This is a genomic window from Oscillibacter valericigenes, assembly GCF_021531435.1.
GTDB lineage: Bacteria > Bacillota > Clostridia > Oscillospirales > Oscillospiraceae > Oscillibacter > Oscillibacter valericigenes_B.
Genome location: NZ_JAFBIS010000005.1, coordinates 1 through 57671, shown reverse-complemented (window position 1 = coordinate 57671; position 57671 = coordinate 1). Strand labels below are relative to the sequence as shown.

General features: G+C 55.4%; 50 protein-coding genes, 2 tRNA genes and 1 pseudogene (1 of these 53 running past the window's edge). 23 read left to right on the top strand and 30 right to left on the bottom strand.

What is annotated here, in order from left to right; genetic code table 11:
* From JQM68_RS04230 to JQM68_RS04180, 11 genes are all read left to right on the top strand, one after another.
* A protein-coding gene (locus tag JQM68_RS04230; protein ID WP_235221677.1) for an HD-GYP domain-containing protein crosses the window boundary here: on the top strand, nucleotides 1-946 show its 3' portion. Its footprint begins 254 nt before the window's first position; only the last 946 of its 1200 coding nucleotides appear in the window; its start codon lies beyond the left edge, outside the window; the stop codon is at nucleotides 944-946.
* A 12-nt stretch (nucleotides 947-958) separates the two neighbouring features.
* Entirely contained in the window at nucleotides 959-3313 is a 2355-nt protein-coding gene (locus tag JQM68_RS04225) for an NAD-dependent epimerase/dehydratase family protein (protein WP_235221676.1), read from the top strand.
* Nucleotides 3314-3381: 68 nt separating this feature from the next.
* Complete coding sequence (locus tag JQM68_RS04220) at nucleotides 3382-4332, top strand: hypothetical protein (RefSeq protein WP_235221675.1); 951 nt, start codon at nucleotides 3382-3384, stop codon at nucleotides 4330-4332.
* 128 nt (nucleotides 4333-4460) lie between these two features.
* Nucleotides 4461-6218 carry a DUF2194 domain-containing protein gene (locus JQM68_RS04215; protein ID WP_235221674.1) on the top strand — a complete coding sequence of 586 codons (1758 nt, stop codon included), beginning with the start codon at nucleotides 4461-4463 and terminating at the stop codon, nucleotides 6216-6218.
* Between the two features lie 21 nt (nucleotides 6219-6239).
* Nucleotides 6240-7667, top strand: a complete 1428-nt coding sequence (gene pelF, locus JQM68_RS04210) for a GT4 family glycosyltransferase PelF (protein WP_235221672.1) — start codon at nucleotides 6240-6242, stop codon at nucleotides 7665-7667.
* Entirely contained in the window at nucleotides 7643-9166 is a 1524-nt protein-coding gene (gene pelG / locus JQM68_RS04205; protein WP_235221671.1) for an exopolysaccharide Pel transporter PelG, read from the top strand. The genes pelF and pelG overlap by 25 nt, the downstream gene beginning before the upstream one ends.
* Nucleotides 9163-10920, top strand: coding sequence for a CotH kinase family protein (locus JQM68_RS04200; RefSeq protein ID WP_235221670.1), 1758 nt, complete (start codon nucleotides 9163-9165; stop codon nucleotides 10918-10920). Before pelG ends, JQM68_RS04200 begins: the two co-directional genes overlap by 4 nt.
* On the top strand, nucleotides 10920-12722 hold the full coding sequence (locus JQM68_RS04195; RefSeq protein WP_235221669.1) for a CotH kinase family protein: 1803 nt from the start codon (nucleotides 10920-10922) through the stop codon (nucleotides 12720-12722). The genes JQM68_RS04200 and JQM68_RS04195 overlap by 1 nt, the downstream gene beginning before the upstream one ends.
* On the top strand, nucleotides 12652-13497 hold the full coding sequence (locus JQM68_RS04190) for a polyphosphate polymerase domain-containing protein (RefSeq protein ID WP_412758451.1): 846 nt from the start codon (nucleotides 12652-12654) through the stop codon (nucleotides 13495-13497). The genes JQM68_RS04195 and JQM68_RS04190 overlap by 71 nt, the downstream gene beginning before the upstream one ends.
* Complete coding sequence (locus JQM68_RS04185; RefSeq protein ID WP_235221667.1) at nucleotides 13475-14158, top strand: DUF4956 domain-containing protein; 684 nt, start codon at nucleotides 13475-13477, stop codon at nucleotides 14156-14158. Before JQM68_RS04190 ends, JQM68_RS04185 begins: the two co-directional genes overlap by 23 nt.
* Complete coding sequence (locus tag JQM68_RS04180; RefSeq protein ID WP_235221666.1) at nucleotides 14151-15539, top strand: DUF4832 domain-containing protein; 1389 nt, start codon at nucleotides 14151-14153, stop codon at nucleotides 15537-15539. The genes JQM68_RS04185 and JQM68_RS04180 overlap by 8 nt, the downstream gene beginning before the upstream one ends.
* Nucleotides 15540-15712: 173 nt before the next feature.
* Here JQM68_RS04180 and JQM68_RS04175 read toward each other — a convergent pair whose 3' ends face one another.
* Entirely contained in the window at nucleotides 15713-16690 is a 978-nt protein-coding gene (locus tag JQM68_RS04175) for a coiled-coil domain-containing protein (protein WP_235221664.1), read from the bottom strand.
* Nucleotides 16691-17187: 497 nt separating this feature from the next.
* On the opposite strand from JQM68_RS04175, the gene JQM68_RS04170 reads away from it, so the two are divergent.
* Entirely contained in the window at nucleotides 17188-18471 is a 1284-nt protein-coding gene (locus tag JQM68_RS04170; protein ID WP_235221663.1) for an O-acetylhomoserine aminocarboxypropyltransferase/cysteine synthase family protein, read from the top strand.
* 12 nt (nucleotides 18472-18483) lie between these two features.
* Entirely contained in the window at nucleotides 18484-19260 is a 777-nt protein-coding gene (locus JQM68_RS04165; protein WP_235221661.1) for a carbon-nitrogen hydrolase family protein, read from the top strand.
* A gap of 65 nt (nucleotides 19261-19325) precedes the next feature.
* Here the strand turns inward: JQM68_RS04165 and ilvD are convergent.
* Nucleotides 19326-20939, bottom strand: a pseudogene (gene ilvD, locus JQM68_RS04160) (dihydroxy-acid dehydratase); the annotation flags it as partial.
* A gap of 134 nt (nucleotides 20940-21073) precedes the next feature.
* Here ilvD and JQM68_RS04155 point away from each other — a divergent pair.
* Nucleotides 21074-22570: an IS5 family transposase gene (locus JQM68_RS04155; RefSeq protein WP_235221660.1), complete on the top strand. Its 1497-nt coding sequence runs from the start codon at nucleotides 21074-21076 to the stop codon at nucleotides 22568-22570.
* A 315-nt stretch (nucleotides 22571-22885) separates the two neighbouring features.
* On the opposite strand, the gene JQM68_RS04150 is transcribed toward JQM68_RS04155, so the two are convergent.
* The 4 genes from JQM68_RS04150 to JQM68_RS04135 all read right to left on the bottom strand — a co-directional run bounded on the left by JQM68_RS04150 (nucleotide 22886) and on the right by JQM68_RS04135 (nucleotide 27534).
* Nucleotides 22886-24055, bottom strand: coding sequence for a YkvI family membrane protein (locus tag JQM68_RS04150; RefSeq protein WP_235221659.1), 1170 nt, complete (start codon nucleotides 24053-24055; stop codon nucleotides 22886-22888).
* A gap of 68 nt (nucleotides 24056-24123) precedes the next feature.
* Entirely contained in the window at nucleotides 24124-25539 is a 1416-nt protein-coding gene (locus JQM68_RS04145; RefSeq protein ID WP_235221658.1) for an FAD-binding oxidoreductase, read from the bottom strand.
* 1 nt (nucleotide 25540) lies between these two features.
* Nucleotides 25541-26734 carry an electron transfer flavoprotein subunit alpha gene (locus tag JQM68_RS04140; RefSeq protein ID WP_235221657.1) on the bottom strand — a complete coding sequence of 398 codons (1194 nt, stop codon included), beginning with the start codon at nucleotides 26732-26734 and terminating at the stop codon, nucleotides 25541-25543.
* Nucleotides 26735-26745: 11 nt separating this feature from the next.
* Nucleotides 26746-27534: an electron transfer flavoprotein subunit beta/FixA family protein gene (locus JQM68_RS04135; protein ID WP_235221656.1), complete on the bottom strand. Its 789-nt coding sequence runs from the start codon at nucleotides 27532-27534 to the stop codon at nucleotides 26746-26748.
* Between the two features lie 250 nt (nucleotides 27535-27784).
* Here JQM68_RS04135 and JQM68_RS04130 point away from each other — a divergent pair, with 250 nt between their 5' ends.
* A complete protein-coding gene (locus JQM68_RS04130) occupies nucleotides 27785-29332 on the top strand; it encodes a nitrite/sulfite reductase (protein WP_235221655.1) in 1548 nt (515 codons plus the stop codon).
* A gap of 107 nt (nucleotides 29333-29439) precedes the next feature.
* Entirely contained in the window at nucleotides 29440-30879 is a 1440-nt protein-coding gene (locus tag JQM68_RS04125) for an aminoacyl-histidine dipeptidase (RefSeq protein ID WP_235221653.1), read from the top strand.
* Nucleotides 30880-30915: 36 nt separating this feature from the next.
* Here JQM68_RS04125 and JQM68_RS04120 read toward each other — a convergent pair whose 3' ends face one another.
* Nucleotides 30916-31524, bottom strand: coding sequence for a DUF308 domain-containing protein (locus JQM68_RS04120; RefSeq protein ID WP_235221652.1), 609 nt, complete (start codon nucleotides 31522-31524; stop codon nucleotides 30916-30918).
* A gap of 150 nt (nucleotides 31525-31674) precedes the next feature.
* On the opposite strand from JQM68_RS04120, the gene JQM68_RS04115 reads away from it, so the two are divergent.
* A complete protein-coding gene (locus JQM68_RS04115) occupies nucleotides 31675-32652 on the top strand; it encodes a metal ABC transporter substrate-binding protein (protein ID WP_235221650.1) in 978 nt (325 codons plus the stop codon).
* Between the two features lie 371 nt (nucleotides 32653-33023).
* Here JQM68_RS04115 and JQM68_RS04110 read toward each other — a convergent pair whose 3' ends face one another.
* The 5 genes from JQM68_RS04110 to JQM68_RS04090 form a co-directional block, all read right to left on the bottom strand.
* On the bottom strand, nucleotides 33024-33161 hold the full coding sequence (locus JQM68_RS04110; protein ID WP_235221649.1) for a hypothetical protein: 138 nt from the start codon (nucleotides 33159-33161) through the stop codon (nucleotides 33024-33026).
* 266 nt (nucleotides 33162-33427) lie between these two features.
* Nucleotides 33428-33649, bottom strand: coding sequence for a hypothetical protein (locus JQM68_RS04105; RefSeq protein WP_235221648.1), 222 nt, complete (start codon nucleotides 33647-33649; stop codon nucleotides 33428-33430).
* A gap of 14 nt (nucleotides 33650-33663) precedes the next feature.
* A complete protein-coding gene (locus JQM68_RS04100; RefSeq protein ID WP_235221647.1) occupies nucleotides 33664-33912 on the bottom strand; it encodes a hypothetical protein in 249 nt (82 codons plus the stop codon).
* 110 nt (nucleotides 33913-34022) lie between these two features.
* Nucleotides 34023-34496, bottom strand: coding sequence for a hypothetical protein (locus tag JQM68_RS04095; protein ID WP_235221646.1), 474 nt, complete (start codon nucleotides 34494-34496; stop codon nucleotides 34023-34025).
* A gap of 121 nt (nucleotides 34497-34617) precedes the next feature.
* Nucleotides 34618-34887: a hypothetical protein gene (locus JQM68_RS04090; protein WP_235221645.1), complete on the bottom strand. Its 270-nt coding sequence runs from the start codon at nucleotides 34885-34887 to the stop codon at nucleotides 34618-34620.
* Nucleotides 34888-35187: 300 nt separating this feature from the next.
* Between JQM68_RS04090 and JQM68_RS04085 the strand changes: the two genes are divergently transcribed.
* Entirely contained in the window at nucleotides 35188-35391 is a 204-nt protein-coding gene (locus JQM68_RS04085; RefSeq protein ID WP_235221644.1) for a hypothetical protein, read from the top strand.
* Nucleotides 35392-36339: 948 nt separating this feature from the next.
* On the opposite strand, the gene JQM68_RS04080 is transcribed toward JQM68_RS04085, so the two are convergent.
* The 8 genes from JQM68_RS04080 to JQM68_RS04050 form a co-directional block, all read right to left on the bottom strand.
* The gene (locus tag JQM68_RS04080) at nucleotides 36340-41394 is read right to left on the bottom strand and encodes a hypothetical protein (protein ID WP_235221643.1); all 5055 of its coding nucleotides are present in this window, start codon (nucleotides 41392-41394) and stop codon (nucleotides 36340-36342) included.
* A gap of 11 nt (nucleotides 41395-41405) precedes the next feature.
* Nucleotides 41406-41582, bottom strand: a complete 177-nt coding sequence (locus tag JQM68_RS04075; protein WP_235221642.1) for a hypothetical protein — start codon at nucleotides 41580-41582, stop codon at nucleotides 41406-41408.
* A gap of 3 nt (nucleotides 41583-41585) precedes the next feature.
* Entirely contained in the window at nucleotides 41586-41777 is a 192-nt protein-coding gene (locus tag JQM68_RS04070; RefSeq protein WP_235221641.1) for a hypothetical protein, read from the bottom strand.
* A gap of 21 nt (nucleotides 41778-41798) precedes the next feature.
* Nucleotides 41799-42428 carry a hypothetical protein gene (locus JQM68_RS13855; RefSeq protein WP_328283715.1) on the bottom strand — a complete coding sequence of 210 codons (630 nt, stop codon included), beginning with the start codon at nucleotides 42426-42428 and terminating at the stop codon, nucleotides 41799-41801.
* A gap of 201 nt (nucleotides 42429-42629) precedes the next feature.
* Nucleotides 42630-44132 (bottom strand): DNA primase family protein, encoded by a 1503-nt coding sequence (locus tag JQM68_RS04060; RefSeq protein ID WP_235221640.1) that lies wholly within the window; start codon nucleotides 44130-44132, stop codon nucleotides 42630-42632.
* Nucleotides 44102-44683 (bottom strand): CHC2 zinc finger domain-containing protein, encoded by a 582-nt coding sequence (locus JQM68_RS04055; protein WP_235221639.1) that lies wholly within the window; start codon nucleotides 44681-44683, stop codon nucleotides 44102-44104. The genes JQM68_RS04060 and JQM68_RS04055 overlap by 31 nt, the downstream gene beginning before the upstream one ends.
* The gene (locus JQM68_RS13925; protein ID WP_412758450.1) at nucleotides 44676-44858 is read right to left on the bottom strand and encodes a helix-turn-helix domain-containing protein; all 183 of its coding nucleotides are present in this window, start codon (nucleotides 44856-44858) and stop codon (nucleotides 44676-44678) included. The genes JQM68_RS04055 and JQM68_RS13925 overlap by 8 nt, the downstream gene beginning before the upstream one ends.
* 2 nt (nucleotides 44859-44860) lie before the next feature.
* Nucleotides 44861-45037 carry a hypothetical protein gene (locus tag JQM68_RS04050; RefSeq protein WP_235221638.1) on the bottom strand — a complete coding sequence of 59 codons (177 nt, stop codon included), beginning with the start codon at nucleotides 45035-45037 and terminating at the stop codon, nucleotides 44861-44863.
* Nucleotides 45038-45199: 162 nt separating this feature from the next.
* Here JQM68_RS04050 and JQM68_RS04045 point away from each other — a divergent pair, with 162 nt between their 5' ends.
* Both JQM68_RS04045 and JQM68_RS04040 read left to right on the top strand, forming a co-directional pair.
* A complete protein-coding gene (locus JQM68_RS04045) occupies nucleotides 45200-45844 on the top strand; it encodes a helix-turn-helix domain-containing protein (RefSeq protein ID WP_235221637.1) in 645 nt (214 codons plus the stop codon).
* Nucleotides 45845-45974: 130 nt separating this feature from the next.
* Complete coding sequence (locus JQM68_RS04040) at nucleotides 45975-47156, top strand: tyrosine-type recombinase/integrase (RefSeq protein WP_235221636.1); 1182 nt, start codon at nucleotides 45975-45977, stop codon at nucleotides 47154-47156.
* Between the two features lie 166 nt (nucleotides 47157-47322).
* Here JQM68_RS04040 and JQM68_RS04035 read toward each other — a convergent pair.
* The 4 genes from JQM68_RS04035 to JQM68_RS04020 all read right to left on the bottom strand — a co-directional run bounded on the left by JQM68_RS04035 (nucleotide 47323) and on the right by JQM68_RS04020 (nucleotide 50774).
* Nucleotides 47323-47415, bottom strand: a tRNA-Ser gene (locus JQM68_RS04035).
* 15 nt (nucleotides 47416-47430) lie between these two features.
* Nucleotides 47431-47518 (bottom strand) — tRNA-Ser (locus JQM68_RS04030).
* A gap of 247 nt (nucleotides 47519-47765) precedes the next feature.
* Nucleotides 47766-48980 carry an L-serine ammonia-lyase, iron-sulfur-dependent, subunit alpha gene (locus tag JQM68_RS04025; RefSeq protein ID WP_235221635.1) on the bottom strand — a complete coding sequence of 405 codons (1215 nt, stop codon included), beginning with the start codon at nucleotides 48978-48980 and terminating at the stop codon, nucleotides 47766-47768.
* 444 nt (nucleotides 48981-49424) lie between these two features.
* On the bottom strand, nucleotides 49425-50774 hold the full coding sequence (locus JQM68_RS04020; protein WP_235221634.1) for an MATE family efflux transporter: 1350 nt from the start codon (nucleotides 50772-50774) through the stop codon (nucleotides 49425-49427).
* 144 nt (nucleotides 50775-50918) lie between these two features.
* On the opposite strand from JQM68_RS04020, the gene JQM68_RS04015 reads away from it, so the two are divergent.
* Both JQM68_RS04015 and JQM68_RS04010 read left to right on the top strand, forming a co-directional pair.
* A complete protein-coding gene (locus JQM68_RS04015; RefSeq protein WP_235221633.1) occupies nucleotides 50919-51377 on the top strand; it encodes an Lrp/AsnC family transcriptional regulator in 459 nt (152 codons plus the stop codon).
* Nucleotides 51378-51734: 357 nt separating this feature from the next.
* Complete coding sequence (locus JQM68_RS04010; protein ID WP_235221632.1) at nucleotides 51735-52955, top strand: IS256 family transposase; 1221 nt, start codon at nucleotides 51735-51737, stop codon at nucleotides 52953-52955.
* A 186-nt stretch (nucleotides 52956-53141) separates the two neighbouring features.
* Here JQM68_RS04010 and JQM68_RS04005 read toward each other — a convergent pair whose 3' ends face one another.
* From JQM68_RS04005 to JQM68_RS03985, 5 genes are all read right to left on the bottom strand, one after another.
* Nucleotides 53142-53858: a DUF4230 domain-containing protein gene (locus JQM68_RS04005; protein ID WP_235221631.1), complete on the bottom strand. Its 717-nt coding sequence runs from the start codon at nucleotides 53856-53858 to the stop codon at nucleotides 53142-53144.
* 4 nt (nucleotides 53859-53862) lie between these two features.
* Entirely contained in the window at nucleotides 53863-54723 is an 861-nt protein-coding gene (locus JQM68_RS04000; protein ID WP_235221630.1) for a hypothetical protein, read from the bottom strand.
* 325 nt (nucleotides 54724-55048) lie between these two features.
* A complete protein-coding gene (locus tag JQM68_RS03995) occupies nucleotides 55049-55273 on the bottom strand; it encodes a hypothetical protein (RefSeq protein WP_235221629.1) in 225 nt (74 codons plus the stop codon).
* Complete coding sequence (locus JQM68_RS03990) at nucleotides 55266-55409, bottom strand: hypothetical protein (protein WP_235221628.1); 144 nt, start codon at nucleotides 55407-55409, stop codon at nucleotides 55266-55268. Before JQM68_RS03990 ends, JQM68_RS03995 begins: the two co-directional genes overlap by 8 nt.
* 165 nt (nucleotides 55410-55574) lie before the next feature.
* A complete protein-coding gene (locus JQM68_RS03985) occupies nucleotides 55575-56084 on the bottom strand; it encodes a helix-turn-helix domain-containing protein (RefSeq protein ID WP_235221627.1) in 510 nt (169 codons plus the stop codon).
* A 193-nt stretch (nucleotides 56085-56277) separates the two neighbouring features.
* Here JQM68_RS03985 and JQM68_RS03980 point away from each other — a divergent pair, with 193 nt between their 5' ends.
* Nucleotides 56278-56961: a hypothetical protein gene (locus tag JQM68_RS03980; protein WP_235221626.1), complete on the top strand. Its 684-nt coding sequence runs from the start codon at nucleotides 56278-56280 to the stop codon at nucleotides 56959-56961.
* Nucleotides 56962-57177: 216 nt separating this feature from the next.
* Here the strand turns inward: JQM68_RS03980 and JQM68_RS03975 are convergent, their stop codons facing one another.
* Nucleotides 57178-57591, bottom strand: a complete 414-nt coding sequence (locus JQM68_RS03975; protein WP_235221625.1) for a DUF2871 domain-containing protein — start codon at nucleotides 57589-57591, stop codon at nucleotides 57178-57180.
* Nucleotides 57592-57671: the final 80 nt, after the last annotated feature.

Here is a 57671-nt window from a genome sequence, read left to right as displayed (position 1 = left end):
CATCATATTCTGCGTTATTTTAGTTGGGATCGCCGTATGCTCCACCATTTGGGCCTCCAGCCATATCCTGTCCATGATGCTGATCCTGTTCATTCCTACCGTCACCATCAGTCTGTGCGGGATCAAATACGGCTCCATGATCAGCGGCCTTCTTGTCCTCTATTTCATCGTTCTGTTCTATTCTCCCCTGTTTGACAGGGTCCCTTCCGGTTATCCGGCGGAAATGCGGATATTTTACCCGATTCTCTATGCAATTGTATACGCCGCGTTCTTCGCATACAGCTACTTCCAGCACAAACAGCTGCTGGTTAAAAGTCAAAACGCGCAGACGCTGGAAAAGGCGGTCAACGCGGAGCATGACAAGCTGATGGCCATGACCACACAGACGATCCTCTCCATCAGCAATGCCGTGGACGCCAGAGATACTTATACCAAGCGGCACTCCTCCCGCGTCGCGGAATACTCCGTCATGCTGGCAACGGAACTGGGCTGGGACTCCCGCAGGCTGGAGCGGCTATACAACATCGCCCTGCTCCACGACATCGGGAAAATCGGCGTCAGCGATTCCATTCTGAACAAGCATTCATCCCTGACCGACGAAGAATATGAGGCCATCAAGCAGCACACCGTGATCGGCGGAGAGATCCTAAAGGATCTCACCCTGCTCCCCAATGCCTCCATCGGCGCGATCAGCCACCATGAGCGGTATGACGGGACCGGATACCCTTATGGTCTGAAAGGCTCCCAGATCCCCCTTGAGGCGCGGATCATCGGCATCACGGACGCTTTTGACGCCATGAATTCCTCCCGCGTGTACCGAAACAAAATGATGGCAAAAGATATTTTGCAGGAGCTCCAGTCCGGAAGGGGCCGTCAGTTCGACCCGGAGCTGCTGGACAAATTCCTGCCCATTGCAGAGCGTATTCTGGAGTCCAATGTAATTTAACGGAGTGATATTGTGGCAGACGAGATCTTAACAGAGAAGGACACATTCTCTGAAAACAAAAGCGATATGGCCGATTCCGCCGCGGCAGCATCGGAACCAAGGGGCGATTCCCAGGAGCGTTTCGTGATCCGTCCGGCGCCTGCTGCCGATCCTTTCCAGCTGGAAGACAGCATCTATGCCGAAGACGCGATCCCCTATGCCGAAGCCGTGGCCCGCGAGGAGGCGGCAAACAAGATCCAGGTTTCCTGCGCCATGATCTGCGGCAATATTTCCCTGCTTTCCGAGGAAGCCATCCAAAAGGCCGCGGATACCTATAACCTTGTGATCGCCGGGAAAGGCTGTGCGCCGGGCCGTTCCAGCCGAAGGGTGCATTACTACGATACCATTCCCACCGAGGAAAAATTCCATCAGCTTTTTGACGCGTTTGAGATCGACGCGGTCTGGTATATCAGCGGATACGCCGACGGTCAGGACGGCCTGCACGATGAGATGAAAATTCTGGATAACATCGTTGACGCCTGTGTCAAAAACGTAGTCTCCAAGCTCATCGTGGTCACCTCCATCGCAAGCCTCAACTTTCAGCCCAAGTATGACATCATGGGGCAGGTCGTGGGCCGGGCTTACGCCTCCGGAGAGGCCTTCGCCGTTGCGCAGCTGGAAAATTTTGTTCGCTACTGCACAAAGAGCCACGGCATCAAAACGATCATCCTGCGGACGCCTTACATCGCCTCGGAGCTGAACGATTCCAATTTTCTCGGCCAGATCTTCTCCAATATGCTCCATGGGGAAAAGATGGTATTCCCGTACCGCCCCGAGAACAAAATTGATTTTCTCTCCGCTTCCGATCTCATGGAACTGCTCCTGGACATCAGTGAGGAAAGTTCCGACAGCACCGCTACATACAGCGTTGCCAGCGGCTACCATTATACCTGGTGGGATCTGGAGAACGAGATTTTGAAGATCAACCCGGATACCGTCATTGAGTATGAGGATAAGGTGAATTTCATCTCCGTTCAGAGTTACAGCATTGAACTGAAGAAGAAATACGGCTTTATCCCCATGGACAATGTGCTGAGCACCTTTGCGGACGCGTTTTTTGCCTATAAGAAAAACGCCCAAAAGAATTCCTGGGCAAAAGCGCTTGTGCAGAAGATCCGTGACAAGATCCTGACAAATGCCGTCGGATACATTGAGTTGATCGTATTTTTCCTGGTCGCTGAGTTTCTGGTGCGCAAAACGGCGTCCTCCGTTTATTTCAAATATGTTGACATCCGCCTGTTCTATGTCCTCATTATGGGCACCACCTACGGAACGATGACAGGCATCCTGGCAGGTATCCTGGCGGGCATCGCCCTGTTTTTCGGATACAGAAGCATCGGCGTCAACGGCACCATGCTCTTTTACAACATCGAAAACTGGCTGCCGTTCGTGATCTATCTGATCACAGGCTCCATTACCGGCTACATCAGCACGGTACACCGGCAGAAAAACGAGTTTTTGAAAAAGGAAAACGACCTTCTGCGGGACAAATACTTGTTCCTGAACGACGTCTATCACGGCGCGGTGGAGAACAAAAGCGAATATAAGCGGCAGATCCTGGGATACAAGGACTCCTTCGGCGTTATTTTCCAGGCTGTCAGAAAGCTGGACAGCGTCCTCCCCCAGGAAATTTTCATGAACAGCATCCAGACCATGGAGGGGATCTTAAAGAATCACTCCATTGCCATTTACACTGTTGACAGCTGGCAGAAATACGGCCGTCTGGCCGCAAGTTCTGGAGATATTCTGACAGACCTGCCAAAATCTCTTGAGATCGCGTCCGTTCGTCCCGTATATGATACGGTCCTTGCGGGAAACACCTGGAAAAATACCGACCTGCTCCCCGACCTGCCGATGTATGCCTACGGCATCTGCGAAAAGGATACAGTCAGTTTGCTGATCTTTGTCTATCATGCCACCCCCGAACAGATGAGCCTGTATTACATGAATCTGTTCAGCATTCTCTGCAGCCTGATCAAGCTCTCCTTCATTCGCGCCCTGGAGTATCAGCAGGCCATCGAGCAGGAGAAATATTATCCCGGCACCCCGATCGTCATCCCGTCTTACTTTACAGAAATCCTGAATGCTCAGAAGAATCTGGCGGAGGCCGGCCTGTCCAGCTACGCGCTGATCCGGTTCGATTCCAAAGACAAGGAGTACATCTCCTCTTCCCTGAAAGGCCTGGTGCGGAACAACGACATCGTCGGTGCGGATGATGATGGCTCCCTGTTCCTGGTCCTGACGCAGACGAACCGGAAAGCGATCAGCATCGTCGGTGAGCGGCTTGACAAAAAAGGGCTCAAATATGAGATCATTAGCGGTAATTGAGGGATATGAACACGATCTTATTCATTTTTTTAATGATACATCTTTTGGTATGTCTGGTCTGCTTCATTTTGGCATACCTCAATATCCTGAAAAACCCATATATTGATATTTTTGTCGCGCTGTTCGTGCCTGTTTTCGGACTTGCGAGCCTGCTCCTGCGTTCTCATGTTTACCGCAAAACGGAGCGGCAGGCCAAAGAGCTGGGGCTGCCCCGCCTTCAGGTCGACGACAATGTGCGCCGCAGCATCCTCCTGGAGGACAGCGAAAACACCAATGAGGTCGTGCCTCTTTCCGAGGCATTTGTTGTGAACGATCCCGGCACGCAGCGGGTAATGATGAAAGAAACGCTCTATGACCTGAACAGCCGGGTCGAGATCGACGAAGACGATATGCAGGATAAGGTCGTTCCCATTCAGGAGGCGCTCCTCATCAACGATTCCCATACCAAGCGGGAACTGATCATGGACGTCCTCTACACCAACCCCAGCGGCTATATTCTGCAGCTTTCCGAAGCCAGATCCAATGATGACCCCGAAGTCGTCCACTACGCGGTCACGGCACTTGTGGAGATCCAGAAGGAGTTCGATCTGAAGTTCCAGGCCCTCAGCAAAGAGCTGATGGACGACCCGGATGACGAAGTCCTGATCCGAAAGTATCAGAATCTTTTGGAGCAGTATCTGTCCAGCGGCCTGCTGGAGGGCAGCCGGCGGGATGCCCAGCTCCGCAAATATGTGGATGTATTGAAAAAGCGCCTCGCGAAAAACGAGGACAGCCTTTCCCTGTGGATCAAAAAAGCAGACGCGGATATGCTCCTTCAAAATCTGGAGGATCTGCGGACCGATGCGGAAAAGATGATCGCCTTCCGGCCGGAAAACGAGCAGGGCTATCTCTATCTTCTGAAATATCACGCGATCCGAAAGAACCGGGAAGGCGTGACGGATGTCATCAAGCTGATCGACCAGAGGAGCGTCTATCTATCCTCTGATGGGCGTGGGGAAATTGAATTCTGGCGTTCTTAAAACTTGTCTGAAAAGGTACAACTGCCATGGCTATGAGGCGAAAAAAAGACAATTTCACACCCGGCGAGGCCCGGTCCGGCGGCACTTTTTTCAATATGCTGCCAACCGCTCTCGTAATGTGCCTGCTGATGCTCGTGTTGATCGCAGTGGCCAAAAACGTCACATATACGTCCCAGGACCCCAGTCTGGAACTGCTGTCTGTCGGAAAGCAGGAGACCGTGCATCCCGTGAAGGCTGCCGCCTGCCTGTTGATCTATGAAGACGATGAGATGGGCACCGTGGGCTTGGAGGAAATGTCCGCGATCCTCTCCCAGATGAAGGTCCCTTTCGATACGCTGGAGTGCGGGGATGTTGAGGAGAACTCTCTGGGCAGCTATGGTTATCTGGTCCTTTCCGTGACCCACTACCAGTATCTGGGGGACCTGCTCGGCAGCATCAAGACCTGGGTCAAGGCCGGCGGAAATCTGATGATCCTATATCCGCCGGAACTCAGCGGCAGCTTTTGCAGTTTGTTCGATATACTCGGTATCCGGGACTGCGGCAGCAGCTATACAACGGTTGAAAGCCTCCATTTTTCAAAGGACTTCATGCTTGGCGGCGCATCCCGTGATTTTGTGGTCACCGACGCTTACGACTCCTCCATGAGCGTCTATCTGGAGGATGACTGTGAGGTGTTTGCACAGTCATCGGGAGAATACCCTGTCCCCATTATCTGGCGCCGGAACGCAGAGCTCGGAACCGTCGTTGTCGACAATCTCGGTTTTCTGGAAAAAGGCTACCGCGGCATTCACTGTGCCGCGTACAGCCTGCTGGATTCCGCGTGCGTCTATCCCGTGATCAACGCCTCCGCCTTTTACATCGACGACTTCCCCTCTCCCGTCCCCAACGGCTATGCCGAATATATTGAGCGGGATTATCACCTCAGCATCAAGGATTTCTATACGTCCGTATGGTGGACGGACATCTATAACCTGGCCGAAAAATACGGCATCAAATATACCGGCATGGTCATTGAGGAGTATTCGGATCAGGTGTCCGGTACGTTTAAGAGAAACACGGATACGGAACGCTATCAGTACTTTGGCAACATGCTTCTGGACGCGGGAGGCGAGATCGGCTTCCACGGCTTCAACCACATGCCTCTCGTTTTGGAAAACTTCGACTATATGGGGCTTTTTGACAGCTACCGCCAATGGCCCAGCTACCAGGCTATGCTGAATTCGGTCAAGGAGCTGAAGGGCTTCTGCTCAAGCCTGTACCCGGACCGCACCTTCCAGGTGTATGTGCCGCCGTCCAACATCATCTCAGGAGACGGGATTGGAATGCTGGCCTCTGAATTCCCCGACATCAAGGCCATCGCCTCCGTCTATCTTCCGGGCGAGCTGGCCTATTACCAGGAGTACCAGGTGGAGGATAACGGCATCATCAGTACCCCCCGCGTGATCGCAGGCTATATTCTGGACGACTATACACGCCTCGTGGCTCTTTCGGAACTGAATTTCCATCTGGTGAGTTCCCACTTCCAGCACCCCGACGACGTCCTGGATGAGGACCGCGGCGCTGAGATGGGCTGGGCGAACATGTTCTCCAACCTGTCCGACTATGTGGACTGGCTGTATTCGTCCGTTCCGTCCATCCGCTCCATGACCGGCTCGGAGATCGCCGCCGCCGTCCAGCGATACGACTATGTCGATATGGTCCAGACCAGGACCGAAAACAGCATCCATCTGGAACTGGCAAATTTCTATGACGAGGCGTGGTTCATGCTGCGGATCAACGACGGACGCGGTATCGCATCCGTTGCCGGCGGCGAGCTCACACAGCTTGACGGCACGCTCTATCTGATCCGCGCGACTTCAGATGAGGTCGATATTCAGTTGTCTTAAAGGCAGGTAAAGGATCGTACCATGAGAATCTGCGTAATACTGGAGGGGTGCTACCCCTATGTGACCGGCGGTGTGTCCTCCTGGATCCATCAATACATCCAGGCCATGCCCCAGCACGAATTCGTTGTATGGGCCATCGGCGCGTCCTCTGACAGCCAGGGGCAGTTCAAGTATACGCTGCCCGACAATGTGGTGGAAGTAAAAGAGATCTTCCTCGGCGACGCCCTGAAGCTGGTCAACGCTCCCCAAAAATACAATTTCACTCCCGAAGAGACCCAGGTCCTCTATGATTTGATCAACTGCAAAAATCCGCATTGGGAAGTCCTGTTCGAAATGTACGCGCAAAAACGCATCGCGCCGGTCTCTTTCCTGCAAAGCGAGACTTTTCTGGACATTCTGATGCATCTTTGCGAAACGGAGTATCCTTACACAGCCTTCTCCGACCTTTTCCACACGATCCGTTCCATGTTCCTGCCGGTGCTCCATCTTTTATCCTCCGAGATCCCTAAGGCCGATGTTTACCACGCCATTGCCACCGGATACAGCGGGATCCTCGCCCGGCTGGGAAGCTACACCTATCACGTGCCGTATCTCATCACCGAGCACGGCATTTACACCCGTGAGCGGGAGGAGGAAATTATCCGCGCCAAATGGGTCAATCCGGCTTTCAAAAAGTTTTGGGTCCGGTTTTTCTATATGCTGTCAGACGGTGCCTATGAAAAAGCGTCCATGATCACCAGTCTTTTCAGCGGCGCCATGCACACGCAGATCGACATGGGCTGCGACCCCGATAAATGCACCTACATCGGAAACGGTATCCACTACGAGCGGTTTTGTAAGATTCCCCCCAAACCGGATAACGGATATGTGGATATTGGTGCGGTGCTGCGCATCGCGCCGATCAAAGATGTGAAAACCATGATTTACGCGTTTGCTGACCTGAAGGCCAGAGTTCCAAACGCCCGGCTCTATATCGCCGGCCCGGAGGACGACAAGGAATACGCCCAGGAATGCTATGATCTGATCGCGCAGCTCCAGGTCCCGGACATCACCTTTCTGGGCACGGTCAACGTGACCGAGTGGCTGGGAAAGTTCGATTTCACCATGCTTTCCTCTATTTCAGAGGGAATGCCGCTCTCTGTCCTGGAGAGCTTTGCCGCCGGCTGCCCCGTCATCACCACAGACGTAGGCTGCTGCAAGGAATTGATCAACAAGGTCGCCGAAGATGACGACCTCGGCTCCGCGGGGTACTGTGTGCCTCCCATCCACGTGCAGGCCATGTCGGACGCCATGGCGCGGATGTGCCAGCATCCCGTGGAACGGCGGAAAATGGGTATCATCGGCAGAAAGCGGGTAGAGAAGTATTTTCTCCATGAGGATATGATCCGCCGCTATTTGGAAGTATATGACGAGGTTTTTAAGAGATGGCAGGAATCGGATTCAGTCTGAGAAAACTATTTGACAAAAAAGGTATTTTCAACCTCTGCCGGGCGTACGGCTATGCGGGGATCATCTCAACAGGGCCCATGCTCCTGGGCATTGCCCTTCTGGGCAGCGTCTCCTTTGCCGCCCGGATCGGCGGCATGGACAGCCATTCCAGAGAGCTGCTGAACTGCATGCTCACATACAGCCTGCTGGCCTCCCTGACCATCACAAGCTGGTTCAACATGGGCGTGACCCGCTTCGTATCCGATATGCTCTACGAGGAGAAAAACGAAAAGGTCATTCCTTCCTTCTATGGCTCCACCGCTATCATGCTGGCGATCTGCACCGTATTTTACGGAATTTTTCTGCACTTTTCCGGGGTCTCCCTGCTTTACCAGCTCCTCTGCCTGTGGTATTCGCTGGTGCTGATCGTTGTCTGGAACGAAATGATCTACCTGACCGCTGTCAAGGACTATAAAGCCATCGTGCTGTCCTTCTGCATTTCGCTGATGGTGGGCTTTCTTCTGGTCCTGATCGCGATCCTCCTGGGCTTTGTCAGCATCGAGGTCTTCATGCTTGCGATCATCGCCGCATACGGCCTGCTGATGTGCAGGTATCTGAACGTATTGCTGGATGACTTTCCCACGCAAAAGGGCAGCAATTTCTCCTTTCTTGCGTGGATGGACAGGTACCGGCCTCTGGTCATAACCGGCGGCATGCTGAACATCGGCCTGTTCTCCCATATGATCATCATGTATTTCGGGCCGCTGAAAGTACAGGTGGAGGGTCTTTTTTACGGTGCGCCCCAGTACGATGTCCCCGCCCTCTTTGCCTTTTTCAGCCTTTTGATCACGACGATCAACTTTATCACATCGGTGGAAGTCCGGTTTTATCCCAAGTACCGGAACTATTACGGTCTTTTCAATGACCGTGGTTCCATCAAAGACATCAAACAGGCGGAGGATGAGATGCTGGCCGTTCTCCGGCAGGAGCTTGGCTACGCGGGACACAAGCAGCTCTTTACGACGATCCTTTTTATCGTCATTGCCCCGCCGGTGCTGGAGGCGCTGCCGCTGGGCTTCTCCGCGCTTTCCTCTGATATCTTCCGTTTCCTTTGCATAGGCTACGGAACTTATGCCATCGCAAATTCCATGATGCTGATCCTGCTGTACTTCGAGGATTATACCTCCGCCGTGATCGGAGCGTCCCTCTTCGGCGTGATCTCCACCGCCGCCACCATCTGGCAGATCCTATATGGAAGCTGGAATTATTACGGCGTCGGCTTTTTCGCCGGAGCCATCGTGTTCTATGTCGTATCTGTCATCGGCCTGGGGCACCGCACGAAAAAACTGCCTTACTATCTGCTGGCAAAGCAAAGCATCCTCCCGCGCAAAGAGAAAGGGCCCCTTGTTTTCATTGCCGTGAAGCTGGACCAGCGCCAGGAACGCAAGGAAGCGGAGCGGCAGAGGCGCCTTCAGGAAAGAGTGCAGCAATTTGCGGAAGATAAGGGGATCGTCCCATGAAGCGACTGAAAAAGATAACCGCCCTTTTGCTGGCTGCCCTGATACTGTCGGGCTGCGCCGCAAACTCCGCCGCGCCGGAAGCGCCGGAGGTCTCCGCGGTCCAGGCAGTTCCCAAAGAGACGCCGTCGGAGGGAAACATCCACGACAATGACGCGCTGTACGAGGGGCATGACCCCACCTCCGTCATCAGTATGTATCTCACCGTATCCACGGGAAACGCGGCTGACAGCTCCGACCACACCTGGTCGGAGGTCAACGCCCACTCCACTTATTACTATGATGACCTGGGTATCGACCGCTACAAGGTAGAGGGCATCCTCCAAATTGATGATGGAAATGGCCTCGGCGAGGGCAGCTACGGCTACGGAGAGACTGTGCCGAATGTGACCGTGCAGGTCCGGGGCCAGACATCCTCCCGGTACGATTCCAAAAACTACAAGATCCGTATCAAGGCCGGCAAGGAGGAATACAACGGCCAGCGGACGTTGGCGTTGAACAAGCATGTCAGCGATCCCTACCGCTTTCTGAATAAGATGTGCTACGACCTGCTGACGGATATTCCTCAGCTTCTCAGCGCCCGGACCCAGTTCGTCCATCTCTATGTGAAGGACACAACGGCGGGCAGCTCCGGGAACTATGTGGATTACGGTCTTTACACCATGGTGGAGCAGATCAACCGGACCTATCTGAAAAACCACGGTCTGGATGACCGTGGCAAGCTGTACAAGATCAATATGTTTGAATGGTATGATTACGACGAGATCATGGCCGTCGGAGACGACTACGACGAGGATGCCTTTGAAACCTATCTGGAGATCAAGGGCAGCGATGACCATTCTGATCTGCGGGACATGCTGACCAGGCTGCAGAATTACAGCATCCCCATTACGGAGATCATAGAGGAAAACTTTGACGCGGAAAACCTGTGCTATTGGATGGCTTTTCAAATTCTGATTGGCAACTACGACTCCGGTGCGAGAAACGCATATATTTATAGTCCGCAGAATTCCCAAAAGTGGTACTTCATCTCCTGGGATATGGACGCATCATTCCGAAGGAATTACTATGAAAAAGTCGGATATCTCGAAGGCCTTTCCTGGGAACGCGGACTGACCCAATATGTCTTACTGGTGCTCTTTCAGCGGATGATGAAGGAAGCGTGCTACCGTCAGCAGCTTGATGACGCCATCCACGACCTGATGGAGCATGCGCTGAACCCCGACAAAATCGCGGAACGTGCCGCCGCTTACAGCAAGGTCGTGAAATACGACGCTTTCAACAATGCATTCAGCAACAACATCAGCCAGCTGACCCCGACGGAATACGACAGATACGTCAGTATGCTCTCGTCGGAAATACAGATCAATTACGAATATTACCTGGACAGTTTGGCTTGTCCGTGGCCGTTCTTTGTCAATGTCCCGGAACACCATGAGGACAGCATCGTTTTCTCCTGGGGCACTTCCTACGACATCCGGGGCGAGTCTGTGACCTACGCCTATCAGCTGGCCACCGACTACTGGTTCCGAAATATCCTGTCCCAGGACTCCGGCCTGACCATCCCCTATGCCAAGGTGGGTCTTCTGGAGCCGGGGACCTATTATCTGAAGGTCACGGCAACCAATGAGTCCGGCCACACGATCGACTGCTTTGACTTTTACAGTATTCCAGACATCGGAAAAATCTATGGCTGCTATGTCTTTACGGTGGAGCCGGATGGGACCATATCCGTCTACATCGGGGAGGATGTGTAATGAGAAATATAAGATATACCGCCGGACAAAAGCGGAAAAAGACACAGCACCCGCCGGCGCGTTCCGTCTGGAAGGCGCTGCCGGTCCTGCTCTGCCTGCTGCTGGCCGGGTGTGGTTTTCAGTCAGAGGGCGCCTTCAGCGGTATCCTGTCGCCGGAGGAGACTTATGAGAAAACGGATACTTCCAAAATCTCCGTCTCCGACGCCGGTGACCTCTATGGGGAATCGGATGACGGCGTCACAGTCGTATACCTGGCTGTGGGGCTGGGCAACGAAGCCGACGGCACCGACCACACCTGGACGGAGATCAACTCCATCCCTTTGAACGAACAGGGACCAGCCCCGTATCAATGTGAGGCTGTGTTTCAGCTGGGCGACGAAACCGCGCCTTCCGAAGGCTCTTTCGGATACGGGGAGCTGACCGCCAACGCCGTTGTCCGGCTGCAGGGGGAAAACGCCTCCGCGCGCCAGCAAAAGAGCTACCGCGTCTCCATCAAGGACGGCAAGGGCTCGCTGGACGGACTGAAAACCGTGGTCCTCTCCAAGAGCTTTACCGATCCGCTGCGCATCACAAACAAGCTGTGCTACGAACTGATGCAGGGTATACCGTCCCTGCTGAGCACAAGGACGCGGCTCGTTCACCTCTATGTGAAGGACACGACTTCCGGCGTGGACACGCTTTATGAGGACTATGGCCTGTACACGATGGTGGAGCCCATCAACAAGACCTACTTTAAAAACCGCCATCTGGATGATGACGGTGCGATCTACAAAGCCGACGATTTTGATTTTGCCCGCCACGAAGATGTCATCACTCTTTCCACTTCTTCCCAGTTCCGGGAGGACGCGTTTGAATCGCTTCTGGAGATCAAGGGCGGTAACGACCATTCCCAACTGCTGGCAATGCTCAATGCCGTCAACGACCCCAATGTCCCCATTCAGGATGTCATCAATACCTATTTTGACAGGGACAACCTGTTCAACTGGCTTGCCTTCAACATCCTGGTCGGAAACAAGAACGCCTCGACGGAAAACTACTACCTGTACAGTCCCACGGGTTCCGACAAGTTTTATTTCATCTCCTGGGACAACGACGGTGCGCTCCGGGACGATTACGAGGAAATGCGGAATCCCGGCCAGTCGGCGGCCTGGGACACCGGAATTTTCAGCTTCTATGACAACGTCCTGTTTTCCAGAATGCTGGGAGATGACGCCTGCATCGCCAGTCTCAGCACGGCGGTGGATGACCTGTACAAAACATATCTGACCGAGTCCGCCGTATCCTCCGCCGTGTCCAGACTCACCTCGCTGGCAAAGCAATATGTTTACAGCCTGCCAGACAAGACCTTCGCCCGGGTGACCCCGCCGCAGTATGATACCCTCGCGGCGGGTATCTATGAGCAGATCACAAGAAACTATTATGCCTACTATGACAGCCTTGAGCTACCCGCCCCCTTCCACATCCTTGAACCGGAAAAACAGGCGGACGGCAGTCTCCGGCTTTCCTGGGAAGACGCCTCCCGCGGCATGGATGTCGCATATGACATCGCGCTGGATGATTCCTGGGACTTTGAGACGCCGCTTCTCACTGCTTCCGGCCGCAAGTCCACCGAATGGGTGATCGGCCAGCTTCCCGCCGGGCAGTATTTCCTTTCCGTCACAGCGCAAACCGCGGACGGCAGGAGCCAGATCGCTTACGAGACCTATTCCACTGAAGTCAAAACAACGCTCCATGGCGTCCTGTGCTTCTATGTGCTGCCTGACGGCTCTGTCCATGCCTCCTACTTCAACGAAGGTGAATGAGATGTCCGAAAAAAAGAAAGTTTTCCGCCATGAGTGGAAATACCTGGTTTCCTATCCGGAAGCGGAACTGCTTCAGCGGCGTCTGAGTCCGTTCCTGTCCCTTGACCGGAACGCGGCAGGCGGAGAATATATGATCCGAAGCCTTTACTTTGACGATATGAACGACTCCGCCTACCGGGAAAAGATCACGGGCGTGAACTTCCGTCAGAAATGGCGCATCAGGGTCTATAATTGCAGCGACAGCCGCATCAGCCTTGAACGGAAAACAAAAAACGGCAGCTATATCTACAAAGAATCCGCCTTGCTGACCAGAGGGGAATTTCAGAAGATCCTTGACGGAGACTGCAAATTTCTTCTGGAAAGAGAAGAAAACCTCTGCGGAGAATTCTATTATGAATACATGGCACATCTCCTCCGCCCCAAGGTGATCGCAGACTATGAGCGAACGCCGCTGACCCTGGATGCCGGCACAGTCCGCATCACCTTCGATAAAAATGTCCGGGCCGCCATAGGCTCCTTTGACATTTTTGACGCGGAGCTTCCCACGCTTCCGGCCATAGAGCCGGGCAAGCTGGTCCTGGAAGTCAAGTATACCTCGTTTCTGCCGCAGATGGTCAAAACGCTCCTGCCTCTGGATGGTCAGGAATTCTCCGCGTTTTCAAAGTACACGCAATGCTATGAGGCGGCCCATCACCTTACCGATCCCACGGCAGGGATCTCCAAAACATATATCAGCGGGAGGAAACAGAGAAATGTCTATCAAGGATTATTTTAAGAAAACGGTGTGGGAGTCCTTTGCCGCCAGCGGCGGGATCACCGTGGACTTTGTCATCACAGCGGTCATCGCCATGGCCGCGGCCGTGCTGTTGGGCATCGTGATCTATAAGGTCTACGGCCATTACTACGGCGGCGTCGTCTATTCCGCGTCCTTCGCGGTCACTCTGATTGGAATGACGGTGCTGACATGTATGCTGACCCTTGCGATCAGCAGCAACATCGTGATCTCTCTCGGTATGGTCGGCGCCCTCTCCATCGTCCGTTACCGCACGGCCATCAAAGACCCCATGGACCTGCTGTATTTGTTCTGGTCGATCTCCGTGGGCATCACATTGGCCGCGGGGCTTTACGTGCTGGCCGCCCTGACCATGATCGTGATGATCGGCATCGTCTACGTCTTTTACCACAAGCGTAAGCAGGGCGTCATCTACATTCTGGTGATCCATTATGAAGGCGATACGGCGGACGACGAGATCCTTCGCAGCCTGAGCCGCTTCCACTATCAAATCAAGAGCAAGACCATGCGCGGCTCCACCTGTGAACTGACGCTGGAGCTGATCTACGACAAGCACGGCACAGCGTTTATGGATAAGATCAATGAGATCGAAGGCGTCAAGGACGTCAACCTCATCCAGTACAACGGAGAGTATAATGGCTAAAAAGAAAAGCAACCGCGCCGACTACATCGTCCTGCTCCTGCTGGCCGCCGCTATTATCGGGCTTCTCTTCTACATGCTCAAACGCTACCATTTGAACGACGAGGTAGGCTTTACGCCGGATAAAGGCATTGTGGCAAATCCTTTGATGGGATATGCGCCTTATGCGCAAGATCTGGAAAAATGCGCGGATACCGATCTGGTTTTCATCAAGCTGCGCTGGGCGGACTGGGAACCTGAGATGGGGCAGTACAACACCGCATTTCTGGAGTCCAATTTCCATATCCCCCTGTGGAAAGCAGAGGGCAAGCACGCGGTGATCCGGTTTATCTGTGACGATCCGGGCGAGGCCGGCCATGCGGACATTCCGCAATGGCTGCTGGAGGCCACCGGAGACGGCACGTACTATACCGGGAGCAGCGGGTCCGGTTATTCGCCGAACTACGAAAATGAGTTCTTTATTTCGCGGCACGCAATGGCCGTTTCCGCTCTGGCCGATTACTTCAATCAGGATGATTTCGCGGCCTATGTCGAATTGGGCAGTCTCGGTCATTGGGGTGAATGGCATGTGCAGGACAGCAGCGGCAATTCCCTGATGCCTTCGGCGGAAACCTGCTGGGACTATATTCTCGCCTACACGGAGCATTTCCAAAATGTGCGCTTCCTTATGCGCAGGAGCTACATCCATGCCGTGGATGCCAAGCTGGGCATCTACAACGATGTGATCGGCGACCAGGAGCAGACAGACACATGGCTGGAGTGGACAAAAACAGGCGGCAGCCAGGACGCCGCCGCAGGCACGATCGACATTTTGCCGTACCCCTCCTTCTGGAAAACCGCCCCGGCCGGCGGAGAGATCACAAGCGGGATCGACCCGGAACGCCTGTTTAACGAGGAACTGCCCTCTCTCCTTCGCCAGGTCGAGGACTGCCACCTGACATTTGTCGGCCCCCACATCCCGGATCAGGAGGAATACGCGTCCGCCTACGAAGCAGTCCTGCGCCGCATCGGATACAAATACTACGTATCCAGGCTCTCAACGACATTTTCCTTTTCCGATGATTCCATCGACATTCAGCTGGACTGGGAAAATGACGGCAGCGCGCCGCTGTACTGGGATTGGCCTGTTATGATCAAGATCTTTGATTCCAGCGGCACGCTGGTCTACTGGGAAACGCTTGACCTGAAATTATCACAGCTTGTTCCCGGGGAAACGATCACAACTGTCACAAAAGTCCCGTTTCTTGATAACATCCGGGACGGTCTCTCCGTTGGAATTTCCATCAAGAGCTACGACGGCAGCGACAGTGTGCGGCTGGCGATGGATATGGACATGGAGATCATCGATGACAGCCAGATCATTTACTCCTTTATCCAGAACTGACGCCCGGATATTCAGCTTCCCGCATGGTGGAGCAGCATCATCAGTCCCATCTCCCCTGCTGCATATTGCGCCTGCAAAATGAGAAATCGCAAAATTTTCGTCAAAAAATATGGGGAACTGCTGTTTCCGGCAGTTCTCCATAACTTATTATGAAACGATTGACAGTGGAAAACTCAGGCCCGCTTAAAAGGACGGATGTCTTTACCCACCACCGTCAAAGCCGGAGACTCTTCGGAGGAGCCCTTGGAGATCATCACCTCAGACTGCATCTCATCCACGATCTGCCGCATTTCGTCGGTAAAGGCTTCCCGGTCCTGCGTCTTCATCTTCATCTGCGCCGTGATCCTGTCACAGTACTCGCTGAGACAGCGGAAACGTTCCATCAGCTTCTGCACATCCGCTTCAAAGGCGCTCTGTGCCTGGGCGCGGGCGCTTTCCAGTTCTTCGATCAGCTGTGTAAAGCCGTTTTCCGCATTCGCCATATTTCCTGCGAAACTATCGATCTCGCCGTTCATGCGGTCACCCACGCGCTTTTTGGACCGCTCTACATCTATGCACATCTGGCGCAGTACGGCCTGATATTCCGCGGAGCCGGATACCTCCCTCTCCTGACGGAGCCTGCTGATCTCGTCCTGCGCATCAGCGGCGCTGCTTCTCAGCTGATCGTTTTCCGCCTGAAGTTGCGCAAGCTGACTGTCCCGCTCCTCGTTCTTCTCTTTCAGGCTGGAAACAGCGGCCCGCAGTTCTTCCAGCTCCCCGCTCTGGGGCGCAGGCTCTTCCTCCCGATCTGCCATTTCCAGTTTCAGGCGCTCAAGCTCCGCTTTCGCCTGCCGTGCTTCTTCCTGCGCGGCGTTCAACTGCTGATTGGCCTGTTCAGCCGTCTCCTTCAGCTGGCCGTTTTCCGCAGTGCTCTCTGCCAGCTTCTTCTCCGCTTCTTCCAGTTTTTCCTGCAGGCTTCGGTAGCTGTCCGTGTTCTCGACATCTGTTGCACGCGCCGCGGCCTGCTGCGCCTCCTCCAGCTGTGCCTGCATTTCTTTCAGGCTGCTGACCAAACGGTCATTCCGCTGACCCAATGCATAGTTTCGGCTCGTCAGCTCGTCCAGAGCGGCATCAGCCTCTTTGATATCATAGCCAAACAATGCTTTTTTCATATGACTCGCTCCTCTGAATCGGTGTATCGAATGATCCCCGCCGGAATGACAGCGTGGGGCATACTGCCTTTTTTATGCACTTTATTATACTACGATCCGGCAAACTGTCAAGAATTGCAGGACTTTTCCGATTTAAGCCGATTATTGGCACATCCGGTTCTGAAAATTCCAGGATAAATTTTGTCTGATTATGCAAATTTTTACTTGACAGGCCGGAGCGGAAGTGTTATATTATCCCCATCAACCAACAAGTATGATTGGTTTAAAGAGAGGGGGCCATATCCATGCAGAAGACTCTGAACCGCCTGCTGCGCAGCAATTTCCGCTGTGGTCGAATGCTGTACTCCCGGACTGTTGATATGGCCGGGCGTTTCGACGCGCCCACTGTCCACTGAGTATTTCATGGGTGGACCTCAATTTGGCCATACGCAGTCCGGGAGCAAAGTTTGCCCCGGCTTTTTTCGTATCCAAATTAAAAAGTGAAAGAGGTACATATTATGAGTAACTATAAATTTGAAACTTTGCAGCTCCACGTCGGTCAGGAACAGCCCGACCCCGCCACCGATTCCCGTGCAGTGCCCATCTACCAGACCACTTCCTACGTGTTCCGCAACTCCGCCCACGCCGCCGCCCGGTTCGGCCTTGCCGATGCAGGCAACATCTACGGCCGCCTGACCAATTCCACCCAGGATGTGCTGGAAAAGCGCATCGCGGCCCTGGAGGGCGGCGTAGCGGCCCTGGCCCTGGCCTCCGGCGCGGCGGCCATCACCTACACCATTCAGGCCCTGGCCCAGGCAGGCGACCACATCGTGGTCCAGAAGACCATCTACGGCGGCAGCTTCAACCTGCTGGCCCACACCCTGCCCCAGTTTGGCGTCACCACCACTTTCGTCAACGCCCATGACCTGGCAGAAGTGGAAAACGCCATCCAGCCCAACACCAAGGCCATCTACCTGGAGACCCTGGGCAACCCCAACAGTGACATCCCCGACATCGACGCCATCGCCGCTATTGCCCACAAGCACGGCCTGCCCCTGGTCATCGACAACACCTTCGGCACCCCCTACCTGATCCGGCCCATCGAGCACGGCGCCGACATCGTTGTCCACTCCGCCACCAAGTTCATCGGCGGCCACGGCACCACCCTGGGCGGCATCATCGTGGACAGCGGCAAGTTCGACTGGAAGGCCAGCGGCAAGTATGCCCCCATCGCCGCTCCCAATCCCAGCTACCACGGTGTTTCCTTCGTGGACGCCGCCGGCCCCGCCGCGTTCGTCACCTACATCCGGGCTATCCTCCTGCGGGATACCGGCGCCACCATCTCTCCCTTCAACGCTTTCCTGCTGCTCCAGGGCGTGGAGACCCTCTCTCTGCGCCTGGACCGCCATGCCGAGAACACCAAGAAGGTAGTGGAGTTCCTGGCAAAGCACCCTCAAGTGGAGCACGTCAACCACCCCAGCCTGCCCGACCATCCCGACCACGCCCTGTACGAGAAGTATTTCCCCAACGGCGGTGCGTCCATCTTCACCTTCGAAATCAAGGGCGGCCAGGAGGAGGCCCACAAGTTCATCGACAATCTGGAGATCTTCTCCCTGCTGGCCAACGTGGCCGACGTGAAGTCTCTGGTCATCCACCCGGCTACCACCACCCACTCCCAGCTCTCCCCCGAGGAGCTGCTGGACCAGGGCATCAAGCCCAACACCATTCGCCTCTCCATCGGCACCGAGCACATCGACGATATCATCGCCGATCTGGAGAAGGGCTTCGCCGCTGTCAGATAACAGGAGGCGCTTATGAAGCTGGCCATGGCGCAGATGCGGATGGGTACATCCGTGGAAGAAAACCTGGAGAAAACGCTCCGCCTCATAGAGCAGGCCGAAAAGGGCGGCGCCGACCTCATCTTTTTCCCGGAGGTGCAGCTCTCCCCTTTCTTTCCTCAATATGAAAAAGCAGACGCGGAGCGGTGGGCCATGGCCGCCGACGGGCCGGAGATCACCGCTATCCGGGATGCCTGCCGGAAATTCCGCATCCACGCAAGCCCCAACGTGTACCTGAAACAGGGAAAGAACCGCTACGACGCCTCCCTGATGATCGGTTCTGACGGTGAGATTTTGGGCATCTCCAAAATGGTGCACATCGCCCAGGCCAAGTTTTTCTACGAGCAGGATTACTACACCCCCTCCGACGACGGCTTCAAGGTCTACGACACCCCCTTCGGAAAAATCGGTGTCGTGATCTGCTTTGACCGCCACCTGCCGGACGGTATCCGCTCCTGCGCAAAGCAGGGCGCGGAGCTGGTCATCATCCCCACCGCCAACATTCTGGGCGAGCCGCTGGAGCTTTTTGAATGGGAGGTTCAGGTGCAGGCTTTTCAAAACACGGTGTTCACAGCCATGTGCAACCGGGTCGGTCCGGAGGGCGAGCTGGCCTTTGCGGGCCAGTCCCTGCTGGCCGCTCCCGACGGCGGTCTGCAGTTCAAGGCCGGCGGCGAAGATGAGCTGTACCTTCTGGATGTGCCGCTGGAGGAAGCCCGGCAGACGCGCATCTCCCGCCCCTGGTTAACACTTTGATCCCCTTTTCCCCTCTCAAAAAGGCTCCGCCGCGGAAGCAATTCCGCGGCGGAGCCTTTTGCCGGTTATTCCAGAATGCCGCCCTGGTCGGCGCTTCTGGCGTCCCGGGCGTAGCGGGACAGATAGCCGTCCACCGGGGCAGGCGTATAGTGGAAAGCCTCCCGGCGGCGGGCCAATTCCTCGTCGGAGACCAGCAGGTCGATGCTCCTCTCCACCACGTCGATGACGATTTTGTCCCCGTCCTCGATCAGGGCAATGGGACCGCCGGAGGCGGCCTCCGGGGAGATATGCCCCACGAAGCAGCCGTTGTTGGTGCCGGAGAAGCGGCCGTCGGTGATGAGGGCGGTGCACTTGTTCAGCCCCTGGCCGTACAGCAGCTTCATGGGCTTGAACATCTCCGGCATACCGGGGGCGCCCTTGGGACCGGCGTAGCGGATGACCACCACATGGCCGGGCTTCACCAGCTGTTTGCCGATGGCTTCGTTGGCCTCGTCCTCGCCGGAGAAGCAGATGGCGGTGCCCTCAAAGTGCCGGACTTCCGGGGCGATGGCGGCGGGTTTCGCCACGGCGGTGTCCGGAGCCAGGTTGCCGTGCATGATGGCAAGGCCCGCCAGTGTGGAAAAGGGCTTGTCCAGGGAGGTGATGACCTCCGGGTTTTTCGGATACAGGCTGCGGCAGTTTGCCGCGTTCTCCCCCACCGTGCGGCCCGTGACGCTCATGCAGTCGTTGTACAGAATGAACGCCAGCTGCCGCTGCACCTCCGGGATGCCGCCCGCCTGGTAGAAATCCTCGGCGTCGTAGTCCTTGGAGGCCGGGTTGATGCGGCAGATCAACGGAACTGTGGTGCCGTACTCCTCGAACCAGCCCATGACGGTCTTGGCGGGAATGCCGATCTCATGGGCGATGGCGCAGGTGTGGATGACGCAGTTGGTAGAGCCGCCTGTCGCCAGCAGCACCATAATGGCGTTGCGGATGGACTCCTCCGTGATGATGTCCCGGGCGGTGAGGCCGTTTCGGACCATCTCCACGATGGTCTCGCCGGTCTCCAGGGCGGCACGGGTGCGGGCGTTGTAGACAGCGGGGATGGCGGCAGAGCCGGGCAGACTCATGCCCATGGCCTCCGCCATGCAGCACATGGAGTTGGCGGTGGCCATGTGCTGGCAGGAGCCGATGGTGGGACAGCAGGCGTCCGTCAGCTCCAGCACCTCCTCCCGGGACACCTTGCCGGCCTGGTACATGCCGTAGGCCTCCTCCGAGGAGGTGGAATCCGACTTCCGCTTTCCGCCGAAGGAGGGGCCGCCCAGCATACAGCCGCCTGCCAGGAAGATACAGGGAATGTCCAGCCGGGCGGCGGCCATCAGCATGCCGGGCACCGTCTTGTCGCAGGAGCCCACCAGCACCAGGCCGTCCAGCCGGTGGGCACGGGCCATGATCTCGATGCCGTCCGCCACGATCTCCCGGGAGGGCAGCGAGTAACGGGAACCGCTGTGGGTGGTGCAGACGCCGTCGCAGACGGCGATGCAGCCGAACTCCACCGGGGTGCCCCCTGCCCGGTAGACGCCGTATTTCACCTGCTCGCTCAGCTCCCGCAGGTTTTTGTGACCGGGCACGATGTCCGTGAAGGAATCGCAGATGCCGATGACGGGGCGGGAGAAATCGTCGTCGGAGAAACCGTTGGCCTTATATAGTGCTTACTGAACAGTGGGAAAAAGCTCGGAAACCATTGAAAATACTAGGAAAAACAGGGGTAATACGGTAAAATATCTGCAAAGGGATTCAGAAGTTTGAAAGAAAAAGTTTGCAGGTGATGAAGATGTATCGGCACGAAGATTATGACCAGCTTAAGGTGGAGATGCCCTTTGGGGTCACATTGCGTGAGGATAACCGGTGGGTAATCCTCAGCAAGAAGTTCCCTTGGGAAGAGATTGACCGGGAGTATCAGGAACATTTCAAAAGCAGTGAGGGCCAGGTGGCCATTCCATCTCGCCTGGCCTTCGGGGCACTGTACATCCAGGCCGAGGAAGGCTACACAGATGAACAGACCAGACGAAATATCCAGGAGAACCCGTATCTGCAGTACTTCTGCGGATTTGAGTGCTACACCATGGACTCGCCCTTCGACGCATCCATGATGACACATTTCAGGAAGCGTATTTCTCCTGAGATGATTCAACGGATCAATGATCTGGTTTTTGCGCCAGAAGCAGTTGCCAGCATGGATAACCCCGAGGAAGATGATTCCGTAAATCAGGAAGACCGTGAGGACACTCTCTCGGCACAGCCGACAGAAGAATCTGAGAACCGTGGAACGCTGATTCTTGACGCGACCTGCTGTCCGGCAGATATTCATTATCCGACGGATGTCGGGCTGCTGAACCACGCCCGGGAGCTGGTAGAAAAGATGATCGATTTGCTGTATCCTTCCGCCCGTGATCTGTACCCCGAGAAGCCCCGGACCTATCGCCAGCAGGCTCGGGAAAGATATTTGGCATACACCAAGAAGCGCACCCATACTGTACGAGAAACGCGGATGGTTCTCCGCGGGAATTTGCAATATATCCAGAGGGATATCGGCTACATCGAGAAGATGGTGGCCCACGGCGTGTCCTTATCGCTGTTGGGGGATGACCTTTACAGGAAGCTGTTGGTGATCCAGGAACTCTGCCGCCAACAGTGGGACATGTATGTGCGGAAGAGTCATCAGATAGAAGACCGCATCGTCAGCATCAATCAGCCGCACGTTCGCCCTATTGTGCGCGGTAAAGCGGGATGTCCTACTGAGTTTGGTGCCAAAGTCATAGTAGGTCTTGTGGGTGGTTACGCTTTCCTGATGAAGGCTGACTGGAACAACTACTCTGAGAGCAGAAGTCTGCAGCAGGTCGTTGAGGAATATAAGGAGACCTTTGGCTTCTATCCAAAGACGATTCTGGCAGACCGGGCTTATCCCGGCAGAGAAAATCGGCTTTGGTGCACCTCGCTGGGGATCCGTCTTTCAGGTCCCAGGCTGGGACGGAAGTCGGCAGAGGAGAAGCAGGCAGAAAGCAAACAGATCTACCAGGATGGCTGCGACCGCGTCGTGATTGAGGGAACATTTGGTGTCGTCAAGCGCCGATATAGCTTGGACCGGGTCATGACTCGTTTGCCCGACACTTCCATGACCTCAATTGCGATGGGCTTCTTTGCCGCAAATATGGAGCGCAAACTACGTCTCCTTTTTGCGCCTGACTGCGGTTGGGCTCTGGACTACGATTTTGACCTCGGCGAGCTGGTCATTTTTCCGAGATTTCCAAATGTTCCAGCCATTCAGTAGACCCTATATAGGGTGCGGCAGGAGATCATGCTGTCCGGCATAAAGGTGCCGCTTTGGAATTTCTTTTGCATGGATAAACACTTCCCTTTCAGATTTGAAATTTCAGATCGTCGATAAATTCGGAAGCCTTGCACAACGGGAAGGAAGAAAGTTACGAAAGAAACCCAGGAGGGGTGTCTTTCGTTTTTAATCATAAGTTTTTCTGAGTTTGAAAAGCTCAGAAAAACTTGCAGCAGCTTGTCGAAAATCATTTTCGACAAGCTGACACGGCGCAGGGGGTGTCCCTGCGCCGTGTAACAGTTCAGGCGAAAAAGCTTACTGCTTCTGCTCCACCTTGCCGAAGGGTCCGACGTGCAGCATGGACAGCACGAAGGGGATCATCACGGAGATGAAGCCGGCGTAGCCGAGATACGCATAGCCCCTCTTGACGATGGCCATGAGGCCCACCTGGGAAATGGCCCAAACGCCGACGGTGAACACCAGCGCGGCAATGGCGGCGCGGATCATGTGGCCCTGGGCCCGCTTGCTCTCGTCCATACGGCGCTCCACGGCGTTGACGGTGCGGGTGACGATACCGGCGATCATGTTCACGCCGGTGGACACGGCGCCCAGGATGATGAGGATGGAGATGATGGGCGTCAGGATACCGGCGCCCACGCCGTTCTGCACGAACACCAGCATGGGAACGGAGGCGCCTTCCAGCTCCGGCTTGAAGGCGATGGCCAGCATGCCGATGATGGAGAGCATCATGGCGATGAAGTTGCACAGGAACATGTACAGGGCGGCACGGTCCACCTGCTTGACGTCCGTCAGAGGCTCGGTGTGCTGGTACATCAGTCCGATGGAGGGCAGCTGGAACGCAAAATACAGGATGGCGCTCTTCAATGCGGCGCCGAACAGTCCGCTCTCGCTGGAGCTGACGGGCAGCTCGCCGGCGGCCATCCGGCCGATGGACTCGGTGATGGTGCCGAACTGGACGATGATGTTGGGAACCAGCACCACCACCAGGCCGATGATGATGAGCACAGACAGCGTGGAGGCGCATTTCCGCACGATGTTGGTGCCGTACAGGGAGATGATGAAGATGAACGCGCCCACCACCAGGGTGCACAGCCAGTAGGGAATACCGAACAGGCTGTTCAGGGTGGAGCCGCCGGTGGCGAAGGCCGCGGAGGTGGCGGTGGCGATCAGGATCAGGTAGGTGATCTCATACAGGTTGGAGAACAGCACCTTGTACTTGCCGTAGAAGCTGTCGCCAAAGGCGCGGTAGTCGTAGGTCTTGTGCAGGAACGCGTAGCGCAGGCCGTACCAGAAGAAGAAGGCCAGCAGGAACTGGGACAGCAGGGGCAGGAACAGTCCCCAGATACCGTAGTTGATGAAGTAGGAGTAGATCTGTGCGCCGGAGGCGAAGCCGCCGCCGAATTGGGTGGTGAAGGCCACGAAAGCCACGCCCACTGCCAGGGGCATTTTGTTCTTGTCTACCATAGTGCGGATACCTCTTTCTCTATTCTCAAATGTGCCGGTATATTGATTTTCCCAGAGGGAGAAAATCCTCAGTCAAAAGTGATCATCTTGCCGGGGTTCAGAATCAGCTTGGGGTCGAAGGCCAGCTTGATATTTCGGTAGAGCTGGTACATCTCATCGCCGATGAAGGGCTTCAGGAATTCCAGACGGCCATTGCCAATGCCGTGCTCGCCGGAAAGCTGGCCGCCCAGCTCCTTGCTCTTGGCGTACAGTTCCACAAGGCAGGCGTGGGTGGCGGATTTCCACTCCTCATCAGTCATGCCGGGCTGACGCAGCATCTCGGTGTGAATGTTGCCGTCACCGGCGTGGCCGCAGGGCTCCACCACCACGCCATGGGACAGGCAGATGCTCTTGGCGGCCTTCACGAACTCCGCGATCCTGGACCGGGGCACCACCACGTCGCACTCCTCCTGGCCCACGGAGTCGGCTTTCATGCCCTCCAGAATGGCGGCGCGGACGGACCAGACGGAGCCGATGCGCTCCGGCGTGTCCGCCAGGGCCACGTCCAGGGCCCCGGCCTCCAGAGCGGCGGCTGCGGCGGCGTCACAGCACTGGGTCAGCTCCTCCCGGGAGGATGCGTCATACATAACGATGAGGACAGCGGCGCCCTCCCGGACCGGCAGCAGCTTGTGGAGGTTCCGCTCCACGATGTCGATGAGCTCCCGCTCCAGGAACTCCACGGCGGTAGGCACGAAGGGCAGGCGCAGCAGCACGGGTACGCAGTCGATGCACTTCTCCAGGCTGTCAAAGGGGATGACCAGGGTGCAGGTGCAGTTGGGGGCGGGGATCAGCTTCAGCGTCACCTCCGTGCAGACGCACAGGATGCCCTCGGAGCCCACCACCAGGTCCTTCACGTCAAAGCCGGTGGTGTTTTTCACCACGTTGGAGGAGAAATGGACGATGTCGCCGTTGGGCATAACGGCCTCGATGCAGCGGACGTAATCCCGGGTCACACCGTAGCGCACCGCCCGCATGCCGCCGGCGTTGGTGATGATGGAGCCGCCGATGGAGGCGGTCTTTTCGCCGGGGTCGGGAGGATAGAACAAGCCCACTTCCGCCGCTGCCGCGGCCACCTCGGAAATGAGGGCGCCGGGCTGGGCGGTGACGGTCATGTTCTGGGTGTCCACCGGGAAGATCTTGTTCATCTTCATCAGGGACAGCATGATGCCGCCGTATTTGCAGTTTGCACCGCCGGCCAGACCCGTGCCCGCGCCCCGGGCCACCACGGGGATGTTCTGCCCGTAGGCGTACTTCATAATGGCGGAGACCTCTTCCTTCGTCAGGACCTCCACGTACAGCTCCGGCGGGAACACGCCGTACTCCGGCATCTCGTCGTGGTAAAACTCCTTGGCGATGGCCTCCCCTACCCAGACGCGGGAGGGGTCGGTGACTGAGCGGATGTACGCGAAATCCTGCTCGTCCATTTTCTTATAGGGATAAGGCATATCACTCAGCCTCCTTTGCTGCCTTGATGCGGGCGATGAGCTCCGGGACCACCTGGTACAGGTCGTCCACGATGCGGTAGTGGGCGATGCGGAAGATCTGGGCCTCCGGATCGGTGTTGATGGCCACGATGGTCTGGGCGGTATTCATGCAGGCGGTAAACTGCACCGCGCCGGAGACGCCGCAGGTGATGATGAGCTTGGGCTTGACCGTCCGGCCGGAGAGACCGATCTGGTGGGCGGCGTCGCCGAAGCCGCCCTCCACCATGGGACGGGTGAAGCAGAGCTGTCCGCCCAGGAGGGTTGCCAGCTCCCGCACTATCTCCACATCCTTGGCGGTCTTGACGCCCCGTCCGGCCACCACCAGCACATCCTCTTCCTCGATGGACTTCGTCCGGGTAATGGCGGCCCGCTCCACGATGGAGATGCCGGAGCGGACCATCAGCTCCGTGGCGTCGCAGACGGTGACCTTCCCGGTGGGATCAGGCACCTTTTTCGCCTTGTCCATCACCTTGTAGCGGACGGTGGCGAACTGGGGCCGGGAGTTGGAAATGACGATCTGGGCCATGATGTTGCCGCCGAAGGCGGGACGAATTTGAACCAGGTCGGTGTTGTCCTTCATCTGGAGCTCCGTGCAGTCGGCGGTCAGGCCGGTGTGGAACCGAGTGGAGAGCCGGGGCGCCAGGGAGCGGCCGCAGGCCGTGGCGCCGATGAGCACGCAGGAGGGGGAAATGGCGGAGATGCAGTCCGCCACGGCGTCGGAGTAGCAGTCGGCCTTGAAGCCCTCAAAGCCGGGATGCTCGTAGACGAACACCTCTTTCACGCCGTAGGGCAGCAGCTTTTCCGCGTTTTCTTTCGTTCCGGCGCCGCCCACCATGACGCAGTTCACATCGTAGCCCACGTTGGCGGCCAGCTTCCGGGCCTCACCGATGAGTTCGTAGACCACTGGGTGCACGGCGCCGTTTTCCTGCTCGGCATAGACCAAGATGTCCCTCCACTTCTCCTTGTCGAAAGACTTGGCCACCTGCTCGAACCGGATGGCCCGCTGGGGGCAGGTCTTGACGCAGACGGAGCACATCCGGCACTTTTCGTTGGCGGTGATGCCGTCCTTCTCCATCTGGAGCGCCCCGAAGGGGCATTTTTCAATGCATTGCCCGCAGAGGTCACAGCGGGACATGTCAAATTTCAGAAATTCCATCCTGCCCCTCCTCAGAAGTACTTGGCGGCGGCCAACAGGTCAAAGAGCTGGCCGGCCTTCTCGGCGGCGGTACCCTCCAGGGTGACGCTGCCGGCGCCGGCGGGAGGCGGGAAGATGCGCTCCACCGTGGTAGGAGAGCCCACCAGACCGAAGCGGGTCATGTCAGGGTCCGGGAGGTCTTGACAGGAAACCATTCGAATCGGCTTAGCGGCGGCCTCCGCCTTGCGGCGGTAGGAGGGCAGCCGGGGCACGCAAATATCCTTGTCCACCGTGATGAGGCAGGGATACTTCATCTCGCTGATCTGGAACACGCTGGCCAGGTCCTGCCGAACCTGGATGCGCTTTTCATTGACGTCGGTGATGGCGTTGACCCAGGCGGCATGGGGCAGGTGGAGGTGCTCCGCGATGGCGGGGCCGATCTGGGCGGTGTCGCCGTCGGTGGTCTGGCGGCCGCAGATGATGAGGTCCGCGCCGCCCAGCAGCCGGATGCCCCGGGAGAGCGTATAAGAGGTCGCCAGCACATCCGACCCGGCGAATTTGCGGTCGGAGAGGATAACGGCGTCATCCGCGCCCATCATGTAGGCGTCCCGGATCATGGTCTCCGTCTGCTGGGGGCCCATGGTCAGCACCGTGACGGTGCCGCCGATCTGGTCCCGGATGCGCAGGGCGCACTCCAGGGCAAACAGGTCAAAGGGATTGGTGCGGGTGGCAGCTCCCATCCGCTTGAGGTTTCCGGTCTCCTCGTCGATCTCCACCTTGGAGCTCAAAGGGACCTGCTTCATACACACGATGATCTTCATTGCATCATACCTTTCAGATATCCGGCAGCGTTGTTTTAACGCTTTAAAGCGCCATGTTTCGTGCTTTAAAGCAGTATAACATCTCGGTTGAAAAATGTCCAGACTTTTGTCAAAATCTGTTGGAATTTTGTGACAGGCCATTTTTCCGGGCATGGGTTGCGCGGGAAAACAGGGTGTGATAAAATATTTCGCGATAAACGGCACAGTGACCACATAAAAATATTCGGAGAGACAGAGAGGAGACGCTCCTATGCATACCATCGATCCTCAGAGCTGGAAACAGGACATGCCGGAATTCCGGGCCAAGACCGCCGCGTTTTACGCCGGAGAGCTGGACAAGGCCGCCTATAAGGGCTTTTCCGGGCTGTACGGCAGCTACGCCCAGAAGGGCGGTCAGGCCAGTATGCTTCGCCTGCGGATGACCGCCGGACGGGTGACGAAGGAAAAGCTGGCGTTCACCGTCAGGGCCATCCGGGAGCATGACGTGCCCCGGGCCCATTTCACCACCTGCCAGACCATTCAGCTCCACGATCTGCAGCAGGACGATGTCTGCGACATCATGGAAAAAGCCCTGGACGCGGGCATCGTCACCATGGGCGGCGGCGGGGACTTCCCCCGGAACGTGATGTGCTCTCCCCTCTCCGGCGTGGAGCAGGGTGAGTATTTTGACGTGCTGCCCTGGGCGGAGGCCGCCGGGGACTACCTCATGCACTTCATCAAGGCGGAGAAGATGCCCCGGAAGCTGAAGGTGGGCTTCTCCAACTCCCCCGCCAACGTGACCCACGCCACCTACCGGGACCTGGGCTTCGTGGCCCGGCCTGACGGGAAATTCGACGTGTACAGCGCCGGGGGCCTTGGCAACAACCCCCGCTTCGGCGTAAAGGTGGCCGAGGCGGTGGAGCCGGGCAAAATTCTCTACTATATCAAGGCCATGTGGCTGACCTTCCGGGCCTACGGCAACTATGAGAACCGGGGCAAGGCCCGCACCCGCTATATGCAGGACATCTGCGGCGGCCCCGAGGGCTACGCGAAAGCCTACAACGAGAAGCTGGCGGAGGTGCTGGCCTCCGGTGAGGACCTGAACCTGGCTGTGGAACCCCGCCCCGTCACCAAGTCCGGCGACGGCGTAGTGGTGGGCGGCCCCCGTGTCATCCCCCAGAAGCAGGAGGGCCTGTACACCGTGGAGTGGCACCCCATCGGCGGCCAGCCGGAGCTGGAGACCCTGTGCGCTCTCAGCGACGCCCTGGCGGACATCCCCGAGGCGGAGATGCGGCTGAGTCCCGACGAGACCGCGTTCATCATCAACCTCACCGGCAGTGAGGCGGAGAAAGTGCTGGCCCTGACGGCCTGCGGCGCCGAGAGCGTCTTTGAAACCTCCGTCAGCTGCATCGGCGGCCAGACCTGCCAGGTGGGCACTCGGGATTCCCAGGGCCTGCTGCGCTCCTGCGTGGCGGCGGTACGGGAGGCCAAACTGCCCGACGGCGCCCTGCCCCGCATTCACATCTCCGGCTGCCCCTCCTCCTGCGGCACCCACCAGACCGGGGCCATGGGCTTCCGGGGCGCTTCCAAGCTGGTAGACGGCAAGCCCCAGGCGGCCTTTACCTTCTTCCTGGGCGGCGAGGCGCGCCAGGGCCAGGAGGCCATGGGCCGGGAGCTGGGTGTGATGCTGGAGGCAGACATCCCGGCATTCCTGGTGGAACTGGGCAAAACCGTTGCGGCCAGCGGCAGGGACTTCTTCGCCTGGCGGCAGGCGGAGCCGGAGGGCGTGGAGCGCATTGCCGCGCCCTACCTCGCGTGAGCCCGCTTTCCCCCATCTGACATTTTACGCAAAGGGCCGCGCATGAAGCGCCCATCCTGCGGTATACTCTTACCGTATACCGATGCAGCGGCAAAGGAGTGACTGATATGTCCGTACTGGACCAACTGGAGCCGAAAAAGGTCTTCCGATATTTTGAGCAGATCTGCGCCATCCCCCACGGCTCCCGGAACACGAAAGCCATCAGCGATTGGTGCGTGAATTTTGCCCGGGAACGGGGCCTGGAGTGGTATCAGGACAGCGCCAACAACGTCATCCTGATCCAGGAGGCCACCCCCGGCTATGAGGCGGCGGAGCCTGTCATCCTCCAGGGACACCTGGACATGGTATGTGAAAAGGAACCCGGCTGTCCTAAGGACATGGAGCGGGAGGGCCTTGACCTGGCGGTGGAGGGCGATACCGTCTTCGCCCGGGGCACCACCCTGGGCGGCGACGACGGCATCGCCGCGGCCATGGCGCTGGCCATCCTGGACGACGCGTCCATCCCCCACCCCCGGCTGGAGGTGGTGCTGACCACCGACGAGGAGATCGGAATGCTGGGCGCGGCGGCGCTGGACGTCTCCCCCCTCAAGGGTCGGCAGCTCATCAATCTGGATTCCGAGGCGGAAGGCGTCTTCACCGTGGGCTGCGCCGGCGGCAGCCTGACGAAATGCACCCTCCCTGTGACCCGCGCGCCCTTTGCGGGAACAGCCCTGCATCTGACGGTCTCCGGTCTCACCGGCGGCCATTCCGGGGCCGAGATTCACAAGGGCCGGGCCAACGCCGACATGCTGCTGGGCCGCCTGCTGCGGGCGATGGCAGCGGCGACGGAGCTGCGGCTGGTATCCGCCTCCGGCGGTGCCAAGGACAACGCGATCCCCGTGGCGGCGGAGGCCGTGGCAGTGGTGTCGGACGCGGACGCGGCCCGGACCGCTTTCGCAGCGCTGGCGGCACAGCTGAAAAAAGAATACCGGGTCACGGACCCGGCGCTGGAGGCATCGGTGGCCGACGCGGAAACAGCGGAATTGCCCATGGACGGGGATCCCACCCGGCGGGCGCTGTGCCTTCTGACCTGCGCCCCCAACGGTGTCCAGGAGATGAGCCGGGAGATTGAAGGGTTGGTGCAAACCTCTTTGAATCTGGGCATTTTGAAAACGGAGGCCGGCGAGATCAGCACGGCCTTCTGCGTCCGCAGCTCGGTCGCCAGCCAAAAGGATATGCTCCACGACCGCCTGCGGTGCCTGACAGAGGCCTTGGACGGTACGGTGGACATCTCCGGTGACTACCCCGCCTGGGAGTATCGGCCGGATTCCGCCCTGCGGGAGCGGATGACGGAGGTTTTCCGGGAGCAGTACGGCCGCGAGCCCAAAATCGAGGCCATCCACGCCGGCGTAGAGTGCGGCCTGCTGTGCGGCAAGCTGCCGGATCTGGACTGCGTGTCCATCGGGCCGGACCTGGAGGAGATCCACACCCCCCGGGAGCGGATGAGCGTGGCCTCCGTCCAACGGGTCTGGGCCTTCGTGCTGGAAGTGCTGAAACGGTCCAAATAAAAAACAGGAGCGGCTCACGCCGCTCCTGTTTTTTATTTATTCGTCCTTCACGTCCCGGTATTCCACATCCACCGCGTCCCGCTTGGCGTTGGAGTCCTTTTCCGCCTGGCGGACGGCCTTGCTCACCTGTCCGGTGATCCAAAGGTCGCTGATGCCGTCATACAGCAGGAAGGCACCCAGCAGACGCACCACCGTGGTAAAAGCCTTAAAGGGGCAGATGACCAGAACGACGCCCAGCACCAGCGTTACCAGGCCCAAAAGCCCAGCTGCCGTCCAGCGGGACGAGCCGTTTTTCCGAATGGTCATGGCATCGCTCACGTCGCTGAAGCCGTGGAAGCAGATCAGCACACCCACGATGCGGGGAATGACCACCGTCACCAGCGTGGGCTGGGACATCAGCCAAAGGCCCACCGCAGCCAGGATCACGCCTACGCCGAGGTGCAGGGCGGCGTACAGGCTGCCGTCCCGGTGGCGCAGGAACTCGATCACATCTCCCAGCCCGCACAGCAGCAGGATCAGCCCCAGCGCAAAGCACAGCACGCTGGTGGAAAGCTCCGGCCAGAGCAGCAGCACCAGACCCAGCAGGGCATACAGCGCAGCGGACAGCAAGGCGTTGGTTTTCATCCGTTTCAGCAAATCACTCATGGATATTCCCTCCATTTCAACACATCCTGCCCTTAGTATACACGTTTTCACAGATTTGTGAAGTCCTCATTTGCGGCTCTTGCATTTTCCGGTTGGGCGTGGTATGATGGAAAACCGAAAATCATTCTCAAATTGAAGGAGCGAACCCCTGTGAAAAAACCGCTGCCCCTGCTGCTGTCCATCTGCCTGCTGCTGACCGCCTGCGGCCAGGCGGCCCCGGAGCCGGAATCCGGCCGCTTGAAAATCGTGACCACTGTATTCCCGGCCTATGACTTTGCCCGGGCCGCCGCCGGAGGGCTGGCGGATGTGGAGCTGCTGCTTCCACCGGGTACGGAAAGTCACTCTTACGAGCCCACTCCGGCGGATATTCTGGCGGTGCAGGACTGCGACCTGTTCATCTATCTGGGCGGCGAGTCGGATACCTGGGTGGAGACCATCCTCTCCGCCATCGAGCCACGGGGAGAACAGCTCCGCATGATCGACTGCGTTCCCCTGCTGGAAGAAGAACTTGTGGAGGGCATGCAGGCCGAGATCGGCCATGACCATGAGCACGGCCATGACGATGAGGAGGGGCACCACGACCACGGCGAGGGCGAGGTGACGGGCCTGGACGAGCACGTCTGGACCGATCCGGCCAACGCCGCCGCCATCACCCGGATCGTCGGGGAGCGGTTGGCTGCAATGGACAAAACCAACGGGGCTTCCTACCGGGCCGCCGCCGAGGGCTACGCGGAGCAGCTGGACGCTCTGGACCGGGAATTCGAGGACTTTTTTGCGGCGGACCGGGGCCCCATGGTGTTTGGCGACCGCTTCCCTCTCCGCTACTTCGCGGCGGCCTACGGCGTGGAATATTACGCGGCCTTCCCCGGCTGCGGCACCCAGACGGAGCCGTCGGCGGCCACCATCGCCTTTCTGACGGAAAAAGTGCGCCAGGAACAACTCCCGGTGGTGTGGTATATTGAGTTCTCCAACCATTTAGTTGCCGACAGCATCGCCGAGGCAGCGGGCACGGAGACGGCCATGTTCCACTCCTGCCACAATGTCTCCCGCCAGGACTTGGAGGGCGGCGCCACCTACCTGTCGCTGATGGAGAAAAATCTGCAAACACTGCAAACCTATATGGGATAATAAATCGCAAAAAGGACACCGGCAGGTGTCCTTTTTGCATTTTACTCCGGATATTTTCGTTTCCTGACCCAAATCACAACCCAGCGGAGCGGTTGTGATTTGGAAAGGAGGAGCGACGGAATGCGTGAGAGATGACGTTTGCTTTGAAAAAGAAAACGTCGTCGCGAACGATATGCAGTCCGCGACGACGTGGCGCGGAAGGAGGGATTTGAATTTTAAACGATGCGAAAAATGCTGTAAAATACGGTTAAAGAAAAGTAGTGTTTTCAACGCCTTCGTGGATTATCTGTAAAATGCCGTAAAACGTTGAAAAAGCTGTAAGGGGTAAAAGTTGGGGTAAAAATGAGGACCCCTGTTCTTCCTCTTACAGGTCACTTTTCGATACTTCCGCACAGACAGCGGGCCAGGGTGGCGGCGCTGATGTAGCCCCCCTTCATGATGGGGAAATGCCTCCGGATGGTGCGGCTGTCAACCATTCCTGTGAATTCACGGACCTGGGATACCGTCAAAACCTGTTTCCCTCCGGTGAATTTCAGAATCTGTTCCAGGTTGTCCCTGTATGCTGGGTGTTCTATTGTATCACCTCCAATCTTACGCAGAAACACCGCCACACACGTACTTGCGTATGACGGCATTTCTGCTTTTATGGTCGTTCACAGTACAGCACAGCTCACGCTTGCAAAATGAGTTGTGTAAATTATAATCGCACGTATGCATGGAAAAGGCCAGTGCATAAGCGATTTATCGCAACTTTTTTTGGCGATATAATAATATATTACGCTGTTTTCTGGTTCTGTTCTCTCAGGGCGCAATTTACAGCGTCCATATCATCGCTCATGCGGTCCAGGTAGTCCATGACGCCCAAAATAGCGGTTTCAGAGTTAGGACCTGCCCCAACCTCCTGCATGGTAATTACGATGCTGTCCAGGATGGCGGCTGCACGGGCCATTCCTTCCCGTAATTCCGCAAGTTTTTCATTAATTTCAGACATTCCCATATCTAATCTCCTCTTTATCGGTTCGAATTGTTCTCGCTGATCCTATCTTGAAGATCCCGAAGCGATGCAAAAACGGAATCAAGGGCGGGACAATAGATGTTCTCGGCCGCAACCACGATTGCATTTGCACATGCGCCTTTGTCCTCTTTGTCAGCGGTTTTGCACTCTGCAATGTCACCAGCCATTCGGTCAATGGCTAATTGCATGACGGCCAGTGCTCCATTAAGGGTGCATTCAACCTCGAACATATCAACTTTATTCAATTCGATTTTCTCCTTTCAGGTACCTTATTTATCGATGGCGTCAACGATGCGGAACAGCCAGCTTGTCACGGTGGCGGCGCCAATCACCACCAGGGCCAGGGCGGGGGCGCTCATGCGCCCTCCGCTTCCCGGCGGACTTTCTTCTGTCCCAGCTTGATAAAGGCCCCCTGCTCGTCCTCCTGGATGGCCCGGAAAGCAATGTTCCCGGTATGCTCCCCGTTCTCGAACCGCATTACAGCGGCTTCGCTTCCGCGCCAGATCGTAAACACCACGGTCTCCCCGCGCTGCTCCACGGTGTAGGAAGTGGGATTGTTCAGCGCGGCGTCGGTCATCTTGGAGAAGTCAGGGCCAATATACAGCACGGAGCCGGTGAGGAAGTTAACCTCGAAAAGGCCAAAAGCAGCAGGGGCGTTCTCGTCATACTCCGGGTGAAGTCTGGCAAGGGTGCCATTCTGCCAGAGCTTGCACTTGCCGGTGGGCGTCCACTCCACATCCGGGAACTGATCGTGAATCAGGTCCATGGCAATCTGCTTTGCTGCCTCGTCAATGGCCGCTCTCTGCTGGATGTATTCGTTTCTGTTCATAATCAAATCCTCCTTGATTTTTAGGCGGGGACTTGATAAACTATCTGTACCAAGTCCCCTGTGGGTTTTGGTTGGGTCTCTTGCATCCGGCTTTGGTCGGCGGTGATGCAAGGGGCCTTTTTCATGCTACGGTGAAGCGGCGCACGGTGGTTTCCTTGGTGAAGCGCTCCGCTACGTCCGGCAGGGCCTTTTTCAGGGCGGCGGTGTCGATGCGGGAGGAAGTGACATCCTTCCAGGTGATCTTATACTCACCGGCCTGGATGCTCTCGGAATCACCCATAGCGGCCTTGATGGCGTCCTTCAGGGCTTCCGCCTCTGCCTGCGCTTCATCAATCAGGGCTTGGAGCTGGCGCAGCTCCCGTGCCTTTGCTTCCATTTCGTTGATGCTCATTTGTACATCCTCCTTGTTATTTTGGGGAACCCCGGCGGCGGTGGTCGTTAGGGCTGTGGCCTCATCTGCTTCCCATTCCCTATACCGTTCCGCCCTTATCCGCGATCTCGGTGTTAGGCTTCAACGATTGCCGGTGTCTGAACTGTTTTCGTTTGTTCCCTTGCTGTGATTACATCATAACATCGTTGCGCAACTATATCAAGATGGGATATTGCACATAGTTGTGCAACTATATTTGTGCAAATTATATAGTTGCGTAACTATTATATAATTGATATACTTGAGCAAAGGAGTGATATTATGGGAAAAGCCAGCACAAAGGCACAAAATAAATATATAGCAAAGGCGTATGATCGCGTTAATCTGGTACTCCCCAAGGGCCAGAAGGACATTATCAAGGCACACGCAGAGAGCCAGGGCGAGAGTGTGAACGGCTTTATTAGTAGGGCCATAGAAAACCAGATGGAGCGAGACAAGGGAACCGGTGAGGATGGGCACCCTTAAAGGTTGGTCACGCTCATATACAATACAATAGAGATGGCCGGGGCGGTTGCCTCGGCCTTTTGCTTGCGCTGTGAGCGTTTCTATGCTTGTGGGGTATCCGAATACCCGGAAGCGTGAGGAAGCGCTTGTAGGGGCTTATTTGGCGATTTATGATATGTCCAGTACGGCACGCAATAAAGGAACCCGCGCCGGGGGCCTGGGTGCTGCTGGTCTGGTGGTGATCCGGGGATGCATGGTATCTCTGACTAGCAAGGGGGGGTAGCGGAAAAACGGGCGGGTGGTTCAGGGAACGGGGAGAGAGTATTGCCCCACATCCCCTGTTGCCATTTCCCACACATAGGGATGGAATCTGATTCCCACCCTGGGCGGCGACCAGGAGATGACCATCATCAACGAATCCGGCCTGCACAACAAAGAAAGGATGCTCCGTATTGGAACATCCTTTCTATGGGGGTAACGGAAAAACAGGGGGCACCCTTTTCTCTTTCCGGGTCAAAATTTTATGAAGTGCCATCAATACTTCATAGGCCCTCTGTTGCGTTCCGTCTCTTCCTGTGGTACACTGTTTTTAACGAGGATATCGTCAGCCATCGCCTGGGGGAATTGTACCCCTTTGGAAAGAAGCTGATATGTCCTCCGCATTGAGGGGACGCGTACCCTCAACCGGACTTGACGTCTCGGAGGAAGCCGTAGGTGCTGGACCTACCAAGCTGGCCTCCGCAGGGGTCAGGTCCATTTTTATTACCTGATGTGTACGATAATTGTTCGCGCCAGAAACGCCCTGTGCGGTGTTTTCCTGTGCACCCATGGAATTACCCTCGGATTGCACAGGACGCGCTTGTGCGGTCACCACGATTCCTTTCTGTGTCTTTCTATTTGGAATGTGTGGGGGCCCGGAAAAACAGGGGGGGTACTATTTTCTCTTTCTGGGTCAAAAATTCTAAAGCTCTACTCCAGCTTTTGACCGAGAGCCTTATAGAGCGCGGAACCATTGTATCCGAGTGCGGATAGCTGCTTCCGCTTCTGGTCTGCTTTGAGATCGTCGTTCTGGTAAATGGACCATGCTTTACTGTACGTTTCAGCGTCCATGCCGAATTGGTTCTTGATGCTATTGTACCGTTTCTGAGCGCCGTCGGACATCTGACTGATAACGAAGGTCTCGCCGTTCGTGTAGTCCACTTTGAGGTCCTTTGCGATATACACACCATCGGAAATCACGATATCATCCAGCGCGGCCTTCTGGGCCGCACTCAATGTGGTATCCTTTCTGATTGCATCACGAACGGAGCTGTTCGCATCCGCCGTTTTCTTGCCCTTGTCCTTCGCTCTGGAGAGCATATCACGGTAGACGATTACGGTAGCTGCGGATAGGCCAGTGGTTCGCTGTGCATCCATCGTTTTTTGCACCCACTGGGGAGCGCTGCCCTTACCCATAACGTTCGCTTTCGCAATGGAGTTGGCATAATCTCTGGCGTCCGCCATCAATTCCTCTTTCTGGGTCTCCCCGGCCCGCTTGTACTGTGCGTTCCCAAGCATATCAGTGACCGTGAGCACAAGCTGCGCACCTCTATCGGTCTGGTACTTCCTCTGCTGTTCGGCGCTCAGTTCAACGGTTCTGCCATCCGCTGTCACCTTTTTGGGTGCGGAGCGAGGAGCGTATACGCCCGTCTCGTTCATAGCGTCCACCACATCAGACTGCTTGTATTTCGTGACATTGAACGGGGAGATAAAGGACGTAAAGAAGTCCAAGCCTCCGTCCGTTGTCTTTTCTCGCTTTTCTCCAAGAGGGGTCACACGTTCCGGGAGCGTTTCGCGCATACCCGGAACGGAAGAAATCAGGGAGTTCTTGATCTTGCCGGTTTGCGTATCGCTGGAAGTGTCCCGGTAATATTCATCAGTGTAGTTGGCAGCCTGCCGAACGGGACCAGGAACAAAGCCGCTTGCACCGCCCAGTAGGATCTCCATGAGTGCATCCTTTCCAACGTCTCCCCATGTCTCATCGTCACGCTTATAGGTGACAGCATTTTGTACATCCTTTGCACTCTGCATCATGCTCAGGTCCGCAAAGCTGTTGACAATGGTATCAGTGAGGATGTCCATTTTTGCGCTGTAATCAGCGTCGTCCTCCAGCTCCGCCATTCTGGCGCCGCCCTCCATCAATGCATTCACAGGTTCAAGGCTGGAAGCGTCCAGCATGACATCCCCATCCTGCATACTCCCGTCCCCGCCGTCAACCAGCCGGCCAAGTGCGGACAAATTGATTTGCAACCCGGATAGCCCCTGCGCAGCTTTTACCGTGGCTTCATCCCTATCATCGTCACCTGTAAAGTGCAGGATACCCATTTTGGCAAGGCTGGCACAGGCCAGCATCAGCCCCTTTCCGGTCAAAACTCTGGCGATATTCTGTGCAAAGGCCCTCTGGGAATAGACTGCCGCTTCCGCGTTGGTCATCCCGGAGTAAGCGCCGTAATGACCGCCCACCTGCGCATCCCCGCGCCCACTCTTAACCTGTGCGTTTGTGTAGGCCATCGCGCCCAGGTTGTAGATTGCCTTTGCGTATCCCAGGTCTGTATACTCTGCGGCGGTGGTCACCAGCGCACCAGGCACTTTGGAGTATTTATTGATGAAGTCACCCAGGCCAAAGTCTTTGACAGCAAAAGTGTGTCCCGCAACATTCTTGGTTTTTCCGTTGGAAGTACCGAAACCGATAATGTTCAGGTAGTCTTTGGATGCCTGTAGCAGATTTCCGATTGCGGTATCACGTTGGAAGGACCTGTAAAGCTGCTCATTCTTCACGAACTGGTCAGCCATCTCCGGCGTCACTCTGCTGCCCTCGGTGTTCAGGATACCTTTCAGGCTCTCCCGCACCGTTGCTTCCGTGCCGCCCTTCTGGAACTCGTCAGTAGTGTTCAGTCCGTAGCCAAGGGCACCTTCCAGGTTGTTCCCAGTGTTGAGGATCGCATCCAGAAGCGGGTCGCCGGTCTTGTGCCTCTTGAACGTGCGGTTGGTGCCGGCCTCATATTTATTTTGGCTATTGCCGCGGTTGATGTCCAGTGCAACATCAATCGCGGACTGCTTCGCCCCCTCAACGCTGCCCTTCCATCCGGCCTTAGAGAATGGCCCCTTCTCCATGCCGACAGTCCGGGCCTGCGCTGTGCTGATACCATGATACCCACCCACAACAGAAGCGGCCAGTCTGTCCACGATAGAGGCAATATTGTTTGTAAATGCGCTCTCAATGGGAGAGAACACGCTGTTTGCTGTTACGTTCCTCAGGAGCGTTTTGGCGTTCAGCAGGTGAGAGAGGTACTGATATGTGCTGATGTACTGGCCGGCGGACGGCGGGATTGCGTCAATAGAAATGCCGGAAATTTCAGACCATGCAATGTCTGTGAGCTGCTCTACCGTGCATCCCTTCAACGCTTTCTGTATGGACTTGGAAGGCTTATATCCACGGTAGTTGGCAAGCTCGATCACAAGGTTGTAAAGGCCAGCGGCATCACTTGCACCCGCTAGATTTTCTGCTCTGGCACCGAATTCTGCGACGGAACCGAGAGCGCTGTTGATCACATCATCCGTGATTCTCGCCTTTCCTCTTACAGGTGCGGAAGCCTCTTTCTCTTTCGCGGCGTCCAGAACGGATGCAGCATCACCAACTGCTTTGTCTGCGCTCTGCTTTGTCCACATTTTCATAGATTGAAGATTTTGGCCGAAAGCGCTTGCGTGCTTCTGGATATTTCGGCTCCACTCCCGGAACTCCGTAAAATCTCCGCTTGCCTGTGCCTGCTTCCGGATATCGGATTGGATAAGCTTTGCAACGGCGTAATCTTCATCGTTCCATTCCGCAGCATTCTTCAGATACTGCTTTTCGCCGTCATAGTCCACCTGTAAACGCTCTCTGGCAGTGTTCAGGCGTTCAGCGTCCGATGTGGTATCATAACGCCTTTGCTCGTCCGTGGCGTTGTCTGTTTCATCATAGACACTCTTTGCATCAGATACTCTTTGCCCTCTTTTGAACTGGCTTGTTTTAGCACCCAGCCCGTCGTCCATCATGGGAAGCCCCTCACCGCTCTGAATGGTGGGCTGGCTGCCAGCAATGCTGCTCTTTGCGTCGATATACGCCTGATTTGGCCCAACGGTATCTCCCATCATGGTAGACCATCCGTTGGTGAGCATGGAATCCAGGATAATTTCCACCTGCTTTGCGGCATTGACGTTCTCCTGCCCCTGGTCGTGGACAATGCGCTGTGCGGCGTCGATGATCTCAGCCCGGGAAAGCCCGGTCTCGTCCATTGCCTGCCGCAGGTGCGCGGACGCCTGTACGCTTTGGTTGACCTTGTTCCCCTGCATGGTGCGCTCATAGCTGCGGCTCATGGGAAATTGCAGAGACAGGTCCGCATCTGCGATCAGAGCCTCCGCCGCCTGCCGGTAATAGCTGTGCAGCTCCGGGTGGTCAAACTGGAAAGCGTTCATGTTTCGGCTACTCACGCTGTCCGCTGTCCGGCGGTCAATGTGCTGCGCAGGGTCCACCTGGTACACCTTTCCGCCTGCGTCCATGCCGATGTCTCCACGTTCCGCAAGGGTGGCGAACTGCTCATTGGTCAGTTTCGTCTGATCAACACGCTTCCCACCGGTCAGCAATTCCAGAAGCGGGTCCATTTTCACGCTTGCATTTCCTTTGGAAGGTGCTACACTGGAAGTATCCTCCTGCGTGGCTGAAACGCCCAGAGGGGTATCCGGACGACCCATTTCGGTGGCCGCATATCCGGTGCCCTGCGCAGGGGGATTATTATTTCCAAACAGCCTTTGCGCTTCCTGCATCATAATATCGCCAGAAAAGCCATTTACTGTGTTTGCTGCGACTTCCACGCCAGAACCAAGACCGCCAAGCAGAGCGCCAATCAGGAAGTCATGCCCTGCCTCCTGCGCATTGAAGGTTGCGTTCTTGTCGTAGGTAGCCCGCTTCAGATAGGGCTGCACCAAGTCCTCAAGGACTTCCTCGCCGCCCTCGGAAATGGCGGACAGCACAGCCTTGCCGCCTGCTGTCCCGGCAAGGCGGCTCATGATCTGTACCGCCTGATTCTCGCCGAACTTCGCGATCAGTTTCCCGGCCGCTTTGTTGGCAAGTCCCTCGCCGAACACCGCCTTGAAGGGCGCCGCCACGTTTGCGATTTTCTCCGTGGCAACAGACAGCGCACCGCTCCCAAGGCCGTAAATGAGCTGCTGGTCAATGGAAGCGCCGCTTTGCCGTGCCTCCTGCGCCGCGCCGCCGGTCGCCCGGACGAACATTGCCGGGAGGCCGCCGGTCACAGCGTCCCCCGCCATCTGCAATCCGGCCACACCCACATCCACCGCCAGCTGACCGGCTTTGCCGAGGCCCTGCTTTGCGGATGTGATCTCCTGATTGCTGACGTCCGCCAGCTTGTCCGCCGTGCCGTAAATACTGCTGACAGCCTTATCCGTGGGCTTGTTCCAGGTGTCAAGGGTGCTCTGGGCGGCGTCAATGGTTCTCTGGTTGGAATCGATCCAACGCTGGAGCTGTGCCTTGTCCGCGCCGGGCTGGTTCATCATTTCCGTGTACCGGGCAATGTTCTCCTGCGCCGTCTTGATTTTCTGGTTCTGCTCCTGTGCTTTCTGATTTAGGTTGCGCACGGAATCCAGCAGAAGGCCCACGAAGTCAACACTGCCGGCCGCAGTGGAGGCGGCAGCTACACGGGTAACGCCCGTGAGCCGTCCCCGCTTCCATGCCGTTTCCGGGTCAGTATCCGGCGTCTCCGCTGTCAGCTGTGCGTTCTTCACCTGATTGTCATATGCCCTCTGCGCCCACACGTTGTCCGTGGGGCGCTGGGCATACAGCGGCTTGCTGACACTGACAGATTCGACCGTATTGTCTTTTCCGATAAGGTCAGGCTTTTTCGCCGCGTTCCTGCTTTCAGACGCGATCTGCTTAACCACACGGGACTGTGCGTCACCGTTGATAAGGTCTGGCTTTTTCACTGCCATAATAGTCCTCCTCACACTCTATCCAGAATGGATTCCATCAACCATTCGTTAATGTCTTCGAATCCACAGTATTTTGCGGCCGCACAGATTTGCGCATAGAGCGATCTGCTGACCTCTACAGATAATGTGATGGTCTCCTTCGCCTCCAATGCCGGTGTAGCCGACGGCTCTGCTTTCTTTCTGGGCATTGGTCACGCCTCCTTCTGGGTGCACGCGGGACAGAGGATGGTAGTGCCGCACAGGTCAAAGTCACCGGCGGCAAACAGCTCTTGGAGGTCAACGCGCATTTCCCGGCCACAGCAGGGGCAGCGGGTGAACACGCTTTCATCGTTGATCTCGGTCTCAATGGTAGTGCTTCCGATGGTAGTCTTTGTGTAGTACATAGCTTTTCTCCTTTTCGTTCTTTATTTCTCCAGGCTCTTCACAACCTGTTTTAGAATAGAAATCGCGGCGGGGGTAGATGCGACGGCATCCAGGTCAAGCGCGACGGTTTTCCCCATCTTGTGTTCGCCGGTCCTTTTGTCCGTCCAGCCATTTTTGCTGATGTGCAGCTTACGCGCTTCCGGGAAGTACCTCAAAACATTTCTGCCGGTGTCTACTTCTACGGGGTTTTCGGTTTCCCAATAGCTTTGTTCCATGTGGGCTCCTTTCTCCAAATCGCTTGTAGGGTCGTATGTAAAAAAACGCGTGCGCGCGTCATGATCATGATCTTGGGTAAGTGCCGAAGCATATAGGTGGAGCCAGTCAGAAAGCCGCATGGTAACAAGCCATGGGCTTTTATTTTTTCGGTGGAACACGGCGGGGGCACCGTCCCGGAATCGGTCAGCATCCCGCTCCGCTTGCTCCATGGCCCTTGTCACGTTCAGTGCTTCCACTCTCTTGCACTCAACGTGAATGCCGGGTAGGCCGGACACATCAGGAACAGCCCCGAATGTCTTATTTCCGCCCCACGAAACGGGGTAGCCAGCGCGGCGGAGGCAGTCTGCAAGTTCCCGCTCTCCAGCCGCTCCTTTTTTCTGTGATTTCAGCCCCATTTCTGCCTCCTTTGCCGTTTCAGGGTTGCGGTGGGTTGCGACATCAAAAACCATTAAAGCCTTGCGTCGCAATGGTTTCAGGGAATCGGGTTGCGGTGGGTTGCGGCTGGAACATAACTTCCTATATAGGGTTTAATTTTTCCGTTATACCTTAAACAATAGGAAAAAACCGCAACCCGCAACCCAGTATCGCAACCCATTTTACAAAACTTGGGAATATCTTGCTCTGTTGTCCACCCGGATTCCTATCCAAACCTTTTTCCCCTTTGGGGTGCGTTTCTCATAGCCTGCAGATTCCATGGCAGTATTGAAGTCGTTCAACCTGCGCGTATAGTCCCCGTTCTGAGCTGACCACTCTTTATAGGTTCCATACAGTTCCGCGGCGCCGGCACGTGCATCTGGTTCTCGCACACAGCACTCCTCAATGAAGTTGTCAAGCCAGTTCTCCCGCTTGCGGTATTCGTCCGTCACTTCCTCAACGGCGGCGGGAATATCCAACTTGTACCCATTCCGAGCAAAGTTGACAGCTCCTTGGATGGCCCATGCCAAAATAGCGGGCCCGGCTTCTCTTGCAAGGACATCTCCAAAGTTCGCAATCGTAGACTTTTCCGGTATACTGGCGTTGAATGGAACAACCTGTAAACGTCTCCACGTTCCGTTGTCCATACTGCCAACACGTGGAAGATGGTTAGTGAAAAGGACAAGACTGTGCGTTGGTGTGACCGTCTCAGGTTGCTTGTACTTCTCCTCGATCGAGATCGCGTCTGTCGATGTGATTTGCTTAAGTGTGGATACAGAAAGCCGCTTTCCTTCTTCCAGCTCACCAGCTACAACCAGACGCTTGCCTCTAAGTGTTGCGAGAGCTGCGCCCCTGTTCTGTCTGTCCGTAGTCAGAACTGATACATCAATGGTACCGGCATAGTCACCAAGGACAGCAAGCAAACCATTGAAATATGTAGATTTTCCGTTACGACCAGAACCGTAAGCGAGGATCAAACCCTCATGGTACACTTTGCCATGCAGGGCCATTCCGGCCACCAACTGCAAAAAGCCTATGAGGCTGCTGTCCCCACCTGTAATGGTTTCTAGGAAGTCCATCCACATAGCCGCTCCGGCACTACCGGGAGCGGCGGATGTAATTTTTGTGCAATATGCGGTTCTGTCATGTTTCCGGATGCTTCCTGTATTCAGGTCGACGATTCCGGCGGGTGTATTTAGTTCGGCAGAATTGCCGTCCAGCTTGTCCGCTTTGATAACAAGGGCAGGCTTTGCGAGTGTAAGCATCGCTTTCAGCCGGAAAGCACTGCGGGACTGTTTCGCATGGGCAAGATAATCTGACGCTGTCCGAACGGATTCTCTTGCGTCTGCTACATCCTGCTTTGTAGCTGTTCCTTCTGCGGCCTGCGCTTTGACATCGGCTTGGTTATGTAGTGCGGCGGCATATTCCCGCTTGGCTTCCTCCAGCATCTTGCCTGTAAATTCCATAGCAAGCGATTCCGCCTTATGGTCTCCGCGTTCCCATACTGTCCCGTTCCAGCACAGCCAGCCAAGCGCATCTGTGAAAATCAGATTGCCCTTGTGTGCTTGTGTGAACACTTCTGCATTGCCGGCGTCGGAGAAGTCGGACGGACGCACAGTGGACGATTCTGTTTTTGATTCAAAGGCACCCTCGTTCATGAGCCTTTCAAAATTTGCTCTGTCCACTTCTCCATCTCCTTCCGTTCTCTGTATAGCTGTGCCTGTTCTTCTGGAGTACCATCCTCCAGCACCCCCGACAAGTATTCCGCTCTTGCCTGATACCTAAGCGCAAGGCACTCCCGCTCCGAAAGTGGTTCCGGCAAGCGTTTCAATGCTGTGTGAGCTATGCGAAAAATTTCATTGAGTTTGTTCATGGCCTGTTCGCGCCATGTCTCAAATCGCTGATGAGCTGCCGCTATTGCCTTCCTATGATCCTCTTTCTGCTGTGCCTCTGCGGAATTGTTGCAACCCGAAGAAAGGCCAAGTCCAAAATCAGCGTCCAGCTTATGAGCGGCTTGCACACTGTCCAGGTCGAACAACCTTGCCGTATAATCCAGCGCATCACCGCTTGCACCGCAGGACCAACACCGAAAGCGCCCGTTCTTGAAGCTGATGGATGGGTGACTGTCCCCATGAAAGGGACAAAGTGCCCAGCCGCGGCGGTCAAATTCTGCTCCGTAGAACTTCGCTGCGTCCTGTGCTGTAATCCGTGAGCGGATCGTTCTGAAATCAATCATTCCGCCCAGCCTCTTTGAGCACCCATTCCCGCAATCCGTCAACCGAAACGAGCTTTCGGCTTCCAATCTGAAAAACCGGGAATCCTGGCTGTTTTATCAGCGCATACACTGTCGGACGGCTTACTCCCAAAACCGCTGCTGTCTCAGTCAGCGAGTATGCTAACTTCACGCTCATCGTCAACCCTCCATGGGAATTTTCTCAATGATTGCAAATATCTTCGCCTTTTCTTCCTGCGGCAGTTCTTTTCGCAGTTTTCTGGAAAAGTTACCGTCTGTCATACCGAGGGCATCTGCAATCTGCCACAGCTTTACGCCTGAACTAGCGGCGGCCAAACGAATATCCATGTTTTTCAAAATCGCCTCTCCTTTCTATTGCCAAAAGCATGTTGTTGTGCTATGCTCTTATTATAGATTACAAAATGAATTTTAATGAGATACAATATGGGACTGTTTTATATGTGGAATATCAACTATAAAACTTTCTACCGTCCCAAATTGTATAAATGGAGGTCTGTTATGGCTGGGCGCAAATCAAAAGGCAAAAATCCAATAGATGGGTTTTCTCAAAGACTGGCAGAAGCTAGGAGAGGGCAGTATACTCAGGCGCAACTTGCAGAAATTGTTGGGCTGGAAGAGCAGACAATCAGAAAATATGAGGGTGGATCACGACAGCCAGACAGCTTTGAAATTATTGTAGCTTTGGCAAAGGCACTCAACGTTACTACTGACTATTTATTAGGCGCATCTTTGGAACAAAATGCGAAGATGCGCGACGTAGCAAATTATATTGGTGTTTCCCAAAAAGCTGCTGCAAAATTGGATAGCCTATATAAAGACCATAACCGAATGCTCCCCCTTAACGGGATGATTCTCCACAGCAATTTTGAAACACTGTTGTATCAGTTATGGGTTTTGCACGATGAATCTATTGCTGTTCGTACCGCCGCCGAAAGCGGAAATATTGGAAAAGAAAAAAGGTGCACTTTGACTGAGCGTTCGATTTCCGGCAGTGACTTACTGAGACATGACTTGGACAGGGTAACGATGATAGCGCGAGAGTTGTTCTCAGAAATATGCATGGTTGATGAAGCTTCCGAAAAGTGGAATCGCGTTATTGCTGATAGCCTTTTGAATGAATACAAACAGCGGACAGAAAGTTGAAAGAACGTGGAACCCGAATAGCATAAATAAAACCGCCCCCGGTACTCGCAATACCAGGGACGGCTATAGGGGCAGTAAACTTGAACGGCCTACTGCCCTCCTATCATATATGAAAATTGGAGGAATTTCAATGCCAAGAAAATCAAACACCAGAGCCGCACAGGGCGCCGGGAGCATCCGGCAGAGGTCGGATGGTACGTGGGAGGCCCGAATCACCATTGGCACCAATCCCGGCACAGGAAAGCCGGATCGCAAAAGTGTTTACGGGAAAACTCAGGCGGAGGTCAGAAAGAAAATGACCGCCATCCAAAGAGCCGTTGACGCCGGAACCTATCAGGCCCCAGACAAAACCACGGTCTCCGAATGGCTCGATGAATGGATGAAAACTTTCTGTGCCGTCAAGGTGAAGCCGCTGACATACAGCAGTTATGAGGTGGCAATCAAGAACCACATTAAACCGGCCATCGGTGCGCTGAAGGTGCAAGCCGTGAAGGGCGTCCACGTTCAGAAGCTATACAACGGCATGACCGCCGCCGGGTTGTCCCCAAAGACAGTGAAGAACGTTGCCGCGATCCTGCACAAAGCGTTTTCCGTGGCCCAGAAGCAGGGCATGATACAGGTAAACCCGTGTGACGCGGCGGAGCTTCCAAAGGCCACGCAAAAGGAAATCAAGCCGCTGACAGATGCAGAAATCCCGCTGTTCCTGAAAGCCATTGCCGGACACCCTATGGAGAACGCATATGCGCTGTGTCTGTTCGCTGGCCTCAGGGAAGGTGAGTGCCTGGGCCTGTCGTGGTCACAGGTGGACTTTGAAGCGCGGCGGATCACCATCAGCCAGCAGCTCCAGAAGGAGAAAAAGAAGGGCGCTAAATACTACATTGCACCCAGCACAAAGAGCGGAAAGCCCCGGCAGATTGAGCCGCCGGAAATTGCGTTTCAGTATTTGCGGGCAGAGCGGAAACGGCAAGCAGAAAACCGCCTCGCTGCCGGTGAGCTGTGGAGCAACCCGTATAATCTGGTATTCACGGATGAAATGGGCGGGCACCTTGCCATATCGACCTTCTACGGTCATTTTAAGAAAATCGCTGCCAGCATCGGCAGGCCGGACGCAAGGCCGCACGATCTCCGGCACACAGCCGCCACCGTTGCCATTGCTTCCGGGGCCGATATAAAGAGCGTTCAGGATTTGTTGGGCCATGCTACCGCCAGTTTTACGTTGAATGTCTATGCGCACAGCAGCGACCAGATGAAGAAGGACACCGCCTCCCGGATGCAGAGTTACTATGACAACTTGACCGCCAAAAAGGCATGAAGCAACCCCGCCGGATTTGACTATCTGGCGGGGTATTTTTAGCTGTTTGGGGTAAAGATAGGGGTAATGCAAAATCAAAGAAAAGGAAAACGCAACTATTCACAAGAAAACATTGCTATATATGCAGAAAAGCCGTCCTATTCATAACAAATAGAACGACTTTTCGTGGCGCGGAAGGAGGGATTTGAACCCTCGCGCCGGTTTTAGCCAGCCTACTCCCTTAGCAGGGGAGCCCCTTCGGCCTCTTGGGTACTTCCGCAGATCGATATAAAATTGGCGGAGAGAGTGGGATTCGAACCCACGAACGCTTTCGCGTTGCCGGTTTTCAAGACCGGTTCCTTCAACCGCTCGGACATCTCTCCATAAAGCGGCAGGAGTGCCCGAATCTCAAGCACTTGGATATGATACCATATACGCCGGAGGTTTGTCAACAAGATTTCCAAAAGCCTTTCACAAAAAAATTTCCATGATGGAAATTTTTTGTACAGACGGAAGCAAACGAAGTCCCGATCCGAACGCAGGGCATTTCAGCCGCTCGGAAGAAATGCCCTGCGTTTCTGCCGGTGTATCAACCCATCGCGTGTTTTCCGCGTGATCGGCGCAGGGAGGTCAGCCGCGGCGGGAATAGAGCCTGGCCAGGCCGCCCTCCGAGGTCTCACGGTATCCGCGGTTCATGTTGACGCCCGTTTCGTACATGGTTTTGACCACCATGTCATAGCTGATCCTTCTGGTGTCCGCCAGGAAGTAGGCAAGATTGGCGGAATTGAGGGCCCGCATGGCGGCAACGGCGTTCCGTTCGATGCAGGGGATCTGCACCAGGCCGCAAATTGGATCGCAGGTCAGCCCCAGGTGATGTTCCAGGGCGACCTCGGCGGCATACTCGATTTTTTTGATGGAGTAGCCAAACACCTGCCCCAGGGCTGCAGCGGCCATGGCACAGGCGACGCCGATCTCCGCCTGGCAGCCGCACTCCGCGCCGGAGACAGAGGCATTGCGCTTGGCAAGCTCACCGAAAATGCCCGCCACGCCCAGGGCGTGGGCAATGTCCATGTCGCTGAGGTTCCGCTTGTCTTTGATGTAGTAAAGCACCGCCGGAAGCACACCGCAGGAGCCGCAGGTCGGCGCAGTGACGATGGTGCCGTTGTCGGCGTTCTGCTCCGAGACGGCATAGGCATAGGAGCAGACCAGCTGACATTCCACGACTTCCGGGTGCTTGTTGACGAGGATGTGGTCGTAGATCGACTTGGCCTTGCGGTCGATATGAAGGCCGCCGGGCAGTTCGCCGGTGGTGGAAAGCCCCTCCTGAACGGAGCGCTTCATGACCTCCCAGATGCCCAGCAGATAGTCCCAAATATCCCTGCCCTCATTGAGCTCCACATAGTCGATGAGGCTGATGTACCGGAACTCGCAAAACTGCTTGATCTCGGCAAAGGAGTTCTCCAGATACGTCTCCTCACTCTGCCCCGGGGCAGAACGGCCTTCGACCATAATATCGCCGCCGCCGATGCTGCGGACCCGCTGCCTGGCGATCTCCCGGCCATCTTTCAGCGCAACGAGGTCCAGCGTGTTAGGGTGCTGAATGTCTTCCGGTGTCTCCTGGGCAAAAATCACCTCCGTCGGGATGGGCGCGAGGGTCTCCATAACAGCCCGGTCGGTCCCGTGTCCCCTGCCCGTCTTGGAGAGGGAGCCGTAGAGGGTGACACGGTAGGCGTCAGCTTCCGGCGTTTCCTTCCGGAAGTCCGAAGCGGCTTTTGCGGGGCCCATGGTGTGGGAACTGGAAGGCCCTTTGCCGACTTTATAAATATCACGGATCGATTTCATCATGCAGGCAGGGATACTCCCTCCGAATGTTACCCGGACAGGGAGAAGCTGCCGTTCCCTCCTTTTTTATTTTTTTGTTCAGACGCGCTGTATCCTGTGGTTTGCCGTCCGCTGACAGCGGTTGCTGGTGTCCTGATATCTATTTTATAGCAGATATCACGGTTCTTGCCAACAGCAAAAAGATATCCCCTCACATCGTTATTTCCCCCGAAAGCGGAACCGGAACAGATCGGACAGCTTCCTGAAATTCTGTCCGTTTCCTAAAATGCCGGGTATTGATTGGTTCATGCTATGAAAAATTATATCATATGGAGGGCAAAAAACAAGGGCAGGAATGTTTGCTCCCCTCCTTGTCCATGAAAGTACATTCTCAACGGAAAGTCCCGAAACCGCTGCGGCTTCGGGACTTTCGCTGGTCCGGGCGGCGGGGCTTGAATGTCCTGCAGACTATATTGAAGTTTGGTTTTTCCAGGTAAGTATCTGTCCTTTTCGGAGTATGTAATAAAGGATGCCAACGACGTCAGCCAGGGCCCAGCCGATGGGCACCGACCACCAAATGCCGATCACGCCAATGGCAGGAATAGCCGACAGTATGTAGGCCAGCGCCACGCGGGTGCCCAGGGAAATGACGGTGAGGACCACGGACATCCCCGGCTTTCCCAGCGCCCGATACAGGCCGTACAGCAGAAACAGGCAGCCGATCCCGCAGTAAAACGCACCCTCAATGCGCAGGTAGCGGATGCCCTCCTGGACGATCTCGGCCTCTCCTTCCCCCACAAACATCGCCATCAGCGGATGGGCAAAACAGCACACCAGGGCGGATACCGCCACGCAAAACAGCATGGACGCTCCCACCGCGCCCTTCAGTCCGGCACGGATGCGCGTCTCCTTCTGTGCCCCGTAGTTCTGGGCGATAAAGGTGGAAAAGGCGTTGCCGAAGTCCTGCACAGGCATATAGGCGAAGGCGTCGATCTTCACCGCCGCCGCGAAGGCGGCCATGACCGTGGCGCCAAAGCTGTTGACCAGTCCCTGTACCATCAGGATCCCGAGGTTCATCACAGACTGCTGAACGCAGGTCAGGATGGAAAAAGAGGCGATCTCCCGGACACAGCTCCAGCTGATGGCCCGTGGGCCAGTCCGGAACTGGGGACAGCGAAACCAGGTGTACACGGCGATCCCGATTCCGGAGACGTACTGGGCGATCACCGTGGCCTCCGCCGCTCCTGTCACGCCCCGCTTCAATCCCAGGACAAACCACAGGTCCAGGGCGATATTCAGCACGGTGGAGACTGCCAGGAATATCAGCGGCACCACGGAATTACCCAGCGCCCGCAGAAGTGATGCGAAATAATTGTACAGGAAGGTGGCGGCGATGCCGCAGAAGATGACGGACAGGTATTCCCGCATGAACCCCCACACCTCTGCCGGCACACGGAGAAAGACCCGGAGAAAGTCCAGGCAGGCAAAGGCAGCTCCGCTCAGCAGGAGGGTCGCGGATGCGATCAGCACGAAGGATGCGCACACCGCTTCCCGCAGACCGGCCTCGTCCCGCTGCCCAAACCGAATGGAAAACAGCGCGCCGCTGCCCATGCAGAGTCCCAGCAGGATGGAAGTCAGAAAGGTCATCAGCGTAAAGGATGAGCCCACAGCGGCCAGAGCGTTCTTTCCCAGGAACTGCCCCACGATCAGTGTGTCCGCGATATTATAGCATTGCTGCAGCAGGTTTCCCAAAATCATGGGGACCGCGAAAAGCAGCATAGAGCGCATGACCGGTCCTTGCGTCAAATCTCTCTTCATCTCTGTGCCTCCGAAAGGAAATTTTAAACTTACGTTTCGTAATCATTATAGTGATCCTTTTTTCTAAAGTCAATCTTTTATTTACATTTCGTGCAATAGCTGGTATGATGGGGCTGAAATGATACAGGAAAGAGGGTCTTCAATATGTTTCTGGAAGGCTTGGACGCGTTGGACCAGAAAATTGTCCGGCTGCTGATCAAAAACGCCCGGATCTCCTATTCGGACATCGGGCAGGAGGTGGGGATCTCCCGGGTGGCGGTGAAAGCCCGCATCCAGGCTTTGGAGCAGCGGGGCATCATTGAGGAATACACCACCATTATCAACCCCCAGAAGATCAGCGGTGCGGTGTCCTGTTATTTTGAGATTGAGACCTTGCCGGACACGCTGGCTGAAGTCACAGAGATATTAAAGCAGAACGAGATCATCACGCAGGTCTACCGGGTGACGGGAAAAAACAAGCTCCATGTTCACGCGGTGGCTGCTTCCAGTGAGGAAATGGAAAAACTGATTCGGGAGGTCATCGACCCGCTGCCCGGCGTGGTCAGCTGCGGGTGCAACATCATTTTATCCCGGATCAAGGATATTAAGGGCCTGCGCCTCTGAGCAGTATTTGCTGTGTGCAGGTTTCTGCTTTGCTGTATCCGCCTCCCTGGGACTGGAAACGCAGTCCATTCTGCTCGACGCCGATGTTGGCGCGGTGCTGAGCGGCCTGCGATAATTGAAGAACAAAAACGTCAAAAACGCTTCCCTCCAAGCCGGTGAATCACCGGCTTGGAGGAAGCGTTTTCCATTTCACGGGAACTTATCATTTGCGGAGCAATCAAACCATCATATTGTGGTTACATGATGACATAATCGAGACCGCCGAAAATTCTGTGTAATCGACGAACCTCGACAGTATGAAAATCTTCGACTAAGTCAAGAATGAGATCAAACATTCAAGACGAGGAGACGAAGATTATGCAGTCAGTACCACAGGATTTATTGAAGGAATACGTTCAGAGCCAGCACTTTACCAGTACGACGGAGATCATGGAGGCCATGAAGGAAATGTTCCGGGACGTCATCCAGACCGCCATGGAAGTGGAGATGGACGAGGAGCTTGGTCGAGAGCGTTGCGAGCGCTCGGACGCGCCGGAGGGAACCCCGAGAAACTACCGCAACGGCTACACGAAGAAGACCGTCAAGACCCAGCTGGGTGAGGTGGACATCAAGGTTCCCCGGGACCGGAACGGCTCCTTCGAGCCCAAGATCATCGGCAAGTATGACCGGAATGCGGACGGGATGGAGGATAAGATTCTGGCGCTGTACGCCTGCGGCATGAGCCAACGGGATATCGCCGAGCAGATCAAGGAACTGTACGGCGTGGATATCTCTCCGGAGCTGGTAACGAAGATCAGTGAAAAGATCATGCCGGAGGTCACAGCCTGGCAGAATCGCCCGCTGGAGCCGGTGTATCCTTTCGTGTTCATGGATGCCATTCACTACAAAGTGCGGGAGGATCGGCGGTATGTGACCAAGGCTGCCTATGTGGTCCTGGGCGTCACCATGGATGGCAGGAAGGACATCCTGGGCGTCTGGATCGGGGAGCATGAAAACAGCAAATTCTGGCTGAATGTGTTGAATGACCTCAAAAGCAGGGGTGTTTTGGATGTATATCTGTTCTGCACGGACGGCCTGTGTGGGATGATGCAGGCTATCGAGGCTGTATTCCCGAAAAGCCGGCTGCAGCGCTGCATCGTCCACCAGGTGCGCAGTTCCACCAGATATGTCAGCTACAAGGACATCAAGAAAGTCGTTGCGGATCTTAAGAAGATCTACAGTGCCGTTACCCTGGAAGAAGCCGAGAAAAACCTGCAGGCCTTTGCGGAGACCTGGCGCAGGCAGTACCCCTCCTGCGTGAAAAGCTGGGAGGAAAACTGGCCGGTTTTAAGCACGTTCTTTGAATACCCCGTTGAGATTCGGAAAATCATATACACGACGAACATCATCGAGGGCCTGAATCGCCAGTTCCGGCAGATCACAAAGAACAAGCCTTCCTTCACGAACGACGACTCCCTGCGCCGGATGCTGTATCTGGCCTCTCAGCGCATCGTGAAGCACTGGCACGCCAGATACCAGAACTGGAATCTGGTGCTGAGCCAACTGGAGATCATGTTCGCCGACCGGGCCGTAGGCTGACTCCCTTGTCCTAGTATGCCACGGCGGCCAGACCGGCATTCACGCCGGAGCGGCGCGCATACCGTTCTGACTGCCATGGCTTTCGAAAAACAAGGAGTTCAGGCCAGAATCAGCCCTGCTTTCCAGCGCCATTCTTGACTTTTGTCGAAAAACGCTTACACAAAATTTTACGTTGGGCCACATAATCTATGATTTGAATTCAACAATCACATCATATCGACGGTCAATGGCTTTGACGATCGGCTCGTAGACTTCTTTCACCATCCTGATCGCAAGGTCATCTGCTCGCTGACCGTTCGCCACTGTATCGAATTTCGCTTCCAGCCGGGTGCGAAGGTCATTCTCAATGGCATTGTAGTCCGCCACTGTCAGTTCAATATCTCCACGCGCCAGCAGCCCCTCCTTAACTTCATCAATGATGATGTCGTTCGGATCGATCTCTATGGCCTGCAAATAAGCGTGGCCAATTCTGATCGTAACGGTCTTCTTATCCTTGTCTTCTATGATATTGGCTGCTGTGAGGTTATCCAGGTCCACAACGAAGTAGCCTGTTCCGGTATAAGACACACTCTGCGTCTTTTTTAGAAAATCGAAGTCAAGCTGCTTGATGAGGCGGTCCGTCAGTTCCGTGGTAACCTTTCCCCTCTGTGTACTGACAATTAATTTCCGCGTCTCATTGTGGTCGGAGAGAATGACATCAGAGAAGTTGACTTCTACGCCGCTGGCTTCAAGATAGATCGTATCCAGATCGATCTGCTGTATGCCATCCGACACATTCATATGTAAGGGGTTTGTGCCGCGATTGCATCCCCAGATAACAACGCCGCCGATCAGTGCGGCTAGGACCCAAATGCAGAGATTCGCCCGTTTCTGCTTGTCTTTGAAAAATTCCAATATCTTCATAACCTCACTCTCCCGCGGCAACAAGCTCAGTTCCGGCTGCATCAGAACCAGAGTCGGAATCAGAACGGCGGCGACTCCGTGTCTGCGGCATGGGAATTGCGATGTGGAAAGTTTCTTTCAGTATCCATTTGAGCACAAAGAAGTTGATCAGCGGCATCAGGCAATTCGTCAGGATCAAGATCGCAATGGAATTCATGCACTTGCGAATGGTATTCTGGAAGCGGAGCATCAGATTAGAAACATCATTGATCGCCGTTTGGAACAGATCAGAGAGCTTTTCAAAAATTGTCTTTTCCTCCGTGCCGCCCTCCATAGCTTCGTTGAGCTTATCAGCGCCGTCTTCCGTGTCCGCGATCGTGCTCTCGACATATGCGGTCAGATCTTCGGCAACATAGTTCGTAATATGCGTACTGCACGGAACTACAAGGGCCACAGCAAGGCCCAGAATGGACAGTCTGATTGCCAGGCCTTTCAAGAGGTCCTTTTTGAACCCCACGGACAGGATTCCCATAACACACGCCACTGGGATGACGACTGCAAATACAAGCTTGACTCCGTACTGGATCATGATCTTTTCCAGAAACAGGATCACAAGAATGCCCACAAAATAGATGTTCATATCCGCCAAGGTATCAGCTAACGGCGTTGCAAAGTCATCCGGCAGCGCTGAAATCGCCAGAGACGTCGAAAGGGTCGCGGCCGAAAACCTCATCACGGTATTACTGCTTTCCTCCACGCTTTCGATGGAATTCCCGATGAATTTCGTTTCCGGAAGCCACGCTGTAAGGACAAAAAACGAGAATACGCCTATGAGCGCCAAAATCAGGATATTTCTTGTCAGCTTGGCATGTTTCGCAGACAGCATTTATATCTCCCCCTTATCTCTTTTTCAGGTTTCTGCTTCCATTATAGACGATATTTTCATACAGATAAATAACCACTTCTGCGGAATGCGACCTGCTGATCTTCCGAATACTGCAAAATAAGGTCAATTGAATGTACAGTATCAAGGTGTGATGTGGCCTCCGGAGTCCGCATCACACTTTGATTGATTCCTCGACCTTTTCCTGCTATGGCGGATACAGGAAAGGCCTGACCTTGTGTGTTCCCTCAAGATCAGGCCTCGATTTATCAATTGGCGGAAATATTGGGAATATCCTTATTGTTCCCTCCATAACTCCAATATGAATTTACGCACATACTTTCAAGACCGCAACCGCGCCACCGATCAAGGCCAAGGGGAGCAGTAAGACCAAACCGCCCGCAAACAGCAGGCACACAAAGAGCACCGGCACGGCGATCACAAAGAGAAGTGATGCCAGGATTTTCGCGGCTCCCCACGTGAGCGACAGTGCAAGCCCGATTGCTTTAAAGGCAAGCCAGCAAAACAGGATGATTACGAATAATTCAAACAACTTGTTTTCTCCTTTCAGTAATGGCAGATTCCGCCTCATTCATGTTGGCCTGAACTCCAAGCTTTTCAAAGTACTCAGGTTTCTTCTCCTGCTGTTCCAAAAGCCTGATTGCAAGAACTCTTTCGCACACCGTCATCAAAACCACCTTCCTCGCTGATGTACGACCTCTTGTTTGTGTTTTCATTGTAGGCCAGGAGTCTTCCGCAATAAATGATGAATCCCGCAAAATAGGACTTGCTATTTTCGCGAAATCTGCAAAATAAGGCAGCGCATCGTCCGTTCAATGCGCTGCCTGCCGAATTCATTTGCGTTTCCTGGCATGATAGGCCTCGGCGTCGATCACACCGTTCGCCAGCATCTTCTCTGACCAGAGCTGCAGCGTCTCTACCGTGATCGAGATCCTCTCCAGTTCTTCCTGTATAAAGATGAAATCATCCATTTCATCTTTATCAATCTTGCCATCCGCAGTGATTTCGATGAGTCGATCCTTCCGCTTATTGACAGAATTCAGGGAGGCAAGCATCTCAAGGACGATAGAAGAGAGTTCTTTAATTTCAATCTCAGGAACGTACTGCTGGCCAATCGGACATTTTTGAGAGCAGTAGTAATTGCAGAGAGAGGGTCTCCCATACGTTTCGGCCATCACAAGGATCTCCTTGGGGTCCGGCGTCACTTTCTCATTTTCAATACGCTCCAGCCGTTCGGGTGTAATCATGCCCATCTGTTCGCTTGCATACTCTCTGGACCATCCGAGTTCTTCTCTCACAAGATGATACTTGGTCTTATTTTCTTTTGTTGATTTCTTTCCCATATCCCGCCTCCGCATATACTCCATGGTCCGTATTCTACCATACGCATGACGCGGTGTCCATGAATTCATTCCATTTCCACAGAACTGCCGGGGCAGAATCATTTTCCATGAACAGGAAACCTTTTTTCGCTGTACACCGTCTATATAAACGAGACCGCTAAAGGCCATATTGAATCGCAATGGAGGCTAATTTATGAAAAGCAAATATTTTGTGGCTTGTGCGCTGGCAATTGCCCTTGCTGCATTGACTGGCTGCTCCAGCAGTCAGCCGGAAAACACTCCGGCCGAGCCGGAAGCATCTAATGAGGGATCCGCTTCGGAAGCTCTCGCCGTATCTCCTCTGCCCGCATCAATCGACCTGGACCATCTGGAGGATTGCACAGTGGCGGTATCCTTTGACCAAGGGGATGCCTTTGTCGATGATACAGGCGCTATGCAGCTGCATGTAAAAGTATATACTTACGATCTCTATGACATGGTGGACATCAGCACATTGAAAGCAGGGGATCATATCACGATCTGCCGGCAGGATGTGAAAGTCTCATCCCTGGAGCGCACCGAAAACGGCGTGGTTGTCATCAACGGCGGTCTGGAAAACGGAGGTTACGAGTTGGTCACGGATGATGATACCGTGTTCTACGCAGATGGTTTTGACGACATGAAACAATACTATGAGCTGGGAGAAGTGACCCTGCCTGTTTCTCCTGATTTCGAATTTGTGGATTCCTCTGATCTGGAAAAAGGCCCCCGCACATATTATCCCGGCGACTTCCTGACAGATAACGCAGGAATTGAATATCATTTCATCCCCAATAATACAACTATCACGATCCAAAATGGCTATGTAGTCGGTATGCAGCGGATTTTTAATCCGTAAACGAACCTCCAATAGTATCGCACGGTCAGAAATGAAACGCCCAGAGAGCAGCGCAGGGCAAATGGATATGGATCGCCTTGATTTGGGAAAGCTTATCATAAGAGAGGATGCCGAGTCTGGCAGCGCGAAAGCCCGCAATCAGCCCTACGCACCCGGCAGCGCCGGCAGGATGCGCTTTTGACGCGGAAAACAGAGGGCATGTTCATAAGTCCGTTTTCAGTTCTTTGCCAGCTTTTTGAAGGACAGCAGCAGCAAAATGATACCGGCTCCGGTCAAAATATGGCCGATGCCCGCAATCCCGGAAATAGAGGCATTCGCGGCGGCGGACAGAGCCAGTCCCCGCACCTGGGCCACGCCGCGTACCACCAGCATGATAGCCGTCATCGGAATGCCGATGTTATAGGTCCAGAGGAATGCCCGGAAGGTCTTGAGCTTTCCAAGGTCATTATGGGCGCCGTACAGCGCAACCACCAGGAACACCAGCATTCCCAGCAGGAACAGATGGGCGTGGACCTTACCCAGCGCCGTCACGCCGGTGAAGCCGCTGTACTTGGTGAATTCCCGGTAAAAGACGCCGCCCACCATAGCGGCAATGGCATAGGCAAAAGCGATATTCAGGTACTTTTTCATCCGTATAATCCGCCTTTCTGCGAAAGGCACCGACGGGGTTATGAAACCCGTGTGCTTTCGCCGGTAAAACTTGTTTGCTA

What these genes read in the sequence shown, in the direction of transcription:
- JQM68_RS04195 (WP_235221669.1), top strand. Translation starts at nt 10,920, where the DNA reads ATGAGAAATATAAGATATACCGCCGGACAAAAGCGGAAAAAGACACAG.
- JQM68_RS03980 (WP_235221626.1), top strand. Translation starts at nt 56,278, where the DNA reads ATGAAAAGCAAATATTTTGTGGCTTGTGCGCTGGCAATTGCCCTTGCT.
- JQM68_RS04025 (WP_235221635.1), bottom strand. Translation starts at nt 48,980, where the DNA reads ATGATGAAATCGATCCGTGATATTTATAAAGTCGGCAAAGGGCCTTCC.
- JQM68_RS04055 (WP_235221639.1), bottom strand. Translation starts at nt 44,683, where the DNA reads ATGATTGATTTCAGAACGATCCGCTCACGGATTACAGCACAGGACGCA.
- JQM68_RS04190 (WP_412758451.1), top strand. Translation starts at nt 12,652, where the DNA reads ATGGCGTCCTGTGCTTCTATGTGCTGCCTGACGGCTCTGTCCATGCCT.
- JQM68_RS04135 (WP_235221656.1), bottom strand. Translation starts at nt 27,534, where the DNA reads ATGAAGATCATCGTGTGTATGAAGCAGGTCCCTTTGAGCTCCAAGGTG.
- JQM68_RS04130 (WP_235221655.1), top strand. Translation starts at nt 27,785, where the DNA reads ATGCATACCATCGATCCTCAGAGCTGGAAACAGGACATGCCGGAATTC.
- JQM68_RS04070 (WP_235221641.1), bottom strand. Translation starts at nt 41,777, where the DNA reads ATGTACTACACAAAGACTACCATCGGAAGCACTACCATTGAGACCGAG.
- JQM68_RS04000 (WP_235221630.1), bottom strand. Translation starts at nt 54,723, where the DNA reads ATGCTGTCTGCGAAACATGCCAAGCTGACAAGAAATATCCTGATTTTG.
- JQM68_RS04165 (WP_235221661.1), top strand. Translation starts at nt 18,484, where the DNA reads ATGAAGCTGGCCATGGCGCAGATGCGGATGGGTACATCCGTGGAAGAA.
- JQM68_RS04010 (WP_235221632.1), top strand. Translation starts at nt 51,735, where the DNA reads ATGCAGTCAGTACCACAGGATTTATTGAAGGAATACGTTCAGAGCCAG.
- JQM68_RS04015 (WP_235221633.1), top strand. Translation starts at nt 50,919, where the DNA reads ATGTTTCTGGAAGGCTTGGACGCGTTGGACCAGAAAATTGTCCGGCTG.
- JQM68_RS04075 (WP_235221642.1), bottom strand. Translation starts at nt 41,582, where the DNA reads ATGCCCAGAAAGAAAGCAGAGCCGTCGGCTACACCGGCATTGGAGGCG.
- JQM68_RS04155 (WP_235221660.1), top strand. Translation starts at nt 21,074, where the DNA reads ATGTATCGGCACGAAGATTATGACCAGCTTAAGGTGGAGATGCCCTTT.
- JQM68_RS04105 (WP_235221648.1), bottom strand. Translation starts at nt 33,649, where the DNA reads ATGGGAATGTCTGAAATTAATGAAAAACTTGCGGAATTACGGGAAGGA.
- JQM68_RS04215 (WP_235221674.1), top strand. Translation starts at nt 4,461, where the DNA reads ATGCTCGTGTTGATCGCAGTGGCCAAAAACGTCACATATACGTCCCAG.
- JQM68_RS04080 (WP_235221643.1), bottom strand. Translation starts at nt 41,394, where the DNA reads ATGGCAGTGAAAAAGCCAGACCTTATCAACGGTGACGCACAGTCCCGT.
- JQM68_RS04020 (WP_235221634.1), bottom strand. Translation starts at nt 50,774, where the DNA reads ATGAAGAGAGATTTGACGCAAGGACCGGTCATGCGCTCTATGCTGCTT.
- JQM68_RS03990 (WP_235221628.1), bottom strand. Translation starts at nt 55,409, where the DNA reads ATGACGGTGTGCGAAAGAGTTCTTGCAATCAGGCTTTTGGAACAGCAG.
- JQM68_RS04085 (WP_235221644.1), top strand. Translation starts at nt 35,188, where the DNA reads ATGGGAAAAGCCAGCACAAAGGCACAAAATAAATATATAGCAAAGGCG.
- JQM68_RS04090 (WP_235221645.1), bottom strand. Translation starts at nt 34,887, where the DNA reads ATGAGCATCAACGAAATGGAAGCAAAGGCACGGGAGCTGCGCCAGCTC.
- JQM68_RS04170 (WP_235221663.1), top strand. Translation starts at nt 17,188, where the DNA reads ATGAGTAACTATAAATTTGAAACTTTGCAGCTCCACGTCGGTCAGGAA.
- JQM68_RS04180 (WP_235221666.1), top strand. Translation starts at nt 14,151, where the DNA reads ATGGCTAAAAAGAAAAGCAACCGCGCCGACTACATCGTCCTGCTCCTG.
- pelF (WP_235221672.1), top strand. Translation starts at nt 6,240, where the DNA reads ATGAGAATCTGCGTAATACTGGAGGGGTGCTACCCCTATGTGACCGGC.
- JQM68_RS13925 (WP_412758450.1), bottom strand. Translation starts at nt 44,858, where the DNA reads ATGAGCGTGAAGTTAGCATACTCGCTGACTGAGACAGCAGCGGTTTTG.
- JQM68_RS04140 (WP_235221657.1), bottom strand. Translation starts at nt 26,734, where the DNA reads ATGGAATTTCTGAAATTTGACATGTCCCGCTGTGACCTCTGCGGGCAA.
- JQM68_RS04045 (WP_235221637.1), top strand. Translation starts at nt 45,200, where the DNA reads ATGGCTGGGCGCAAATCAAAAGGCAAAAATCCAATAGATGGGTTTTCT.
- JQM68_RS04040 (WP_235221636.1), top strand. Translation starts at nt 45,975, where the DNA reads ATGCCAAGAAAATCAAACACCAGAGCCGCACAGGGCGCCGGGAGCATC.
- JQM68_RS03975 (WP_235221625.1), bottom strand. Translation starts at nt 57,591, where the DNA reads ATGAAAAAGTACCTGAATATCGCTTTTGCCTATGCCATTGCCGCTATG.
- JQM68_RS04120 (WP_235221652.1), bottom strand. Translation starts at nt 31,524, where the DNA reads ATGAGTGATTTGCTGAAACGGATGAAAACCAACGCCTTGCTGTCCGCT.
- JQM68_RS04005 (WP_235221631.1), bottom strand. Translation starts at nt 53,858, where the DNA reads ATGAAGATATTGGAATTTTTCAAAGACAAGCAGAAACGGGCGAATCTC.
- JQM68_RS04145 (WP_235221658.1), bottom strand. Translation starts at nt 25,539, where the DNA reads ATGCCTTATCCCTATAAGAAAATGGACGAGCAGGATTTCGCGTACATC.
- JQM68_RS04095 (WP_235221646.1), bottom strand. Translation starts at nt 34,496, where the DNA reads ATGAACAGAAACGAATACATCCAGCAGAGAGCGGCCATTGACGAGGCA.
- pelG (WP_235221671.1), top strand. Translation starts at nt 7,643, where the DNA reads ATGGCAGGAATCGGATTCAGTCTGAGAAAACTATTTGACAAAAAAGGT.
- JQM68_RS03985 (WP_235221627.1), bottom strand. Translation starts at nt 56,084, where the DNA reads ATGGGAAAGAAATCAACAAAAGAAAATAAGACCAAGTATCATCTTGTG.
- JQM68_RS04125 (WP_235221653.1), top strand. Translation starts at nt 29,440, where the DNA reads ATGTCCGTACTGGACCAACTGGAGCCGAAAAAGGTCTTCCGATATTTT.
- JQM68_RS04185 (WP_235221667.1), top strand. Translation starts at nt 13,475, where the DNA reads ATGTCTATCAAGGATTATTTTAAGAAAACGGTGTGGGAGTCCTTTGCC.
- JQM68_RS04175 (WP_235221664.1), bottom strand. Translation starts at nt 16,690, where the DNA reads ATGAAAAAAGCATTGTTTGGCTATGATATCAAAGAGGCTGATGCCGCT.
- JQM68_RS04200 (WP_235221670.1), top strand. Translation starts at nt 9,163, where the DNA reads ATGAAGCGACTGAAAAAGATAACCGCCCTTTTGCTGGCTGCCCTGATA.
- JQM68_RS04150 (WP_235221659.1), bottom strand. Translation starts at nt 24,055, where the DNA reads ATGGTAGACAAGAACAAAATGCCCCTGGCAGTGGGCGTGGCTTTCGTG.
- JQM68_RS13855 (WP_328283715.1), bottom strand. Translation starts at nt 42,428, where the DNA reads ATGGGGCTGAAATCACAGAAAAAAGGAGCGGCTGGAGAGCGGGAACTT.